Here is a 57,671-nt window from a genome sequence, read left to right as displayed (position 1 = left end):
GGCAATCGAAGGACGTGCCGAGATCGACCCGAAGCAGGACCGATGCCGGCAGCGCGGCCTTGACCTTCTCCAGCCCCTCCAGCGACTGAGCCACGCTCTGGCGAACGTTGTTGCGGTTGTGGGTCTCGGAGACGGAAAAGACGTAGACGACTTCCTCGACGCCGGCGGCGAGCGCGTTTTCCGCGCCGCGCACATTCGGCACCAGGGCCGAGAGCCGGGCAGGAACGTCCTTCACGGCGGCGGCGATCTCGGCGATGTCGGCCATCTGCGGGATCGCTTTCGGACTGACGAAGCTGCCGAACTCGATGCGCGGGCAACCGGCATCGGCGAGCGCGCGGATGATCGCGATCTTCTCCGCGGTCGGGAGCGGATCGGCAATCGACTGGAAGCCGTCGCGCGGCGCCACTTCGCAGATCACGGGCCGCATTCGCGGGTTGGCATCAGGCATGTCACGTCCCCCGGCGGTCAAAAATCAGACTTCCTGCAGCTTTTCCTCGCCGTCGCGCCGCCGGTCCGGCCAGAAGACGGCATCTATGGCATTGAGAAGAAACTGGATCGCCAGCATGCCGAAGCCGAGCGGCAACAGGGCATAGGGAAAGACCATCGGCGTGCCGAAGCTCGACGAGACGCGCTCGCCATAGTCGAAGGCCTGGTAGGCGAGCAGGAAGCCGCGCCAGGCCATGATCGAGCAGAAGCCGACGCCGACCAGCCCGATGACGACGTCAAGGACCCTCCGCCCCAGGGGACCGGCCATGTCGGAAAAGAAGGTGATGCGGATATGCGCATCGGTGCGCTGCACGTCCGCCGCGGTCATCGCCGCGACGAAGACGATGAGGAACGTGTTGATTTCCAGCGACCAGGAGGTGGGCGCCGTGAAGACATAGCGCATGAACGCATCGTAGCAGATGGTCACGACCATGAACGCCAGCACGATCTGGCCGGCGATCTGCAGGGTCTTGGTCAGCGTTGCAAAGAACCGTCTCACGGCGCCCTCCCGGTTTTTATTCGGCCTTGCCGAGCGCGAGCGCGATGGCCCGCGCGCCGACATCCTCGCCGACCTCGGAGACCCACTTGGCGCGGACGTCAGCGGCAGCGTCCGTCAGGGTCTGCAGGTCCTCTTTGGACGGCTCGATGATCTCGACGTTCTCCGCCTCGACCATCGGCCAGTACTCATCGGGATAGATGGTGTTGTTGGAATAGGCCGCGCCGTTCTCGTCGAACCAGTCCGCCGCCTCGGTGAAGGCGGCCTTTTCGGCCTCGCCCATGGTCTCCCAGCCGCGGGTGGTGGTGTAGAGGCCGATGCCGTAGGCGGTCATCGGCAGCTTGTAGACGAAGTCGATCTGCTCCTGCAGCGACCGGCCGATGATGGTGGAGATGTTGGCAACGGCCGCATCGACCGTGTTGCGCTGCAGGGCGAGGTAGAGTTCGGAGGACGGGATGCGCACCGCGGCGCCGCCGAAGCCCTCGATCACCTTGGTCGCCTCGAAGCTGACGACGCGGACCTTCTTGCCGCTGAGGTCGGCGATCGAGCGCACCGGCGCGGCCTTCGTCGACCAGATGTATTCCGGCTGCAGGATGTTGCCCATCATGGAGACCATGTAGAGGTCTTCCTTGGCCAGTTCCTCGTTGATGAGGTTGAAGAGCGGGCTGCCCTTCTTCAGCCGGTCCGGATTCTCGTAGAGTTCCTCCACGACGCCCGGAAGCCCGGTGATGCCGAGGATCGGGATCGAGCGGGTGATGTAGCTGGAGGTGTGGAACATGAAGTCGATCGTGCCGGAGCGCAGCGCCGGAAGCTGCTCGTCGGCCTTCAGGAGCTTGCCGCTGTCGTAGTAGTCGACCTTGACGGCGTCGCTGGCATCGAGCCGCTCCACGAAGCCGGCCGAGCCATAGGCGAGCGCCTTGTAGCTCGGCGGCAGGTAGCTGACGCCGGTCATGGTCGTCTCGGCGGCGGCGCGCCCGGCAGTGAGGCCGAACATCGCGGTGCCGCCGACGACGGCGGCGCTGGTCTTCAAAAAGGTTCTGCGTGTCTGGGTCATTCTGTTTTCCTCTCCTTGAATGACAAGTGTTGTGATTGGGAGCCGGGTCACATCAGGCGTGGCAGCCAGAGACTCAGCTCCGGGAACAGGACGAAGACCATCAGCATGGCGAACTGGACGAAGACGAACGGAACGACCGAGCGGATGATTTCCTCGACACTCAGCATCGGGCAGACGGCGCGTAGCGCGTAAAGGTTGAGCCCCACCGGCGGCGTCACCACCGCGATTTCGAGGTTCATGACCAGCACGATGCCGAACCACAACGGGTCGTAGCCCATGGTGGTGATCAGCGGCAGAAGGATCGGCGTGGTGACGACGATCAGCGAGACGGCGTCGACCAGCATGCCGAGGGCGACGAGCGCCAGCATCAGCACCACCAGGATCGCCCAGTCGGGCAGGTTGGTGGCGACCAGCGCCGCGCTGACGGTCTCCGGCACCCTGACGAGGTTGAGGTAGTCGCCGAATATCTTGGCGCAGCCGATGATGAGGAGGATCGCGCCGGAGACCTTCACCGACGCCGCCAGGATCTTCATCAGCTTCTTCAGCGTCAGCACCCGGAAGATCGCGCCGGCGATGAAGAAGGCGCCGGCGGCGCCGAAGGCGGCGGCTTCCGACGGGGTCGCAACGCCGGAATAGATCGCGCCCAGCACGATGAAGACGAGCAGCAGCGCGTGCCAGATGCCGCCGAGCGCGCGCACCCGTTCGCCGAGCGGGGGGATCGGCCCGGTCTCGCGCGGCGCCTCGCTCGGCTTCATCAGGACGCGGACATAGATGTAGGCCGACAGGGCCAGGGCGAGCGCGATGCCCGGCACGATGCCGCCGATGAAGAGATCGCCGACGGAAACGCCCGAGACCGCGCCATAGATGATGAACGGCACGGAGGGCGGGATCAGCATGGCGAGCGCGCCGGAGGAGGCGACGGAGCCGGCCGCCAGCTTGCGCCCGTAGCCGCGCTTCAGCATCTCCGGCACGGCGATGCCGCCAACGGCCGCAACGCCCGCAACGGAGACGCCGGAGACCGCGCCGAAGATCGCAGAGGCGCCGACGGTCGCGATCGCGAGGCCTCCGCGCAGCCATTGCAGCCATAGCGAGGCGGCGCGGAAGAGGTTCTGCCCGACGGGCGTTGCGCCAAGCAGGTTGCCCATCAGGATGAACAGGGGCAGCGCGATCAGCTCGAACGAGTTGAGCTGTCCGAAGAACGAGGTCGGGGCAAAAAAGAAGGCGAGCGGTCCCCGCGCCATCCAGAGGCCGAAAAGGCCGCCGGCGCCCAGCGCGAGAAAGATCGGTGCACCCATGCCGATCAGGCCGATAAGGACGACCCCGACCAGGATAGGTTCGATCATGCGCGCCCGGACCCTTGGTTGTTGTTATGCATGCTGCACTCCTCCCGTTTCTTGTTCCGGCATTCGGTACCGGCGGTTTGCCGACCCGACTTTTGTCAGATTATGCCCGATTGTTCCAGTTCCGCGATCTTTTCCGCTGAATATCCGAGGAGGCCCTGGAGTACCTCCCCGGTGTCGGCGCCGAGCTCAGGCCCCAATCCCCGGATCGTGCCCGGGCTTTCGGAAAGCCGCGGAAAGACGTTCTGCATGGCGAGCGTGCCGCCGTGCCGCGGATCGTCGACCTCTAGGATGCTCCGGCGCGCGGCGAAATGGGGATCGGCCATCATGTCTCGCGCCGTATAGGCAAGGCCGACCGGAACGCCCGCCGCGGCGAGATCCTCGATCATTCTGTCTGCCGCATGCTTGCGGGTCCACTCCGCGATCCGGGCATCGAGCTCTTCGGCGTTCTCGCCGCGGGCGCGGTGGGTCGCATAGCGTGGATCGTCGGCCAGCTCCGGCACCCCCATCACCTGGCACAGCCGGCCGAAGACGGCGTCCTGGTTGGCGCCGATGATCATCTCCTTGCCGTCCCTGGTGGGATAGGCGTTGGAAGGCGCGATGCCCGGCAGCGACGAGCCGTGCCGCTCGCGGATGTGGCCGCCGGCGTCGTATTCGGCGACGATGGATTCCGTCAGGCCAAGCACGCTTTCAAAGATCGAGCTGTCGACCACCTGGCCGCGGCCCGTGACGTGGCGCCGCTCAAGCGCCAGGAGGATGCCCATGGCCGCGTTCATGCCGGCGAGCGAATCGCCCAGCGACAGGCCGATGCGCACCGGCGGGCGATCCGGGTAGCCGCTGATGTGGCGCATGCCGCCCATCGCCTCGCAGACGGAGGCAAAGCCGGCGCGCGCCGCATAGGGCCCGTCCTGGCCGAAGCCGGAGACGCGGGCCATGATCAGCCGCGGATTGATGTCGGACAGCGCCTCGAAGCCGAGCCCCCAGCGCTCCATGGTGCCGGGACGGAAATTCTCGATCAGCACGTCGGCCTCAGCGACGAGGTCGCGCAGCACGTCCTGGCCTTCCGGCGTCCTCAGGTCGAGCGTGACGGAGCGCTTGCCGCGGGCGATGACGGACCACCAGACCGGATCGCCGTTGCGGCCCGGCCGGCCCCATTGGCGCATGACGTCGCCGGTCTTCGGCGGTTCGACCTTGATGACGTCGGCGCCGAAATCGGCGAGCAACTGCCCGCAGAACGGCCCGGCGATAAGCTGTCCCAGTTCGATGACCCGGAGGGAGTCTAGCGGCCCCATGATGCTGGCGTTTCCTTCTTGTCGGTTCGTTTCTTGTGCTGGTTCAAGTGGCAAGGCGCCTGCCCGGCGTCATTGCGCCGACGCGGCCGGCGATCGACGCCGCATCGATGCCGAAATGCCGGTAGAGGTCACCGATGGTGCCGGTCTGGCCAAAGGCCTCGACACCGAGCGGCAGCGTGCGGTGCCCTATGACGGAGCCGAGCCAGGAGAGCGTTGCCGGATGGCCGTCGATGACGGTGGCGATCGCCGCATGGGGCGGCAGGTCGGCGAGCAGCGCCTCGACGCGGGAGCGCGCCTCGGCCTTGCCATTGGTGCGCGCGCGCTGGGCGGCGGTCCAGCCGGCATGCAGCCGGTCGGCCGAGGTGACGGCGAGGACGCCGATGTCGCGGCGGTCGTTGCCGATCATCCCCGCGGCGCGGATCGCTTCGCCGGCAATGGCACCCTGATAGGCGATCACCGCCTCGCAGTTCGGTCCGGGCCTGCGCAGCCAGTAGCCACCGTCGATGACGCCCTGCCGGAAGGCCGCGTCGGTCCGCGCCATCGGCTGTTCCAGCGGATTGGTCGTCAGCCGCAGATAGACGGCGCCGCCGGCGGCGTCGGCAAGCCAGGTGCGCGGGTCCGGCTCGGGCAATCCGCTGCGCTGGATGTGCTCGAACGCCCACTCCATGATGATCGCCAGTTCATCGGCAAAGGCCGGCTCGAACGCAGTCAGCCCCGCCTGGCTCATGCCGATCAGCGGCTGGCCGATCGACTGGTGCGCCCCGCCCTCCGGCGCCAACGTCATGCCCGACGGCGTGCCGACCAGCAGGAACCGGGCGCCCTGGTAGCAGGCGTAGTTGAGGGCATCGAGGGCGCGGGCGACGAACGGATCGTAGACCGTGCCGACAGGGATCAGCCGCCGGCCAAACAGGGAATGGGAGAGGCCGGCGGCGGCAAGCAGCAGGCAGAGATTCATCTCCGCGATGCCGAGCTCGATATGCTGGCCGGCGGGCGAGAATTCCCACTTCGCCGTCGAGGGGATATTGTGCGCCTTGAAGACGTCGGGCCGGGCGCCGCGGGCAAAGAGCCGGCGCCGGTTGACCCAGGGCCCGAGGCTCGTCGTGCCAGTGACGTCCGGGGAGGTCGTCACGATCCGCTCGGCAAGATCGCTGTCGCCCTTGGCAAGCTCGTCGAGGATCTTGCCGAACGCCATCTGGGTGGCGATTTCCCGCTCGCCGGGCACCGCGATCGCCGGCACCGGCAGCACGGCGTCCTGCAGTCGCCGGGGACCGCCCGCAAAGAACGGCACCTTCTTCAGGAAGGCGCGAAGGCTTGAGGGATTCTTCACCGTGGCGAAGGGGTCCCACTCCTTGCCCTCCGGCACGCCCATATGGGCCTGCCACTCGGCCATCTGCTTCGGCGTCATCAGACCGCCGTGATTGTCCTTGTGGCCGGCAATGGGCGTGCCCCAACCCTTAACTGTATAGGCGAGGAAACAAACCGGACGGTCGTGGTCGATGGCGGCGAAGGTGTCGGCCATGGTCTGAACGCAGTTGCCGCCGAGATTCTCCATCAGGTCGGCAAGCTCCGCGTCGGAGCGCCGGTCGATCAGCGCCGAGACGTCGCCCTGGTCGCCAAGGTCCTCCATCAGCCGCTGGCGCCACACCGCGCCGCCCATGAAGGTGAGCGCCGAATATTCGGTGTTCGGGCAGCGGTCGATCCACTCGCGCAGCCGGTCGCCGCCGGGCTCCTCGAAGGCCGCGCGCTGCAGGGCCCCGTATTTGACCTTGACGAGATCCCAGCCGAAGGCGTCGAAGGTCTTTTCGATGCGCTGGAACAGGCCCTCATGGACGATGCCGTCGAGGGACTGGCGATTGTAGTCGATGATCCACCAGGTGTTGCGCAGGTCGTTCTTCCAGCCTTCCTGCAGGCATTCGTAGACGTTGCCCTCGTCGAGCTCGGCGTCGCCGACCAGCGCCACCATCCGCCCCATGGGTCGCTCGCCGCCCCAGGGCTTGGCGGCGATGTAGTCCTGGATCAGCGCGGCAAAGGAGGTGATCGCGACACCGAGGCCGACCGAGCCGGTGGAAAAATCCACATCGTCGACGTCCTTGGTCCGCGACGGATAGGACTGCGCTCCGCCGAAGCCGCGGAACGCCTCCATCTTTTCGCGGGGCAGGTTGCCCATCAGATACTGCATGGCATGGAAGAGCGGCGAGGCGTGCGGCTTGACGGCCACCCGGTCCTCAGGTCGCAGCGCGGAGAAATAGAGCGCCGTCATGATCGAGACCATCGAGGCCGACGACGCCTGGTGCCCGCCGACCTTGATCGCGTCCTCCTTGGGACGGATGTGGTTGGCGTGGTGGATCATCCAGTGCGACAGCCACAACAGCCGCTGCTCGATCGTTTTTAAGTGCGCGACTGCCATGCCGCCTCCCTAGATTGGCAGAAACGATACCGTCGCCATTGAAGGGAAATCTGGCTATCTTAGGCTACAAATCGGCAAATTCAGCCGGCTTCTGTAATCAAATGAGGGGTTTTGTAGTGGAATCCGTCAAGCTGGACGACAGCGACATCCGCATCCTGCGCCGCATCGCTGGCGACGGGCGCATCTCCGTCCAGGCCCTCGGCGATGCGGTGGGCTTGAGCCCGACGCCGGTGGCGCGGCGCCTGAAGCGGCTGGAGGAAGCCGGCATCATCACCGGCTATGCGGCGTTGATCGACGAAGCGGCGCTCGGCTTCGAGACCTCGGTCTTCGTCTCCGTCAAGCTCGACAAGCAGATCGACGACGCGCTGTCCACCTTCGAGGGCGCGGTCGCGGCCTTTCCGGAGGTCGTCGACTGCTGGCTGATGACGGGAAACCGCGACTACCTCTTGCGCGTGGTGGTGCGCAACATGACCGACTTTGAAAAATTCCTCGTCGGCCGACTGACGCGGGTGCAGGGCGTTGCCTCGATCGAATCGTCGATCCCGCTCCGCCGCGTCAAATCCGCCGGTGCCCGGACGCCGTGAGCGGCCCGGCACCGACGGCAGACGAGTGGCCCCTTAAGCAGTCTTCTGGATCAGCGGATAGGAGCGCTTGACGGTGACGGCGACGATGCCGACCAGGGCCGCCTTGAGGAGGTCGCCGGGGATGAAGGCCGCCGAGCCGATCGCCGCTTTGGTCAGCGAGATCTCCGCCCAGAAGGCGACCCAGGGAATGCCGAGCGCGTAGACGACGCCGATGCCGCCGATGACGGCATAGGTGAAGGACGACAGGAAATTGAGCTTGCGCCAGCCGAATTCGTGCAGCATGCCGGTGACGAAGGCGGCGCCGATCCAGCCGACCAGGAAGCCGGCCGTCGGCCCCGCAAAGACGCCGAGGCCGCCGCGCCCGCCGGAAAGGATCGGCAGGCCGACCGCGACCAGCCCGACCACCAGCAGCATGGACAACGCGCCGCGCTTGCCGCCGAGGATGGCGCCGGCCAGCATCGGGCCCATCGACTGGGCCGAGATCGGTACGCCGCCGAGGATCGGCACCGCGATCGGCGGAAACAGCGCCAGGGCTGCGGTCAGCGCCGCGAAGAGGGCGATATAGACGATGTCTCGGGTGCTGATGCGTTCAGGCATGATGTTCTGGTCTCCGTGGATACGACACGCGCCCGGACCCGATCGTCCGGGGGCTCGTCGCCGTCATAAAGGGAGCGGGCTTCGATGGCATCGGCGACGTCGGCCGCCATCTTAAGGGTACGGATGATGAGCGGCAGGGCAAGGGCAATCGGATTGCGCCCCAGCCCGCGCGCCGCCTGGGCCTCGCGGATCTGCCGGGCCTGGTCGGAAATCACCGGGATGAAGCGCAGCGCCAGCGAGAAGGCGAGCCCGACCTTGGCCGGGTTGACGCCGAATCGCCGAAACGGGGTGAGCAGCCGCTCGATGGTCTCGATCAGCACCTCGGTCGGCGTCGTCAGGGTGATCAGCGCGGCCATCAGCACCAGGATCGCGATCCTGAGGACGATGAGCACGCCGAGCGCCCAGGACTCCATCAGTCCCTGCGCGACGAGGAGGATGACGAGCAGCCACATCAGCGGCCGGAGCTGGCGCAGCATCTCCCGCGGCCCGTATCCCGCCGCAAGATAGAGCAGCAGCACGGGCACGAGAGCGGCGGCCATCACCCGCCAGTCGCCGATGAGAACCAGCCCGGTCCCGCTCACCGCCAGCGCCAGCAGCTTGACGCCGGGCGCCAGGCGATGAAGCGGGGACCGGGGGCGGCCGGAGTCACGGCCGTGACCGGGGGCGGCGATCATTGCATCCGCCTCACATAGTCGGAGAGCGCGCGGCAGGGTTCGTCGTCGGCGACGACGCGCCCCTGGTCGAACACCAGCACGCGCTCGAAATTGTCTAGCAGCGCAAGGTCGTGGGTGACGACGACCGCGGTCTGCTGAAGCCCGTCGATGACGCCGGAGACCATGCGCGCATTGCGCAGGTCGAGCAGCGTCGTCGGCTCGTCGAAGACGACGCAGTCGGGCTGCAGGATGAGAACGCCGGCAAGCGCCAGAAGTTGTTTCTGGCCGCCGGAAAGGGAATGGGCCGACTGCTGGCGCACATGGGAAAGCCCGTAGCGCTCAAGCACGGTCTCGACCAGCGAAGCACGGACGTCACGCGGCAGCTTCAGGCCCTTGAGGCCGAAGGCGACGTCTTCTTCGACTGTCGGAAAAACGATCTGGTTGTCGGGATTCTGAAACACGAAGCCGACCTTGCGGCGCACCGCCTTGCCGGCCTTTTTCGTGTCGAGGCCGTCGATGACGACCTTGCCGGAGGTCGGCAAGAGCAGTCCGTTAAGCAATCGCGCAAAGGTGCTCTTGCCGGATCCGTTGGCCCCGACGATGCCGATCCGTCGCTCGGTGAGAACGAGATCGATACCGCTGAGAACCTCCGCGTCGCCGTAAGCGTGACGGACCGATTGGATCTCGATCCGGGTCGCCTCGAACGCCGTTTCAGGGCCTTGTTCCTCGGAATTATGCAACCGTACGTTACCGGTGCCAACACTTGAAAAAGCCATTTTGCTGGTCCACTTTACGCACGGTTGCATTAGTTCTGATGTCCGGTTTGTGCTCGTTGCAGGAGTTTAACCAAACAGGGCAGAGATCACCATGTAGCCGAGTGAAGGCACTACAAGGCAACCAAAGCCGGTGTAGAAGGTCGCGGTCATGGCACCATAAGGCACGAGCCTCGGATCGGTTGCCGCCAATCCGGCTGCGGTACCACTCGTGGTACCCATGAGCCCGCCATAGACCGCGGCCGCTGCCGGGTTGTCGAGACCGGCCGTCTTGGCCAGGAACGGGGTCAGGATCATGACCGAGATCGACTTCACGACGCCGGCGGCGACGGAGAGCGCGATCACTTCCGAGGAAGCGCCGAGCGCCGTGCCGGTGACCGGGCCGACGATGAAGGTGGCCGCGCCACCGCCGATGGTGGCCATGTCGACCGGGCTCGTATAGCCGAAGGCATACGCGGTCAGCGCACCGATGATGGTCGAAAGCACCATCGAGATGACCAGAGCCAGGGCACCCGGAAGACCCGCTTTCTTCAGTTCTTCCATCTTCACGCCGAACGCCGTGCTGACGATGGCGAAGTCACGCAGCATGCTGCCGCCCATCAGGCCGATGCCCGCGAACAGCGGAACGTCGGAGATGCCGTGCTTCTCGCCGGTAACCGTGCCGCCGATATAGGCCAGCACGAGACCGCAGACGATGGCAATCGCCGAACCGTGGATGCGGTTGTTGGTCAGCCTGGCGACCTTGTAGGACGCCCACATGATGATGCCGACGACGACGAAGGCCGTGATCAGCGGATATTTGGTCAGTGCGGTAGAGAGGATGTCCAACATCTTACTTCGCTCCCTTGGGCGCTTTGGCCTCGGCGGCGTTGTCGTCTTCGTCGAGAGTTGACTTCGGGCTCAGCGCCGTGATCGGGCGGATGAGCAGGAAGCCCGCGAAAACAGCGCCGAGACCTGCGATGAACGCCAGCGCACCGGCGTTGACGGCCGCCACGACGTTCTGCCGGGCCGCCATGGCCACGACGATCGGAATGTACATCGCGCTCCAGAACAGGATGCCGTCCTGGGCCAGCTTGGAGAGCTGGTCCTTGTCCATCAGTTTCCGGGAGACGATGACGAGCAGCACCATCGCGATACCGACGCCGCCGACATTGGCGTTGATACCGACAAGGTTGCCGAGCAAGTAGCCCAGGAAAGTGCCCACAATCATGCAACCGCCCATGAGGGCTACACCATAGATCACCATTTCACTTCCTCCTTCCTTGGGAAGAGTGGAGGAGCCGGAGAAGTCCGCTCCTCCCCTTTTTGACCTCTATTCGATGGTCAGGATCACGCCGCCGGGTTTCAGGCGGTCGCCGGGTTTGGCGGCGATCGACTTGACGGTTCCGTCAACCGGAGCCGGCGTGTTGTTCTTCATCTTCATCGCCTCGACGACGGCCAGGTTCTGGCCCTTCGTCACGGTCGCGCCTTCCTCGACTTCGATGGAAACAACGACCGATGGCATTTTGACTTTCACATCCATTGAGTGACTCCTTTTGTTGCTAAGCTGGATGCTGTTTCGGTTAAAGACACTTTTGAAAAGGTCTCATCGGAAAATTGATTACGGCCAATAAGTTCAACTCCTGAAATAGTCTTCGCCAGGAGAAGCTCTGCATCCGACATATACTCGGAAAGCTTGACGCCGCAGCGCCCTTGCATGTCGATTTCGGCATCGATGGCCGTGCCGGTCCGGGTGCTGAGGGCGCACGCCTCCTGCCAGAACCGCTGAAGCTGCTGTGGCCCGCCGGCCTCGACCAGGACGTCGAGGTCGGAGTCCGGCCGGAGGTAGTCGAGCCCGGTGACGACCTGCATGGCGGCCGAGCCGATCAGGCCGAGCCTGACGCCGGCGGCCGCGGCCACCTTGCGCAGCTCGATGAGCACCGGATGGACGACGCGGGGGCTGGCGCCGGCGCGGTCCATGACCTCGTAGGGCGTGACGTAATGTTCGATCTGGTCGGCCCGCACCGGCACGGCCGAACGCACGCGCTCCTCGCCGATGCGGAACGGGAAGGAGAAGCCGATCTGGCCGCCATTGTCCGGGCAGGCCTGCGTCGGCCGGCAGACGATGCCGGGGATGCCGTCGGCCAGGAACGCCTGCCTGACCCGGTGCGCGATCGCGGGGCCGCGCATCGGCTCCGGCAGGCCGGCGACGACCGCCGGGACGAGCTCCTTGCGGGCTTGCGCGGTCGGATAGGCCAGAACGTGGCGACGGTTCAGCATCTCTATCGCCTCTTGATCCAGGTCGGGTCGGTCTTGGCCGAGCGCTGCACGTCGATCTGCGCCTGCACCATGACGTCGAAAAGCCGCGTCAGTTTCGGTCCTTCGATGACGATGGGCGCAACGACCTCCGCGTCCGGATCGACGATCCCCGGCACCAGTTCCAGGCGCGTCGCTTTCGCGCTGGTCTCAAGCCGCGGCGAGACCTTCACCACGCGGCTCTTGGTGCGCAGGATCGTGCGCGAGGCCTTGTCGACGGTCTCGCCAACGCTCATCGGCGTTGCCGTGACGATGACCTCGTATTCCGGATGGGTCCGCTCGCGGCGATAGGTGATGATCTGGCCGTCGCGGTTGCAGACGTGGCCGGACGGCGAGATGACGAAGCTGTCGCCCATCGGCAATCCGCCGACGACCAGCTCCCGGTAGGGCTCGCCGCGCGGCGAGGGCACCAGCGCGATGTCGTCGCGCAGCGGCACGCCATCGAGCGTCAGCCAGCCGAATTCCTGGCAGCCGTAAAGGTCGTGCACCTTGTAGCCGAAGGTCTCGGCGATGGTCAGCAGCTCCTGGTCGAGCGGCGTGCCGGCGACCAGAAGCACGCAGTAGCGCGGCATCTCTTCCTTCAGCCCCAGCGACACGGCCTGCTCCAGGCTGGCCCGCAGGAACGAGGATTCGCCGAGGATGATGTCCGGGTTGCGGTTGCACGCGGCGATGATCAGAGCGTCGCGGCTGGAGCGCTCCAGGAAGGTCCATTCCACCTCCGCGGCGGTCAGCGCCGGGGCGGAGAAAACATTGACGAGGGGAGGATAGGTGACGAGCATCCGCGTCCCCCCCTCGCAGCCGAGCCGTTCGAAGACAGCGCGGGTGACGTCGGTGCGCCCGGGCAGTTCCGCATGGGTGACGCCGACAATGTTCTGGAAAGCCGAAGAGCCAGTGGTGAAGGTCAGATAGGCAAGGTTGAAGGGCGTATGGATCTCTTCGATGACATGCGCGGCCGTCGGGCCGGCAATGCCCTTGTCGCCAAGGGAACGCCTCGGCATTTCGGCAAGCGTCGGCATGCCGGTGAAAAGATCCTGTGCGTCTTCGAGCGCTTTCAATGCATCTGACATTTCAACTCTCCCTTCGGCTTTCCTGGTTCGGGCAGCGCCGGGGTCAGCGGGCGGGGGCGTACTGGTCGGCGACCGCCTCGAACTCCTTGTTCATCACGTCCATGACCTTCGGCCGGAGCGCGCGGCCGCCGCGTTCGGCGCCGAGGGCACCGCGGCCCCAGGGGCCGAGCGTGTCCTGCTTGCCTTCCGCCTTGGCTTTGCGGATGGACGCGATGTGCTCGATGATGGCCGGGCGCATGCCCTCCACCGTCTCGACCAGCGTCTCGACGCCGCCGAGGGTGTGGAAGAAGCGCGGGCCGGACGCGAAGACCGGGTTGTCCTTGGACAGCTCTTCCAGGACTTCCAGGTCCTTGCGGATGATGCGCGAGACCGAGGTCAGCGGCATCACGTGGATGATGGTGCCGAAATTGGCATCGAGCGACAGGATGTTGTCAGCCTGCAGGCCGTGGCAGAGGAAGGCACCGGAAACGGCCCGGCCGATCACCATGGCGACGATCGGATGGCCGGCGAGCCGGGCTTCGGCAAGGGCGAGCTGGTAGGCGCCCGTCGACTTGTTCATGCCGAAGATTTCCTCGACCTTGCCGGGGCCGTTGCCCGGGGTGTCGACGATGAGGACCAGAGCCCGCTTTTCGTCCAGCGGCTTGTCCTTGTCGGCTTCCAGCGAGGCATAGACGGACCGGGCCATCTTGTAGCCCTCCTCCATGCCGATGACGCCGGCGTAGACGACGGGGAACCGTTCGTTGAACGACATGCCGTCGCTGGCGATGATGGTGACTTCCTTGCCGTCGAGCTTGGCCGTTCCGACCGCGGCGCCGGGGCCGTAGTCCTCTTCGGCGACGGACTTGCCACCGACCGTGTTTTCTTCAAAGGAACCCGGATCGACGATCATCTCGATCGCCTCCCGGCCCTTGCCCATCATGGTTTCTTGCGCTTCCATGACTGTCTCCTGAAATTGAATTGTTGAACGAGCCTCAGACCGAAAGGCGCTTGACCTGACCGAGGAAGGCCGCGAGCGGCATGTCGGTCAGCGAGGCCGGATCGTCGTTGCCGGCCTTGGCCCAGACGTCACGGGCGTCCTGCGGATGCATTTCAGCGGCAAGAGCGACGCCGCGGACCTGCCGTTCAACGGTTTCCGGCGACCCGACGCGGCGCATTTCCTCGAAGGCCGCGACCGGCAGCGGGGCGAGTTCGGCGACCTTCTCGCGGAACGCCGCGATGGTGTCGGCGACCAGGAAGTTGGCGTCCCCGATGATGTATTTGTGCCGGCCACCGGTGGTGCGGAAGACGAGGGCGCGGTCGGAACTATCGAACTCCTCCTTGCCCATCTCCTGCTCGATGACTTCAGGACCGGTGAGGCCGAGACGTCCGAACTCGCTCATGATGATGACGTCGGTCGCCGCGGCGACGAAGCCCATGCCGCCGAAGCAGCCGACCTTGGAGCCGATGAGGGAGATCACCGGAACCTTGCCGCGGGCCTTCTGGAACAGGTCCATGACCTCGGCGTGGGCGAGCAGGCCGGCATTGGATTCGTGCAGCCGCACGCCGCCAGTCTCGAACGAGATCACCAGGACCGGCTTTTCCTCCTCGGAAAGGTCCGGATAGTCGGCGACCAGCTTGTCGTGGAAGTCGATGGCCAGCTTGATGGTGTTGGCCATCTTGGCACCGCCGACCTCGCCGATCGAGCCGCCGATGAAGCGGCCTTCCTGGGAGACGACGAAGACCGGCGTCTTGCCGATGCGGCCGACGCCCGAGACGAGGCCGTCGTCGAAGGCGACGGCGTCGCCGAGCAGTTCCAGATGCGGGCTCGACAGGCGGTCGAACGGGCCGGCGAGCTCGGTGAACGTGCCGTCGTCGACAATGCCGAGGGCGCGATCGCGCGCATTCGACTCGAGGAAGCTGTGCTCCTGCAGATCATTCCATTTGGACATGATGAACCTCCTTAGTCCGTCGTTGCCTGGCTAAAGGCCTGACGCAGGCGCAGAAGCACGACGGCCGGCGTAGCATTGTTGTCGTTGATCTCGATCCGGGTGTCGGAAAGGGCCGTCTCGTTGACGAACTTGTCCAGAACCCGCTTCCACAGATCGTCGAAGCCGGTGACCGGGGTGACGATGCGTACCGAGACGCCGCCTTCCAGGTCCTTCGGTTCCATCAACACTTCCATATCGCTCGACCCGACGACGCCGGTATGGGTCGGCACGTCGATCGTTATGGTCCCGGTGTTGAGCTTGATGTCGAATTCAACAGTGTGAAGTGCCATGACCTCAGATCTCCATTACCAGTTGCGGAAGCGCGAAGGCGGGTTGTAGAGACCGTTCGACCAGGTCACGAGGTCCTTCACGCTCTTGGCGGCGAGCATCGCGCGGGTCGCCCGCGACGGGTCGACGCCGAGGTCGTCCGGGGTCTTGACGATGTTGGCCTCGCGCAGCCGCTTCGTTTCTTCCGGCTTGGCCTGCAAGCCGATGTCGGTGTAGCCGGCAACCGCGCGGATGGCCGCCATGCGGCTGTCCAGGTCCGGGCACCGGTTGAGGTAGGCGACGCCTTCCTCGGTGACGATGTGGGTGAGGTCGTCGCCGTAGATCATCACCGGCGGCAGGTCGAGATTGGCGTTCTCGGCCAGCTTCCAGGCATCGAGCTTGTCGACGAACACCGGCTGGCGGCCCTCGCCGAAGGTCTCCACGCCCTGCACCACGAGCCGCTTGCCGCGCGGCATGGTGCCGAGCTGCTGGTCGAGGCTCGGCAGTTCCTGGCCGCACTGGAGCCAGGCACCGGTGGAGTGGCGCCGACCCTTGGCATCGCAGCCCATGTTCGGGGCGCCGCCGAAGCCGGCGACGCGGCTGGCGGTTGCCGTCGACGAGTTGCCGTATTTATCGATCTGCAGCGTACCGCCGATGAACATGTCGAGGGCGTAGTGGCCCGCGGTCTGGGCAAAGGCGCGGTTGGAGCGCAGCGTGCCGTCCGGGCCGATGAAGAAGACGTCCGGGCGCGAGGCCACGTAGTCTTCCATGCCCAGCTCGCCGCCGAAGCAGTGGATGGTGTCGACCCAGTCCGTCTCGATCGCCGGGATCATCGTCGGATGCGGGTTGAGGATCATGTGGGTGCAGATCTTGCCCTTCAGCCCCAGTTCCTCGCCATAGGTCGGCAGCAGCAGTTCGATCGCCGAGGTCAGGAAGCCGATGCCGTGGTTCATGCTGGTCACGCCGTACTCGGCGTAGATGCCCTTCAGGCACAGCATGGCAAGCAGGATCTGGTTGTCGGTGATCAGGCCCGGGTCGCGGGTGAACAGCGGTTCGACGAAGAACGGCTTGGGAGACTGGATGACGGCGTCGATCCAGTCGCCGGGGATATCGACCCGCGGCAGCTCGTCGACGATCTCGTTGACCTGGGCAATGACGATGCCCTGGCGGAACTTGGTCGCCTCGACGATGGTCGGCGTGTCTTCCGTGTTGAAGCCGGTGTAGAGGTTGCCCTTGCGGTCGGCCTTGAAGGCGCAGATCAGCGAGACCCGCGGCGTCAGGTCGAGGAAGTAGCGGCCGAACAGCTCCAGATAGGTGTGGATCGCGCCGAGCTGCAGCTTGCCCTCGGAGATGAACTTCGCGACGCGGCCGGCCTGCGGGCCGCCGAACGCGAAGTCGAGCTTCTTGGCAATGCCGTTCTCGAACAGATCGAGATGGGACGCCAGCGGTACCGCCGACTGGACCATGTGCAGGTCGTGGATCTTCGAGCGGTCGACCTTGTTGAGGCTCTCCGCCAGGAAATCCGCCTGCTTCTGGTTGTTGCCTTCGATATTGACGATATCGCCTGCGCGGATCACCGCTTCAAGCAGCGCTACCGTATTGTCTGAGCTGACTTCCTTGCCGGCCCCGAATAGCGGGGCGGCTGCTTCCAGCCGCGCTGCCGTATCCGCGGCGCGCTGGTTCCGTTTTTTCCGGGTATCATCGTTGGACATTTGCGCCATTTACCTCCTAAAGAACGGGCTGTTCTTTACTTTCAGTTTCGCGTCTTCTCGGCAGCGACCGACGAAGAACACGTCTCGCCAAATATGTAGTTGTGAATGCTTCCCTCTTCGGTGCGAATGCTAAGGCTGCCGTCATCGCCGAGCGCAATCGCCGTGCCGGAGCGCCGTTCCTGCGGCGTCGTCACGATGATCGGGCGCCCGAGCGTGCACGAGCGGCGGATCCAGTCCCGCCGGATCGGCTGGAACCCATCGCGCTCCCACTGAGCGAGACGGTGCTCGAGCCGATCGAGCAGAAGGGACAGGACTGTCTGGCGGTCGACGGCGCGCTTCGCTTCGGCCTCGATCGAGGTCGCGATGGAGCGCAAGCCGTCGGGAAACTGGTCCGGCGTCTGGCTGACATTGATGCCGATGCCGGCGATGATGTGGTCGACGTCGCCGTCCGGCGTCGTCACCAGTTCGCAGAGAATGCCGCAGAGCTTGCGTCCGCCGGCCATGATGTCGTTCGGCCACTTGATCTCGGCGGCAACGCCGGAGGCGGCTTCGATGGCATCGGCGACGGCGACGGAGATCATCAGAGTTGCCTGCGACATACATTCGATAGAAACGCGGGGACGTAAGAGGACCGACAGGCTGAGGCCGGTTCCGGGAGCCGAGTACCAGACCCGCTCCTCCTTGCCGCGGCCGGCCGTCTGGTGGTCGGCGACGACCACCGTTCCGGCCTCCGCCCGCCTCCCGGCCAGATTGGCCAGGAGGCGGTTCGTGGAGTCGACCTCCGGCAGGTAGAAGACCACGCGACCGATCCGACCGTCCTGCCGTTCGAGCCTAGAGAGGCGGGGGAGGGAGCGACGGCATTCCGGCACGGGATGGGAGGAAGACATCGGTGCGGGCCTTCTACCTGGGGAGCTCTACTGCACGAGGCCGATCGTCGAGGCGAAGACGCCGACGGCGATCGCGGAGACGATGACGCCACAGATCGAGGCGCCCATCGCCAGGGGCATGATCATCGCGTAGGGGCTGGCGGCGAACGCCTCGCGTTGCGCGATTTTTGCGGTGGAGGGCATGCAGGAGACGCCGGCAATGCCGATCACCGGGTTGTAGTTGCCTTTCGACACCCACCACACCAGCCAGCCGCCGCCGATGCCGCCGAGGGCGGAGACGGCGAGCGCCGTGATGCCGAGGACGACGAGCAGGCCGACGCGCGGGTCGAGCAGGGTGCCGGCTTCGCACAAGACGCCAAGGACCAGACCGAGGAACAGGGTCGAGCCGTAGGTGATGGTGTGCTCAAGCAGCTTCTGGTAGGGCTCGATCTCCGCTTCCTTGATGGCGACGCCGAGGAAGAAGGACAGGATCAGCGGCGTGGCGACCGGCAGCAGCAGGCACAGGAGGCCGGCGGCGACGCAGGTGAAGATGAACTTCGCCTTCAGCGGCACGTCCGGGAAGTCGAAGTCGACCTCGATGCCGCGATACTCTTCCTTGATCAGCCAGCGCACGATGTAGGGATAGCCGGCATAGGTCAGCGACAGGTAGAGGTAGGCGATGATCGAGATCGGGACGAACAGCTCCTTGGCCATGATCAGCGAGCCGAACAGGACCATTGGACCATCGGCGCCGCCGATCGTGCCGACCGCGGCCGCCTGCGGCGGGGTCAGGCCCATGTAGTAGCCGATCACCAGCGTCACGAAGGTGCCGAGCTCGGCGCACACCGCGACGGTGATCGAGGCCCAGGGCCGCGCCAGGATGAAGGAGATGTCCGCCATCGTGCCGATGCCCATGAACAACAGGCACGCGACCAGCGAGTTGACGAAGGTGAAGTTGTAGATCGGCTGCAGGAAGTTGATCTGCATGATGTCGATGAGCGCGGAGGGCTCCGACACCATCGGCGCGATGACCAGGGTGCCGATCTTGCCGGCCTCGAGCACCATGACGCCGGCGTTCACCGCCATCATGCCAAGGCCCATCGGGACCATGATCAGCGGTTCCAGCGTGCGCTTGAAGCCGAGATAGGCAAGGCAGAAGCCGAGGCCGATGAAGGCGATCCGGGCGATCGCGATGATCGGATCCTGGATGAAGAGGGTCCCGATGCCGGGAAAGATACTGAAGAGTTGTTCAAACATCTTGGTTCATCCCGTCATGCGTCGGAAGGTTTGGAGAGGAATTTGGAGATTCCGACGATGACCGCGATAACAAGGAACGCGATCGCTGCAGTAATCAGATACGCTAACCCTGCGTAGACTATGATGTTCATGTCGACCTCAAGGGGCTGGAGCGCCGTCGGGCGTGTGGAGGGTATCGACGGCAATCGGTGACGGCAGATGCCCGCCGAGGAGGGCATCGACGCCGACGGTGATGGCCAGCAGATCGGCAGATCCGCCGGGGCTGATGTTGCGGGCGATGCATTCGGCATCGAGCGCGGCGATCGCGGCCATGCCCTCGTCACTCATCGCCCCGCCGAGATCGAGGATGCGGCGCGCCGCATCCCGGACGAAGTCGAGTGCCGAAAGGCCACCGCGCCACAGGACGGTTGTGTCTTCGGTCGTCGACATCAGCGAAATCAATGTGTGGAGGAGCAGGGTCGGCAGGGATGCAGCCCGTTCCCGGGCCGATCGCAGCGCCGGAAGGCCGGCGGCGCGGACAGTTGGAAAGCCCGCTTCGACCTCGCCGCGGATGCCGAGGACACCGTACTGGCGATAGAGTTTCTCGCCGGCCGTCTTCGGCTCCTGGTCGCCCAGCATTCCGAGTTCGCGTTGGCAAAGCCCCTTGGTCATTGCCGCCGTCAGTTCGAACAACTCTTCCGCGTTTGAAAGCGGCCGATCGCGCATCACCAGCCCGGCCACACCCGACAGGATGCCGGCCGAGAACAACAGTCCACGCTGGGTATTGATCCCGTTCGTCGCCGCCAACAGACGCGCCTCGTAGCGTGACCCGATCCCGCGGATGACGGGAAGCAGCGCCTGTTCGGCACCGAAATGGGCCAGCCCGGCTTGCGCGCACTGATAGAGGCAGGGCGCGATCGCCGCCGACGAGACCATGAAGGTCTGCAGGTTCATGTCCCGGTGGGCGCCGTTGGAACGCGGCGTCACGAGACCCGGCTTGGGATGCGTGGAGAGTTCGAGGAGAGTTCCGGTGAGAAACGCGCTACCGATGAACCAGGCGGCCGATTCAGGCCATACATCGCAGGTCTGGTCCAGACCGATATGCCGCACAGCGTGATTCATGGGTTGATGCCCGAACCAATGATGGCGGAGCGCTGTAGTCGCAGCGCCGCGCCACGGCGGAGCTTCCAGACGGTCGTGCGCAAAGGCACGGGCCGGTCGGAAAGACCGTCATGGGTTCACCAGCACGAAAGCACTGAATCACGTGGTGTCGAGGGTTTGTAGGACCACGTCGTCAGGAGGATCCGACGATCATCGTCCCTCACTAGATCACACGCCCTGCAAGCAGAGCTCAGTATCGCTGCGGTGGCATTTCCAAGGCGGTCAACCCCGAAGCGATGCGACATTAGTAGTACAGAGTTTCGCAGCAGTCCAGAGCAGACATTGCGATGCGTCAATCCACCCCAGGCGCTCGCATCTAATCCTTAGATTCCAATCACTTGAACCAATATATGCATACTTCATAAATAACGAGGGGGAATGAAACCGATTGCATCGGGGAGTTTCCGCCAAACCCGTTTCCAGGGCAAAAAAGGACATGACTCCCCGCCGCCGGCATCGGCACGCGCGGTTTCCGGTTCGGGCGTGTGTTTCCTGTGCGGTATCAACGGATTTGAGGCCGCATCGGGCATCGCTCGGCGGCTGTGCGCGTGCGGTGTAGCACCGACCTACAGGTGCATCACCCCGAAGCCCATCCGCTCGTGGTTGGTCTCCGGGTGGAAGGCCGACTCGCCATGGGCCGCGATCGCGATCCAGCGGCCGTCGCTGACCATGGCGATCTTGAGCTTCATGCTGGATTCCGCAGCCACGTGGGAGCTGACGCCGCTGAGACATTCCAGGCCGGCGTGGATGACGCCGTGGATCTCGTTGGAGCGATGGCGAATAACCTTGCTCTGCAGGGCGCAGGCAACCAGCGATTTGATGAAGCTCTTGACGACGTCGGTCCGAATCCCGCTGACGAACGTGACGCCGATCCGCAGGTGGGTGTTCTGGTATATGTAATCCTTGAATAGATCTTCTTCTTCACGACTACTGATTGCAGCCATGATCGCCACTTTACCTATGCGGTCAGGGTTGATATCCATTTTGCATGCTCTTTCCTGGTACCCTCCCTCGCCTTTGTCTTGGTTTTTGTATGCCCGTCCCCCAAAGGCGGCGCCAAAATAGTCCGACCCTTGGCCATAGACAAGGAAATGATTCAACTTTCGTCGAGGGCGCCAGGTCTGTACGCGAAAAACGGGAATCGTGGCCGGCCATGGGACCGGCGCCTTCCTGCGGCGTATTCCCGAAAAGCGGAGGCCGGTTTTCGGACAAGAATACGCGTCAAAACAAAAGGTTAGAGCGCTTCGGGCAATTCCGTAATCGCATGCAACGCTCTAGCGATCGTTGAATCACCGGAAGCACACAAACCGGTTGCGTTGATGCGTCTTCTCACCCAGCCAGGGGCTTGCGACGGCGAAAGCCGGCTCGCGCCTTGCAGGAATACGGTCCCGCCGCCTCCGGAGGGCAGGATCACCCCACCTTGTAGGCTTCCACGGCCGTCTTCAGCCGCGCCGCGACGCCGCCGAGATCTTCCGCGGCCGTCTTGACGGACCGGGCACCGCCGAGGCTGGCGGTGGCTTCGCTCTGCAGCAGTCGGGCGTGTTCCGTCGACCGCTCCGCGCTGTCGGAGACGTCATGGGCGAATTCGGCGATGCGCCCGACATTGGCGACGATGCCCTCGACGCCGCCGAGCACCGCGTTGACCTGGCCGGTCACGTCCTCGGTGCGCCGGGCCGCCTCGCCGGCCTCGTCGACATGGGAGCGCGCCGCATCGGCGATCGTGCCCATGGTCGCGTTCATCACCTCGATGATCTCGCGCACTTCGTCGATGGAAAGCCGCGCCCGGTCGGAGCCGGACCGCATCGTCTCGACGCGCGAGCGGATCTCTTCCGTCGCCGCCTGGGTCTGGTTGGCGAGTGCCTTGACCTCGCTGGCGACGATGGCAAAGCCGCGGCCCGCCTCGCCCGCCCGCGCCGCCTCGATGGTGGCGTTGAGGGCAAGCAGGTTGGTCTGCGAGGAAACGGCATCGATCAGCGTGACCATCTCCTCGATCTGGCTCGACATCTCCACGAGGCTGTTCATGGTGGTCTGGGCGCTGTCGGCAAGGGTGTTGGCCTTGGCCGCGACCTCGCGCGCCTCGCCGGCCGAGCCGGAGATTTCCCGCACCGACCCGGCAAGCGCGCCGATGGTCGCCGCAACGGCGCGGATGTCGTCCGACATCGCCCGCGTCGCGCTGGCGACCCGCCCGGACTCCACCCGCATCTCCTCGGTGATCGCCACCACATTGGTGGTGCGGCCGGCGAGCGCCGTCGACTGGTCCGACATGGAGGTGGTGCCGTCGGTGAATTTTTCCGCACCGTCGACGAAGCCGTGCGAGACCCCGGCCAGCGACCGGGAGGTTTCCGTCACGGCATTCGCCTGGCGGGAAATGTCGGCGACCAGCACCTGGATCTCGTCGAGGAACGGGTTGAGGATCTGGGCGATCTCCGCGGTCTCGTCACCGGTGGTGTCGTCGAGCCGGTGGGTCAGGTCGCGGTCGACGCGGGTCATCTTGTGCAGCACTTCCTGCAGCGCGCCCGTGCCGAGGCTGGCGCCGTGTTCGGCCGCGTTCAGCCCCTGGATTTCCTCCTCCGCGGAAACCCTGAGGCCCATCGTCATGTCGACGGCCTTGAACGCCAGAAAGGCGAAGGTGAAGGACCAGGCGAAACAGGCAGCAATGCCTTCGAGCTGCACCACGATCTGCGCCATCCGCCCGCCCGGAACGAGATAGGCGTCGAGCGCGAAGACGGCAGCGAACAGCGCGCCGCCGACGCCGTGCACCGCGACCGCGCCGACGACGTCGTCCAGCTTCAGGATGCGCAAGATGGCCTCCTCCGCCAGAAGCACCAGCACCGCGGTGAGCGCACCGATCGCCATGGCGCCATGGGCATCGACCACGGCGCAGCCGGCGGTGATGCCGACCAGCCCGGCGAGCATGCCGTTGATGGAGCGCGCCGGAATGTAGTTGCCGTCATGCAGGCGCCCGAGCATCAGGCCGACGACGCCGCCGGTCGCCGCCGCGATCACGGTGTTGGCGACGATGCGCGCGATATCGGCCGAGGCCGCCGTCGTCGAGCCGCCATTGAAGCCGATCCAGCCGACCAGCAGGATCAGAGCGCCCGATGCGGTCAGCACCATGGAATGGCCGTGGATGGTGCGCGGTTTGCCATCCTCGTCGAACCGGCCGAGGCGGGCACCCAGCACGATGATGCCGGCAAGGCCGGTCCAGCCGCCGACCGAATGGACGACGGTGGAGCCGGCGAAATCGATGAAGCCGGCCGCTGCGAGCCACGGCGTGTTTTCGGTGACGAGAAGGTTGCCCCAGGCCCAATGGCCGAACACCGGATAAATGACCAGCGCCACGACGCCGGTCATTGCCAGGTAGCCGGAAAACTTCATCCGTTCCGCGACCGCGCCGGAGACGATCGTCGCCGCGGTGCCGACAAAGACGGCCTGGAACACGAAGAAGGTGTAGGTCCAGGCGTCCAGCCCCTCGAAGAAGGCGACCGTGGTCGGCATGCCGACGAAGCCGATGGACGGCCCGAACATCACGGAAAAGCCGATCAGATAGAACAGGGCGACGGAAAGGAAGAAGTCGGTAACGTTCTTCTGGGCGACGTTGATGGCGTTCTTGGACCGCACCATGCCGGCTTCCAGGAACAGGAACCCGATCTGCATGAGGAGCACCAGCGCCGCCGCCGTCAGTGTCCAGACATGGTTGGCATTGGTCTGCTGGACTTGCAGAGCGGCTTCCAGCGCCGCCACCTTTTCGGCCAGGCTATCCGTCTCCGCGGCCAGAACGTCACTGCCCGCAAGCAGCAGGAATGAGACTGCACTGAGAAAAATCCGCATCGGTCGCACCGGGAAAAGGATCAAGGAAGGTATTGGACCGAAGTAATGATTTCGCGGGGAATGGTTTACAAATGGTTCCGGGACTGTTCGATTATCGTACTATTATTCCCGGTATATTTTTACCGCATCGCCCGCCGGCCACAGCGCGCGGCCGACGCACTGCGTCGCCGAATCCCTAAGTCGTTCGAATAACTCGGATTTCGATAAACGTGCCGGGCGCGCGACCTGCCCGTAGCCGAGAAACCCACGCAAGCGACGCACGACCGCATTCCGACCGCGGGCACGCGGCCGGGGCCAAGCTTTCCGAAACCGTGCTGAAATCCGGCGATGCTTCCGAGTGGGGCTTGCAGGCCGCCCTATTTCGCCGGCTCGCGCACGATCAGGACGGAGGTGTGGGCGTGCCGGACCACATAGGCGGCGACGGAGCCGAGGAAGTAGTCGGCGAGCCCCGGATCGTGCGACGACATCAGGATCAGGTCGGGTTTCAATTTCGATGCCACGTCGAGGATCTCGCGGCCGGCATGGCCGTCACGCACCACCGTCTTGAAGTCCCGCAGCCCCTCGCCCATGGCGAGCGAGGACAGGGAATTCGCCGTGTCGTCGCGCGTCTGGCCGACCAGTTCGCCGGGCAGTTCGGCGGTGATGTAGGCCGGGATCTGCGGCATCACGTTGAGGAGCACGCAATGGGCCTCGCCGAGATTGAGCGTCTGGCGGGCAAAACGCAGCGCTGCCTTTGCGGCATCGATCTGTGAAATGTCGACGGGAATGAGGATTGTCTTTGTCATCGTTATCTCCCCTTGTTCTGCGGGGGCCAGTTTGCCGCGCCGGGACGCTCTTGCCAATCATTGCCCCGCGAATACCGGGGGACAGGCAGCCTGGCCGGCCTCCGGAATTGACCTGTGCTCGGCGGGCGCCGTGTTCAATGGGACATGTGGAAGCGGGCGCGCCTTTCGCCAAGGCGGCGGATGAGCTTCAGGACCTCCACAACGACGACCAGGGAGACGGCGAGCAACGCCACCAGCGCCCAGTTCTCCCAGGAGATCGGCGCCACCTGCAGGACGTCGGCAAGGACCGGCAGATGCATGGCGGCGATATGGAGCCCCTGCGCCCCGAGGATCGCCAGGATCAGGAACGGATTGGCCGAAAAAGGCACGCTGAGGATGGAGCGGGTCTCGGAACGCGCGTTGAGGGCGTGGACGTTTTCAAAGAGCACCATCAGGAGGAGCAGAAGATTGCGCGCCTCGAAGTCGCCGACGCCCCGGGACATGAGGAAGGCATAGAAGCCGAAGGCGATGCCGCCCATGACGACGCCGGAGACGGCGACCTGGGTGATCATCCGCTTTTCGAACAGCCGCTCGCCCGGCGGCCGCGGCTTGCGTTTCAACACGCCCGGCTCGCCGCGTTCGAAGGCCAGCGCCACGTCCTGGATGCCGTTGGTGACGAGGTTGAGCCAGAGGAGCTGGACGGCAAACAGCGGCGGCGGCAGGCCGGCAAGGATGGCAAAGAGGAACAGCACGATCTCGCCGAGCCCGGTGGTGATCAGCAGGAACACCAGCTTGCGCACATTGTCGTAGGCGATGCGGCCTTCTTCGACGCCGGCGACGATCGAGGCGAAATTGTCGTCGGCAAGGACGAGGTCGGACGCCTCGCGCGCGGCATCCGTGCCGCCGCGGCCCATGGCAACGCCGATATCGCCGGCCGACAGCGCCGGTGCGTCGTTGACCCCGTCGCCGCTGACCGCCACGACGTGGCCGCCGCGCTGCAGCGCCTTGACGATGGCAAGTTTCTGCACCGGCTCGATGCGGGCGAACACCCGCGTCCGGTTGACCAGCGCGTCGAACCCGTCGCCGTCGTCCCCGCATTCGGCGAGCCGTTGGCCGGTGATCACTTCCCCCGCCTCGGCGGCGATGCCGAGGTCCCTGGCGATCGCCAGCGCCGTTGCCGGATGATCGCCGGTGATCATGCACACATCGATGCCAGCGTCCCGGCAGGCGGCGACCGCCGCCGGCACCTCCGGGCGCACCGGATCGATGAGCCCGACGAGGCCGAGAAAAGTCAGCCCCCGAAGCGCCGAACGACCGCCGCGCGTCGCGTCTTCGGCCGGCACCTGGCCGCCGGCAACGGCAAGCACCCGGTAGCCATTGGCCGCCATCCGGTCGGCCGCCGCAAGCGCGGCATCCGCATCGACGCCGGCGCACATGGCAAGCACCACTTCCGCGGCACCCTTGACGTGGACGATGGCCTCTCCGCTCCCGGGTTCGTTGGTGAACACCGCGCCGTAGCGCTGCTGCGGCTCATAGGGGATCAGCGTCATCTCCGGCCGTTCCGCCGCGAGGTCCTTCCGGCAGAGGCCGAGCTTTTCGCCGAGTACCAGGAAGGCGACGTCGACCGTGTCGCCGACGACCTCCGTCTTGCCGGCCTCGATGCTGAGGCTTGCCTCATTGCAGAGCGCGCCGCCGGCGGCAAGGGCTGCAAGCCCCGCAGACTCCTCCTCGTCCGGCGCGCGCGCTTCGTCCACGACGTCGACGTCGCCATCGAGCGAAAACCCTTCGCCGCCGATGCGCAGCACCGGTCCCGGCGCACCGTCCGCAAAGAGCTGCACCCGTTTCACGGTCAGCTCATTGCAGGTCAGCGTCCCGGTCTTGTCGCTGGCGATCAGGGTGCAGGAGCCGAGACCCTCGACGGCGGGCAGCGCGCGCACGATGACGTTGCGCTTCGCCATCCGCCCGGTGGCGATCGCCAGCGCAATGGTGATGGCGACCGGCAGGCCCTCCGGGATCGCGGCGACGGCAAGGGCGACGGCAACGAGAAAGACGGTGACCAGCGGCAGGCCTTGCAGGAACTGCACGGTGCCGATGAGGACGATGAGGACGAGCGTCGCGATGCCGATGACGTCGCCGAAGCGCTTGAGGCCCGCGACCAGCGGCGGTGGCGGCATGTCGCCGGCTTCCAGCGCCGCGGCGATGCGGCCGATTTCCGTTTCCATCCCCGTCGCCGTAACGACGCCGGTGACCCGGCCGGAAAGGACTGTGGCGCCGGCAAACAGCATGTTGCGCCGGTCGCCGAGCGGCGCGCTGTCCCGCGCCATCGCCTCCGGCGTCTTGTCGACCGGCGTCGATTCGCCGGTGAGGAGGGATTCATCGACGCTGAGTTCGGTGAGCGACAGGATGCGCAAATCCGCCGGCACCGAGGTGCCCGACTCCAGCCGCACGATGTCGCCGGGGACGAGATCGGCGGCATCGACGCGCACCCGCCGGCCGCCGCGCACCACCTCGGCGACGTTCTGGACCAGATGGCTGAGGGCATCGGCGCTCGCCTCGGCCCGCGCCTCCTGCACCCCGCCGATCACGGCATTCATCTGGATGACGACGAAGATGAAGATCGCATCGGCCCATTCGGCGACCGCGACAGAAACGACGGTGGCCGCCAGGAGCAGGTAGATCAGCGGGTTCTTGAACTGGCGCAGATAGACGACGAGGAGCGGCGTGCGTCCTTTCCGCGGCAGGGCATTGGCGCCGAAGGCCGCGCGCCGCGCCGCCACCTCGCTGGGGTCGAGGCCGGAGCTGCGCGTCTGCAAAAGCTCCAGCACCTCATGGCGCGGCAGCAGGTGCCATGGGTGGCCGGCGACCGTTTCCGGCGTCGGCGGATGATCGTTTTCAGCACTGTCGGCCGAAGCTTGGAGCGCGGTCATGGCCCCTTGAGGATGGCGCTCGGCGGGATGGCTCACAAGGGGGCTGCGACGATGCTGCCGCGTCTACCCGACACGCTCCTGCAGCAGCGCGGCGGCCTCTTCGACGGCGCGAAAGGCGGTGGCGAGAGCGATGCCGGCGCCGCAGCGCTGGCGCACCCAGTCCTGGCGGGCAAGCACGGCGCCGGCCGCAAAGAGCCGGGGGCTGACGGGTCGGCCGTCCCGCCCGAGCACCCGGAACGCATCGTCGACGAGGAGCCCGGCGCGGTTGATGGCGTGGCCGCGCGGATCGAAATAGTCCTCGCGGTACCAGTCGGCCCGCGTCTCCGGCTGCTCCACGGGAAGGTCGAGGAGGGTCTCGCGAATGCCATCCCGCTCCGCCGCGAGCCCGCCGGAGAGGAACCGGCCGGTGGCAAGGATCACCGCTTCGGCCTTGACCGTCACTTCCCCGAAATTGTCGGTGAAATGGAGGATCGCGCTGTCACCGCGAAGCTCGAGGCGCTCCACCTTGCGGTGCGGCGCGAGCACCAGCCCGCGCTCCGGCAGAGCCTGTTCGAAGAGCTCCCTGAGCCGGAGCCCGGGCACGGCCGGCGGCATGGTCGGGATCTCGAAGATCGGCAGGCTGACGAGCCGCTCCATGTCCTTGTGCACCCTGTCGGGGGCATGGACGCCGAGGATCGCGGGAAGGCCGACGAAGGCGACCTCGCCGGCCTCACGGACGGCGCCGCGAATGCGCTCGGCCAGCGCCTCGCGGTGGGCGGGCACTTCCAGCGCCCGCGCCATCACTTCCGGATAGACCTCGGCGCCGGTCTCCATCTCCGGAAAGCCGAGCCGGGCGAATTTGAGGGTCGGCCACATGGCCTTGAAATTGGCGGCGAACTCCCGGGCGCTGAAGCCCGGCAGGCCGAGGAAGTCGACGATCAGCGCCGGCTCGCGCGCGGCAAGCGCCTCGACGCCGGAAATCATGGTCGCCGGCACGGAAAGCGTCGGCTTCGACAACCCGGCCGGCAGCAGCGCGTTGAGGTTTTTGCCGCCCGACACGGTGTAGGACAGCCCCATCTCCGTCACGGCGCCACAGAAGCGGGAAAAGGCCGCTCGAATGGCGGTGTCGGCAATGCGGGCGAGCGGGTGCTCCGGCGCCTCGGCGCGGAGCCGCGCGATGCCCGCCCAGGGATCGGCGAGCGCTGCTCCATCGAGATAGCCGAGGAGGTCGAAATAGCCGGTGGTGTAGGCGAGCGGGCCCGTATTGCCGATCTGGTAGGGGATGATCCCCCGGTCGAGGGCAAAGATGCTGGCGGAAAAGCCGGCAAGGCCCGATCCGATGACGGCGAGTCGTGTCGAATAGGAGCGGTTCTGGGAAAATTCCATCACTGACCTGCCCCGTCGCCGGTCTCGCTGTCCGTCTCGTCGCCGGTCTCGCTGTCGGCCGCTGCCGCCGGCACGGCGACGTCGAGACCCATCAGCCCGCAATGGAGCGTCTCGGCGAGTTCGGCCTGGGGCAGCTCCTTGCCCCAGAGCACCGGCAGGATGCCCTTGTAGCGCTCGGCAAAGAAGTCGCGCATGTGGCCGAGCCCGGCCGGCGATGTGTAGATGCCGCGGTCGTAGAGATAGGACGAAACCCGGATGCCGCAGAACGAGCCCTGGCAGGAGCCCTTGCCGACCCGGCTGCGGACCGCGATCGCGCGAAGCGTCATCTCGTCCTCCGCGCCGGGCGCCTCGGCGACGATGGAATCGACGGCCGAGCGCGGCACCATCTCGCATTCGCAAAGGATGGCATCGGCCGGGTCCTTGCGGGAGAACCAGTAGCGCGCGGCAAAGCCCGGCGTCGTCCACCTGAGCGCGTCGCCAATCGGCAGCCGCTCCTCCGCCGTGCGGCAGGGCGCGGTGTTGCCGAGCCGGGAAGCGACGAGGTCCGAGGTCTTTTCCGCCATCAGCCTGAACGTGGTGAGCTTGCCCCCGGTGACGGTCGCGAAATTGGAAAGCCCCTCGTCCTTATGGTCGAAGAGCGCAAAGCCGCGGCTGGCCTTGCGCCCGTCGATACCGCTATCGGCCGCCATCAGGAGCGGCCGCACGCCGGAAAAGGCGCGGATGAACCGCGCGCTTGCCAAGGCGGGCACCATGGCGATGCCCTCGGCCAGATTGCGGTCGACCTCATCGACGGTCGGGCGCAGGTTTTCCAGTTCCGTCACCTTGTCCGACGTCGTGCCCAGCATGGAGACCGTGCCACCGGGCACAAGGATGTCGCCGTCGCCGGGAAGTCTCAGGCGGTTGATGACGCGCTTTGCCATCCGGGAATTGGAGATGACAAGGGTCCCCTTTGCATAGAGCAGGCGCACGCTGTCGCAACCGGCGAGCCGCGCGATCTCCATCGCCCAGGCGCCTGCCGCGTTGACATATTGCCGGGCGCGGATAACGAACATCTCGCCCGTCCGGTTGTCGCGGCAGGAGGCGCCGAGGATCGTCCCGTCGCGCAGGGCAAAGCCGATCACCTCGCTGTGCGGCAGGAAGCGGCTGCCGGCAGCATCGCGCGCCTGGTTGACCTGTTCCAGCGTGATCCGGAACGGATCGATGGTCGCATCGGGCACCGTATAGGCGGCAAAGATTTTTTCCGACAGCGCCGGTTCCAGCTCCCGCGCCTCGGCCGGCGTCAGCGTCTCCGACGGGATGCCGGCAGCCGAACAATAGCCGGCAAACCTTTCGGCGAATTCCGGGTCGTCGCCCTCCACGGCAACGAAGAGACCGCCGCATGCGTCGATGCATTCCGGCGCGATGCGCTTCAGGATATCGCCTTCCGCCATGCACTCGCGCGCCGTTTCCGTATCGTTCGCGGCGTAGCGCCCGCCGCTGTGGAGGAGCCCGTGATTGCCGCCGGACGCACCCGCATTGAGGTCGCGCTTGTCGACCAGGATCGAGGAGATACCGCGCAGCGCCAGGTCGCGCATGATGCCGGTGCCGGTGACCCCGCCGCCAATGACAAGCACCTCGGTTTCCAGCGTCCGCGTTCTGCGCGGCGGCCGGGAGATGGCGGAATGGGGATCGGACGGGGGCATGATATTTTACCGGCTAAATGTCTTGCAGTTCCGGGCCGAGATACTTCCGCTCTGTGTCGGCAAGAAGGCCCAGCGACAGGCAGATCAGGGTCCAGAAATGGACCACGTGGTATGACCCGCCATAGTGATGGCCGAGGTCCTCCATCTGCGAATGGCAGTTGTGGCAGGGCGTCATGACGTAGGACGCATCGGTCGCGATAATCTGGTCGTATTTGCGCTTCCCATAAGCACGGCGCTGCTCGTTCATGCCGGCCTGCAGGAAACCGCCGCCACCGCCGCAGCAATAGTTGGCGTTGCGGTTGGGCTGCATGTCGATGAAGTTGTCTTCGCCGACCAGCGTCCTGACGACGAAACGCAGATCGTCGGCCGCCGGATCGCCGATCGATTTGCGGATGAGCTGGCAGGGATCCTGCAACGTGAATTTGAGGCCCCTGGTGTTCCAGTCGGAGTTGACCGGAAGCTTTCCCTCCCGGATCCACTTTGCGTAATAGGTGACGAGGCTCGCCGGCTCGAAATTGGCGGTGAGGCCGAAGCGTTCGACGCCCTTCCAGAGCGTGTAGAAGGAATGGCCGCATTCGGTGTTGATCCAGACCTTGCAGCCGAGCCGGTTGATGGCGTCGACCCGCTTTTCCACCATCGCCCGCCAGGCGTTGTCGTCGCCGGTGAACATGCAGAAATTCTCCGCCGCCCAGCCGGACGACGAATAGGTCCAGTCGGCACCGACGTAATCTAGGACCTTCCAGAGCGGGCCCATCTCTTCGGGCTCCACCGCCGGCTCGCGGGAATTCTGGTTGATAAAGAAATGCGCGCCCTCCTTGTCGACGGGCGCCTGAAGGTCGGCGAAGCGCGGATCGGAGGCGCGGATCTCCTCCAGCGTCTCCTCGACGATCTCCACGAAATCCTCCGGCATGACGCCCATGGCGCTGGTGCTGTCGGAGCGCATCTGCGCCTCGCAGGAGCGCACGATGCCGCTCGGTTTTTTCTCCTGGGGCCACAATCCCCTTGCAAGGCCGACCAGCACAGAGACGTCAATGTTCATCGGGCAAACATGGGCGCAGCGCTTGCACTGGGTGCAGGTCCAGATCCACGGGGTGTTGGAAAGCTCCTCGTTGAGCCCGAGCACCGCCATGCGGATGAAGCGCCGCGGGTCCATGCCCTCAAGCCCCGAGGCCGGGCAGCCGGACGAGCAGAGCCCGCAGGCAAGGCAGGAATCATAGCTTGCCCCGTCGGGCAGAAGCTCGTCGGCCTTCGCCTTGAAGTCGATGACGGGCATGGCTGCGGCCGCGGATGCACCCGACACGTGTCCCTCCTTATGTCGTTTGCCGGCCGGCCTTTTGCGGCAGGTCCGGTCTGCCGCGCCTCAGGCGTGGCGGTGTTTGGTCAGCGTCCGGCTGACGGCATCGCGCCAGCCGGCGATCCGCACCTGCCGTTCGTCCTCGTCCATCTGCGGCTCGAAGCGCCGGTCGCGGACCCAGGCTTTCGCAAACCCCTCCGCGTCCGGCCAGACGCCGGCCCTGAAGCCGGCGAGCCAGGCCGCGCCGACAGCGGTCGTCTCAAGGATCGACGGCCGATCGACGGGGGCGGCCAGGATGTCGGCGAGCCGCTGCATGGTCCAGTCGGAGGCGACCATGCCGCCGTCGACCCTGAGCACGGTGTCGCCCGAGGCGCCCTGCCAGTCGCGCTTCATGGCCTCCAGCAGATCGAGGGTCTGGAAGGCGACGGATTCCAGCGCCGCGCGGGAGAACTCCGCCGGCCCGGAATTGCGGGTGAGGCCGAACATGGCGCCGCGCGCATCGGCATCCCAGTGCGGTGCGCCGAGGCCGGTAAAGGCCGGCACCAGATAGACCGCCTCCTTGGGGCTTGCCTGCTCGGCGAGCGGACCGGAGGCCGCGGCTTCGGCGATGATGCCGAGGCTGTCGCGCAACCACTGCACGGCGGCGCCGGCAATGAAGATCGAGCCTTCCAGCGCGTATGTCGTCTGGCCATCGAGGCGATAGCCGATGGTGGTGAGAAGGCGGTTTTTCGAGGCGACCCGTTCCGACCCGGTGTTGAGGACCGCAAAGCACCCCGTGCCGTAGGTCGATTTCAGCATGCCGGGCTGAAAGCAGGCATTGCCGATGGTCGCCGCCTGTTGGTCGCCGGCAACGCCGAAGATCGGAATCGCGCCACCGAAAAGTTCCGGCACCGTCTCCCCGAAATCGTCGGCGGAGTTCTTCACCTCCGGCAGCATCGCCATCGGCACGTCGAGAATGCCGCAAAGCTCCTCGTCCCAGGCGTTGTCGTCGATGTTGTAGAGCAGGGTGCGCGAGGCGTTGGTGGCGTCGGTCGCATGCACCTTGCCGCCGGTGAGATTGTAGATGACCCAGCTGTCTACAGTGCCGAAACAGACCGTTCCCGCCTCGGCCTTGGCGCGAAGCCCGTCGACATTTTCGAGCAGCCAGGAAAGCTTGGTGCCGGAAAAATAGGGATCGATCAGCAGCCCGGTCTTCTTCGCAAAGGTCGGCTCCAGATCGCGCTGCAGCAGACCCTGGCAGAATTCGGAGGTGCGCCGGTCCTGCCAGACGATGGCCCGGTGGAGCGGCCTTCCGGTCTCCCGATCCCAGACGACGACGGTCTCGCGCTGATTGGCGATGCCGACCGCAGCAACGTCCGCGGCGGTGATGCCGGCCGCCTCCAGCGCCTTGCGCGATGTGGCGACGACGGTGTCCCAGATCTCGTCCGCGTCGTGCTCGACCCAGCCGGAGGCCGGGAAATGCTGCTTGAATTCCTGCTGGCTGACGCCTGAAACCTTCATGGCGCCGTCAAAGACCATCGCCCGCGACGAGGTCGTGCCCTGGTCGATGGCAAGGATATGCCCGGACATCTCTTCCTCCGGCAAACGCTATGCAAAAACGATGATATCAGACTTCGGATGCCCGCCGGGGCGATGTCCGTCCCGGCGGGCGATTGCCTCAGAACATCAGACCAAGCAGGGCTTACTGCCAGCGCTTGATCAGGTCGTCATAGGCGATGGTCTCGCCCTGCGGCTTCTCGTTGTCGAGCTTGGCCTTCGGGCCGTCCGGCTTGCCGAGCCATTCGGACGGATCCTTCGGCTCGTTCAGGCGCGGGCCGCAACCGCCATAGACCTCGGCCCGTTCGTCGGCCGCCTGCATGCGCGCCATCACCTGTTCCATCTGTTCGGCCAGACGGTCCATGGCTTCCTGCGGCGTGAAGGTGCCGGAGTTGACGTCGCCGATGTTCTGCCACCAGAGCTGCGCCAGCTTCGGATAATCCGGCACGTTGATGCCCGTCGGCGACCAGCGAACGCGGTCCGGCGAACGATAGAACTCCACGACGCCGCCGAGCTTCGGCGCACGTTCGGTGAAGCTCTCGTGCCGGATCGAGGAGTCGCGGATGAAGGTCAGACCCACATGGCTCTTGCGGACGTCGACGGTTTTGGAGACGACGAACTGGGCATAGAGCCAGGCCGCCTTGGCGCGGTCGGTCGGGGTCGACTTCAGGATCGTCCAGGAACCGACGTCCTGGTAGCCGATCTTCTGGCCGTCCTTCCAGTAGGGCCCGTGCGGGCTCGGCGCGGCGCGCCACAGCGGCGTGCCCTCGTCGTCCACCGTGTTGTTGCCCTCCGACTTCGGCTTGACCATGTCGGCCAGGAACGCGGTGTACCAGAAGATCTGCTGGGCGACGTTGCCTTGGCTGAGCGCCGGCAGCGACTGGTAGAAGTCGTAGTCGGCCGCACCCGGAGGCGCGTATTTGCGCAGCCATTCGTCCCACTTGCGGATGGCGTAGACGGAGGCCGGACCGTTGGTCTCGCCGCCGCGCGACACCGAGGCGCCGGACGGGTTGCAGGAGTCCTTCTCCATCCGGATGCCCCACTCGTCGATCGGGCGGCCGTTCGGTTCGCCCTGCGAGCCGGTGCCGGCCATCGACAGCCAGGCGTCGGTCATGCGCCAGCCGAGATCCGGCGCGCGCTTGCCGTAGTCCATGTGGCCGTAGATGCGGACGCCGTCGATCTCCTTGACGTCCTCGGAGAAGAATTCGGCGATGTCCTCATAGGCCGACCAGTTGACCGGCACGCCGAGATCGTAGCCGTATTTCTCCTTGAACTGCTTCTGCAGGTCTTCCCGGTCGAACCAGTCCTTGCGGAACCAGTAGAGATTGGCGAACTGCTGGTCCGGAAGCTGGTAGACGTCGCCGTCCGGGCCGGTGGTGAAGCTGATGCCCATGAAGTCGTCGAGGTCGAGCCCCGGATTGGTGACCTCCTTGGCCTCGCCCGCCATCCAGTCGGTCAGGTTGACCGCGAGTTGCAGGCGCGAATGGGTGCCGATGAGGTCGGAGTCGTTGACATAGGCGTCGTAGAGATTGCGGTTCGTCTGCATCTGCGTCTGAACCGCCTGCACCACCTCGCCCTCGCCGAGGATCTGGTGGTTGACCTTGATGCCGGTGATCTCCTCGAACGCCTTGGTCAGCACCTTGGATTCGTATTCGTGGGTCGGCACACCTTCCGACAGCACGTTGATTTCCATACCGGAGTAGGGCTCGGCGGCTTTGACGAACCACTCCATCTCCTTCATCTGCTCGTCCTTGGAGAGCACGGATGGCTGGAATTCGTCATTGATCCATTTTTCCGCCTCGGCCATGCCGGCAAAGGCCGGCGCGGCCCCGGACATAAGCCCGATGACGGCGACTGTCGCCAGTAGTTTCAATCGCATGTAGTCCTCCCATCGATGTTTCGACCCTTTCAGGGCCTTCATGTCGAACGAGACGGCGTCCGGCTTTTTGCAGCGCGGTTCGCCTCGCCGGTGTCGCCCCTGTGCCCGGGCCCCGGTCGGGCCCTCGGCGCAGGGTCGATCTCAATTCGGTGGCGTCAGACCCAGCGGAACACCGCCGCGGCAAACACCACCGACAATACGGTTGCCCACCACAGCGGCGCGGCCGTCGCCGCCAGCCAGCCGAGATGGATGTATGCAGCACTCAAAAGCGATATGAACAGACGGTCGCCCCGCGTGGTGTCGAGTCCGAGCACGCCGTGGCGCGGCGCGCCGCCCGGCTGCGCCCACTCCCACACCCGCATTCCGGCGAGCAACAGGGCGATGACGACGAAGAACGTCGCCGTCTGCCAGGTCCAGGCCATCCAGGAAAGATCCATGGTCTATACCCTCCCCAGGGCAAAGCCCTTGGCGATGTAATTGCGCACGAACCAGATGACGATGGCGCCCGGAATGATGGTCAGCACACCGGCGGCGGCGAGCAGCCCGAGCTCGTAGCCGGAGGTGGAGGCCGTCCGCGTCATCACCGCCGCGATCGGCTTCGCTTCCACCGAGGTCAGCGTCTTGGCGAGCAACAGTTCGACCCAGGAGAACATGAAGCAGAAGAAGGCGGTGACGCCGATGCCAGAGGCCACCAGCGGCATGAAGATGCGGGTAAAGAAGCGCGGGAACGAGTAGCCGTCGATATAGGCGGTCTCGTCGATCTCCTTGGGCACCCCCGACATGAAGCCTTCCAGGATCCACACCGCGAGCGGGATGTTGAAGAGGCAGTGCGAGAGCGCCACGGCAAGGTGCGTGTCGAACAGGCCCATCGCCGAATAGAGCTGCAGGAACGGCAGCGCAAAGACGGCCGGCGGCGCCATCCGGTTGGTCAGCAACCAGAAGAACAGGTGCTTGTCGCCGAGGAACCGGTAGCGCGAGAAGGCATAGGCCGCCGGCAGCGCGAAGGCAACCGAGATCACCGTGTTGATGGCGACATAGGTGATGGAGTTGATGTAGCCGTTGTACCAGGTCGGATCGGTGAAGATCTCCACATAGCTCTCGACCGTGAAATTCTGCGGCCAGGCACTGAAGCCGCCGAGGATCTCGTTGGTCGTCTTGAACGACATGATCAACAGCCAGTAGATCGGCAGCATCAGGAACAGGATGTAGACGGTCGGAATCAGCCAGCGCAGGCGGGTCATGACTTTTCGCTCCCCTGCATCATCAGCGTGTAGAACAGCCAGCAGACGAGCAGCGTCATCAGGAAGTAGATGAGGCTCATCGCCGCCGCGATGCCGAGATTGAACTCGCCGAGGGCCGCCTTGACGAGATCGATGGACAGGAAGGTGGTGGTGTTGCCGGGCCCGCCGCCGGTCAGCACGAACGGCTCGGTGTAGATCATGAAGCTATCCATGAAGCGCAACAGGAAGGCGATGGTCAGCACGTGCTTCAGCTTCGGCAACTGGATGAAGCGGAACACGGCCCAGCGCGAGGCACCGTCGATGCGGGCCGCCTGGTAGTAGGAATCGTCGATGGAACGCAGGCCCGCATAGGCGAGCAGCACCACCAGCGACGTCCAGTGCCAGACATCCATCAGCACCACCGTGAACCAGGCCGACAGCGGCTGGCGGGTGAAGTTGTAGTCGAAGCCGAGCCAGTTGAGCCCGTAGCCGAGGAGGCCGATGTCGGGCAGCGCGAAGATATTCCACATCGCCCCGACAACATTCCATGGGATCAGCAGCGGCAAAGCCATCAGCACCAGGCAGACGGAGGCCCAGATGCCGCCGCGCGGCATGGCGAGCGCGATCGCCACCCCGAGCGGGATCTCGATCGCGAGGATGATGCCGGTGAAGACGAATTGCCGGCCGAGCGAGGCGTGGAACCGCTCCGAGGCCAGCACGTCGCGGAACCAGCGTGCGCCTTCGAAGAAGAAGAGGTTGTCGCCGAAGGTCTCCTGGACCGAGTAGTTGACCACCGTCATCAGCGGCACGACGGCGTTGAGCGCGACGATCAGGAGCACCGGCAGCACCATGAACCAGGCGCCATTGTTCCAGGTCTTGTTCATGACTGGGCGGCTCCGCTGACGATCGCCCAGTCGTCGGCATAGATGTTGATGCCGGCGGGCTCGAAACTGATGTGGGGATCGCCCGGGATCGGGTCGTGCTCGCCGACGATGACGGCAATGTCGGAGCCGTCGAGGGCGGCGTGGACGATCTTGCGGCGGCCGACATCCTCCACCTTGGTGATGGAAACGGGCATGCCCTCGGTGCCGAGCCGGACATATTCCGGCCTGATGCCGAGTTCGGTGCGTGCGCCCGGCTTCGGCGACGGAGCATCCGCCAGCGCGATCGTCTGTTCGCCGATCCGCGCCGAGGCGCCGTCGAGCTTGACCGGCATGACGTTCATGCCCGGCGAGCCGATGAAATAGCCGACGAAGGTGTGGCGCGGCCGCTCGAACAGCTCTTCCGGCGTGCCGATCTGGACGATCTCGCCCTCATACATGACGACGACGGTGTCGGCGAAGGTCAGCGCCTCGGTCTGGTCGTGGGTGACATAGACCATGGTGTGCGCGAAGCGATCGTGCAGGAGCTTCAGTTGCGAGCGGAGCTGCCATTTCATGTGCGGGTCGATGACCGTCAGCGGCTCGTCGAACAGGATCGCGTTGACGTCGGAGCGAACGAGGCCCCGGCCGAGCGAAATCTTCTGCTTCATGTCGGCGGTGAGCCCGCTCGCCTTGCGCTTGGCCATCTCGGCAAGCTCGAGCATCTCCATGATCTCAGTGACCTTTTTGGTCACCTCGGCCGGTCGCATGCCGCGATTGCGCAAGGGAAACGCGAGATTGTCGAACACCGACATGGTGTCGTAGACGACCGGGAACTGGAACACCTGGGCGATGTTGCGCGCCTCCGGCGCCAGCGTCGTCACGTCCTTGCCGTCGAAGAGGATCCGTCCCTCCGTCGGGATCAGGAGGCCGGAGATGATGTTGAGAAGGGTGGTCTTGCCGCAGCCCGACGGGCCGAGCAGCGCATAGGCGCCGCCGTCCTCCCAGGAATGGTGCACCTCCTTCAGCGCGAAGTTCTCCTCGCGCTTGGGATGCGGCAAATAGGAATGGCGAATGTGGTCGAGGTCGATCCGGGCCATCAAAGTACCTTTACGCGGCCAGACGCGTGCCGTCGGTGGCGATGCCCTGCCCTTCGGCGTCGAACACCAGGATGTGGCGGGCATCGAGGAACACCTCGATGGTCTCGCCGGCGTCGAAGTCGTGGATGCCGTCGGTCAGCATCACCCAGTTGACGCCGGCATAGTCGAGATGGACGTAGCTCTCCGAACCGGTGATCTCGGTGACCTCGACCCTGGCGCGGATGACGACGCTCGTCTCGTCGACCTTTTTCAGCGACAGGTGGTGCGGGCGGAACCCGACCGTGTAGTCGCGGTCGGCAATGCCCCGATAGGCCACCGGCACCGGGATGTCCGCCGTGCCCTCGCGGTGGAACATCGGCCCGGACTTGTGGACCTCGATGACGTTCATCGGCGGATCGGAAAAGGTCTGGGCCGTGATCAGGTCGACCGGATTGCGGAACACCTCCACGGTCGGCCCGAACTGGGTGACCCGGCCTTCCGACAGCGTCGCCGTGTTGCCGCCGAGAAGCAGGGCCTCGGACGGCTCCGTCGTCGCATAGACGAAGATGGCACCGGATTCGGCGAAGATCTTCGGCAGTTCGGCGCGCAGCTCCTCGCGCAGCTTGTAGTCGAGATTGGCAAGCGGCTCGTCGAGGAGGACGAGTTCGGCATTCTTGACGATGGCGCGGGCAATGGCCGTGCGCTGCTGCTGGCCGCCGGAAAGGTTGAGCGGCACCCGGTCGAGATAGGGCGTCAGCTTGAGGAGCTCGGCCGCCTTGCGCACCTCCCGGTCGATGACCTTGGCGTCGGTGCGCGCGATCCGCAGCGGCGAGGCGATGTTCTCGTAGACGCTGAGGGCCGGGTAGTTGATGAACTGCTGATAGACCATGGCGACGTTGCGCTTCTGCACGGCAACGCCGGTCACGTTCCTGTCGTTGAACCACACCTCGCCGGAGCTCGGCCGGTCGAGGCCGGCCATGATCCGCATCAGGCTGGTCTTGCCGGAAAGCGTCGGTCCCAGAAGGACGTTCAGCGTTCCGTTTTCAAGGCGCAGCGAGACGTCGCTCAGATGGGTCTCCGAGCCGACGGCTTTCGCCACGGTTTTGAGTTCAAGCATACTCCGGGGTCCTCCCAAACGACCGGTTATTGCTTATTGGGCAGCCGCAAGCCTTCCGTCTTTCATGTTGTCTTTCAGGAAGTGCGCCAGGGTTTCTTTATTATCTTGTGTCAATCGCAACCCGCGTTTGGTGCGGCGCCAAAGGATGTCGTCGGCCGTCGTCGCCCACTCGTTTTCCACGAGGTAGCGGACTTCGACCTCATAGAGATCATATCCGAAATGCGCGCCAAGGTCGCTATGGTTTGCGGCCGCACCAAGAAGGTTCCATGCCCTGGTGCCGTAGAGCCGGACCAGCCGGGCGGCGTGCTCCTCATCCAGGAACGGATAGGTTTTTGCGAGCTCGGCAACGAGAGCGTCATAGCCGGTGATCGCGAAATCGCCGCCCGGCAGCGGCGCCGTCTCCGTCCAGGGTGCGCCCTTGTCGCCGAGGAAATCGCCGATGCGCTCCATCACGGTTTCGGCGAGCTTGCGATAGGTGGTGATCTTGCCGCCGAAGATGTTGATGACCGGCGCCGCGCCCTCCTCGTCGTCGACCTTCAGCACGTAGTCGCGGGTTGCCTGGTGCGCCGCGGTGGCGCCGTCGTCATAGAGCGGGCGGACGGCCGAATACGTCCAGACCACGTCGTCGGGCGTCACCGGATCGGCGAAATAGTCGCTCGCCGCCTCGCACAGATAGGCGGTCTCGTCGGCCGAGATCGCGACCTTTGCCGGATCGCCCTCATAGTCGCGGTCGGTCGTGCCGATGAGGGTGAAGTCGTCCTCATAGGGGATCGCGAAGATGATGCGGCCGTCGGAATTCTGGAAGATGTAGCAGCGGTCGTGGTCGAACAGGCGCCTGACGACGATGTGGCTGCCCTGGACGAGGCGGATGTTCTGGGCCTCGTTGCGGCCGAGCGCCTCGCCCAGCACATTGTCGACCCAGGGGCCGGCGGCATTGACGAGGAGTTTGGCCGTGACCGTGCGCCGGTCGCCGTTGGCGGCTTCCAGCGTTACCTGCCATTGACCTCCCTCGCGCCGGGCCGCGATCGCCTTGGTGCGTGGCAGGATGGTCGCGCCGCGGTCCGCCGCATCGCGCGCATTGAGGACCACCAGTCGGGCATCGTTCACCCAGCAGTCGGAATATTCGAAGGCTTTGGAGAAAAGCGGCTTCAGCGGCGTTCCGGCCGCGTCGGTCCGCATGTCGAGTGTGCGCGTGCCGCCGAGGTGGCAGCGCCCGCCGAGATGGTCGTAGAGGAAGAGGCCGAGGCGCAGCAGCCAGGCCGGGCGCAGCCCCTTGTGGTGGGGCAGCACGAAGCGCAGCGGCCAGATGATGTGCGGCGCCAGGTGCCACAGCACCTCGCGCTCCTTCAGCGCCTCGCGCACCAGCCGGAACTCGTAATATTCCAGATAGCGCAACCCGCCATGGATCAGCTTGGTGGAGCCTGAGGAGGTGGCGCTCGCCAGGTCGTTCATCTCGGCGAGACACACGGAATAGCCGCGCCCGGCGGCATCCCGGGCGATGCCGCATCCATTGATGCCGCCGCCGATAATGACAATGTCGAACGCGTTTCCCATCCCCAACCGGTTCTTTTTATTTTGCAACGCAGCAAAACGGGAACGATACGAAATCCATTTCAGTTAAAGTGAATGTAAAACGAATGTCAATCGAATTTCAGCCCGATCTAAAGAACGGGCCGGGACGGATGGCGTTTGGGCCTTGCGGTGGTGACAAGGGAAGGATCCGCCGATGTCGGCCTGAACATTGCCCTCCACCAGCACATCCTTTGGAAAAGGCCAGCGGAAGCTGTCGAGGTTATCCGACGGAAGTCGCCGAGGCATGCAAACGCGGGTTTGCTCCCGCCCTCACCCCCTCTCAAGCGTCATTGCCGTGCTTGACACGGCAATCCATGATGCCTTTCGGGACAATCGGTTAGGGCGGTCCTTGCCGCACCTCATCATGGACCACCGGATCAAGTCCGGTGGTGACGCGGAGTGAGTGGACCGGGGAATGCGCGCACCGTCAGGCAAACAGCGGTCGGCTTGATCCGGGGAGCGATAAGGAATTGATCTCAATTTGCATCGCCCGGCAGTCACGCGGGGCGAGCGGCACGGGAGTGTGCAGGCCTTCAACCGGACAGCACTTCGTCGCGCCGATCGCGCCGAACGGGCGACCGCCGGTCCGCACACCCACCCAACCCGAAAACCGCACGACGGCCGCCCTCACCCCCCCGCCGTCTCGATCAGCTCCACGCCATTGTCCGCGCAGATACGGCGGATGTGGTCGAACGCGCAGCGGTCCGTCACAAAAGTATCGACCTGGGAAAGGTGGCCGATGCGGACCGGTGCCGTTCTCTCGAACTTGGTGGAATCGGAAACGAGGATGACGTGCCGCGCATTGGCGATGATCGCCTGGGCGACTTTCACTTCTCGGAAATCGAAATCAAGCAGCGAGCCGTCCTGGTCGATGGCCGAGACGCCGATGACCGCGTAATCGACCTTGAACTGGCGGATGAAATCGACCGCCGCCTCGCCGACGACACCGCCGTCCGAGGCCCGGACCATACCGCCGGCGATCACCACTTCGAACTGCGGATAGATCCGCATCCGGTTGGCGACGTTGATGTTGTTGGTGATGACCATGAGGCCCTCATGGTCGAGCAGCGCTTCGCCGACGGCCTCGGTGGTGGTGCCGATATTGATGATGATCGAGGCGTCGTTCGGAATGAGGCCGGCCGCGGCAACGCCAATCGCCGCCTTTTCCCGCGCCGCGATCTGCCGGCGCTGTTCGTATTCCATGTTTTCCGTGCCCGACGGCAGCACGGCCCCGCCATGGATGCGGCTGAGGATGCGGCGCTGGCAGAGATCGTTGAGGTCCTTGCGGATGGTCTGCGGCGTCACGTCGAACCGCGCTGCAAGCTCCTCCACCAGCACGCGGCCCTGCTCCTTGGCAAGCGTCACGATCTCGGTATGGCGCGGCGGCAGGTACATGGGACCCGAATCCCTCCCGTCAGAACGGCAAGCGACGACGAGTGTAAATGAAAAAAGCGAAAATAAAAGGAACCGCCCGCGGCGGCCGCGCGAAGGGCGATGCGAGCCGTTTGCGATTTCGCCGCGATGGGTGTACCTCGCAAAAGGATCACCACGACGCGGAAGGCACCCCTCGCAATGGCCCCGAACGGCGACCGGCTCGACGATGCGGCGCGTGCCGGTTGGCTCTACTACGTCGCCGGCAACACCCAGGATCAGATCGCGACGAAGCTCGGCGTCTCGCGTCAGTCCGCTCAGAGGCTGGTCTCGCGCGCCGTCTCCGAGGGCCTCGTCAAGGTCCGCATCGACCACCCGATCGGCCGCTGCATGGACCTCGCCGCCAGACTCAAGGAGCGCTTCGGCCTCACCTTCTGCGACGTCGTGCCGACAGACCCGGCGGCGGCCACCAACATCGTCGGCGTCGCCCAGGCCACCGCCCTTGAGATCGAGCGCTGGCTGCGCCTGCCTGAGCCGACCGTCATCGCCATCGGCACCGGCCGCACCCTCAAGGCCGCCGTCGAGCAATTGCCGCCGATCGCCTGCCCCGACCACAAGGTCGTCTCGCTGACCGGCAGCATCGCCCCGGACGGCTCGGCAGCCTACTACAACGTCATCTTCACCATGGCCGACACGGTGACGGTGCGCTCCTTTCCGCTGCCGCTGCCGGTCATCGCCTCCTCGAAAGAGGAGCGCGAGATGCTGCGCTCCCAGGCGATCATCCGCCCGACCCTCGACCTGGCGAGCCGCGCCGACGTCGCCTTCGTCGGCATCGGCGAGCTCGGACCCGAGGCCCCGCTCTGCGTCGACGGCTTCGTCGGCGAGGCAGAGATGGAGGCCGTGCGCGCGGCCGGCGGCGCCGGCGAGATCGTCGGCTGGATCTTCGACGGGGCCGGCAACGTCATGCAAGGCTTCAGCAACGACCGGGTCACGGCCCCCGACCTTTCCGCCGCCAGGGGCCGCCCGACGATCGCCTGCGCCATGGGCGAGAAGAAGCTGACGGCGATCCTCAGCGCCATCGCCGGCCGGCTCATCACCGGCCTCGTCACCGACGAGAAGACGGCAGAGGGCCTTCTGGCCCGGGCCGGCGATGCCGCGGGCAATGCCGCAAAAGCTGCCCCGGCACCGGCCGGAGGGTGGGAGCCCGCAAAGGCAGATTGACCCCCCTGCGCTCCCCGGCACTGCCGCGACGGAGCCGTTGCCCAACGCCAACACCGGGGCATGGGCCCGGCCTGTGACAAAGTCTTCAACACCCTGATTGCAAGCATGAATTTCCCGGCGTCGCACAACCCATGGTGCAGCGCAGCACGTTATATACGTTGACTCCAAGCACGGTTAATGAGCAAATGCCCAAGGCTGAAGCATTTGCTCATTCACGAAGCAAGGCTCGACCAAAAAGAATTCTGGGAGGATTTCATGAATCTCAAGGCTTTGCTCCTTGGAGCAGGTTCGCTTCTGGCATTGGGCGTTGCCGCCCAGGCCGAGACGCTGACGATCGCCACCGTCAACAACGGTGACATGATCCGCATGCAGAAGCTGACCGACGATTTCACCGCAAAGAATCCCGGCATCGAGCTGGAATGGGTGACCATGGAGGAGAACGTCCTCCGCCAGAAGGTGACCCAGGACATCGCCACCAGGGGCGGCCAGTACGATGTCATGACCATCGGCACCTACGAGGTCCCGATCTGGGCCAAGCAGAACTGGCTGCTGCCGCTGGAATTCGACGAGGGTTACGACGTCGACGACCTGCTGCCGCCGATCCGGGACGGCCTGACCGCGGACGGCAAGCTCTACGCCGCACCGTTCTACGGCGAGTCCTCGATGATCATGTACCGCAAGGACCTGTTCGAAGAGGCCGGCATCGAGATGCCGGATGCCCCGAGCTGGGACCTCGTTGCCGACGCGGCCCGCAAGATCACCGACAAGGACAAGGAAATCTACGGCATCTGCCTGCGCGGCAAGGCCGGCTGGGGCGAGAACATGGCGTTCCTGACCGCCACCGGCAATTCGTTCGGCGCCCGCTGGTTCGACGAAGAGTGGCAGCCCCAGTTCGACCAGCCGGAATGGAAGGAGACGCTGCAGTTCTACGTCGACCTGATGAACGATGCCGGCCCTCCGGGCGCCTCGTCCAACGGCTTCAACGAGAACCTGGCGCTGTTCCAGTCCGGCAAGTGCGGCATGTGGATCGACGCCACCGTCGCCGCCTCCTTCGTCACCAATCCTGACGAGAGCCGGGTTGCCGACAAGGTCGGCTTCGCCCTTGCCCCCGACAACGGGCTCGGCAAGCGCGGCAACTGGCTGTGGGCCTGGACGCTCGCCGTCCCCGCCGGCACCCAGAAGGCCGAGGCCGCGACCAAGTTCATCGAATGGGCGACCTCCAAGGACTACCTGGAGCTGGTCGCTTCCAAGGAGGGCTGGGCCAACGTGCCGCCGGGCACCCGCACCTCGCTCTACGAGAATCCGGAATACGCCAAGATTCCGTTCGCCAAGATGACGCTGGACTCCATCAATTCGGCCGACCCGAAGAACCCGACGGTCAAGCCGGTGCCCTATGTCGGCGTCCAGTTCGTGGCGATCCCGGAATTCCAGGGTCTCGGCACCGCCGTCGGCCAGCAGTTCTCCGCCGCCCTTGCCGGCCAGATCTCGGTCGACCAGGCGCTGCAGAACGCACAGCAGCTCGCCGTGCGCGAGATGACCAAGGCCGGCTACATCAAGTAGGCCACTCGACCGCGTAAGGAGAGGACCGCCGCCCAACTCAACGCGTATTCCCGAACCACAGGTCCGCGAAAGCGAAAAGTGGGCACCGGTTTTCGGACAAGAATACGCGCAAAGAAGGCTCGGCGGCCCTCACCCCCACAACGTTCCGACGCACCTTCTGGCGCCTTTTTCTCGCGACCTTCGGAGAGCCCCGATGGCGACGCTGCACACGCGCACATCCGCCCGCTACATGATGGCGCCGGCCGTGCTTCTGCTCCTGGCCTGGATGCTGATACCGCTGGGAATGACGCTCTACTTCTCGTTCCTGCGCTACAACCTCCTGATGCCGGGCATGGAGGAGTGGACCGGGTTCCTGAACTACAAGTATTTCCTCACCGACCCGGCCTTCGATGATGCCCTCATCAACACGCTGCTCTTGGTCGGCGGAACGCTTCTGATCACCGTCATCGGCGGCACCCTCCTCGCCTTGATGCTCGACCAGCCCTTCTTCGGGCGCGGCATCGTCCGGCTCATGGTCATCGCCCCGTTCTTCGTCATGCCGACGGTCTCGGCGCTGGTCTGGAAGAACATGCTGATGCACCCGGTCTACGGGCTGTTTGCCTGGCTCGCCAAATCGGTCGGCCTGCCGCCGGTCGACTGGCTCGCCCAGGTGCCGCTCCTGTCGGTCATCATGATCGTCTCCTGGCAGTGGCTGCCCTTCGCCACCCTCATCCTGCTGACGGCCATGCAGTCGCTCGACGAGGAACAGAAGGAAGCGGCCGAGATGGACGGCGCCGGTGCTATCTCGCGCTTCATCTACATCGTCGTGCCGCACCTGGCCCGCGCGATCACAGTCGTCATCCTGATCGAGACGATCTTCCTTCTCTCCGTGTTCGCGGAAATCCTCGTCACCACCAATGGCGGCCCCGGCACCCAGTCGACCAACATCACCTACCTGGTCTACTCGCTGGCCCTGTTGCAGTTCGACGTCGGCGGCGCTTCGGCGGGCGGCATCGTCGCCGTCATCCTGGCCAACATCGTCGCCATCTTCCTCATCCGCATGATCGGCAAGAACCTGGATCGATAGGAGGTCGACATGGCGCGCGAAGCATCAACATCCCGCAAGCTCACCTACACGGTGATCGGCTGGTCCATCGGCCTCCTGATCTTCTTCCCGGTGATCTGGACGTTCCTGACCAGCTTCAAGACCGAAGGCGAGGCGATCGCCAACCCGCCGAGCTTCCTGTTCTTCAACTGGACGCTGGAAAACTACCACGAGGTCCAGGACCGCTCCGACTATCTGAAGCACGTCATCAATTCCGTGGTCATCTCCTTCGGCTCCACCGGCCTCGGCCTGCTGATCGCCGTGCCGGCCGCCTGGGCGATGGCGTTCTCGCCCGGCAAGCACACCAAGGACATCCTGATGTGGATGCTCTCCACCAAGATGCTGCCGCCGGTCGGCGTGCTGGTGCCGATCTACCTGATCTTCCGGGACTACAACCTCCTCGACACCCAGCTCGGCCTCGTCATTGTCATGACGCTGATCAACCTGCCGATTATCGTATGGATGCTCTATACATACTTCAGGGAGATTCCGGGCGAGATCCTGGAAGCCGCCCGGATGGACGGCGCATCGCTGGGCAAGGAGATCGTCTACGTCCTTGCGCCGATGGCCGTACCGGGCATCGCCTCGACCGTCCTTCTCAACCTGATCCTTGCCTGGAACGAGGCGTTCTGGACGCTCAACCTGACGGCCGCCAAGGCGGCGCCGCTGACCGCGTTCATCGCCTCCTATTCCAGCCCGGAAGGATTGTTCTGGGCCAAGCTCTCCGCCGCCTCGACGCTGGCCATCGCACCGATTCTCATCATCGGCTGGTTCTCCCAGAAGCAGCTCGTCCGCGGCCTCACCTTCGGCGCGGTGAAATAGGGGTTCGACACCATGGGTAACATCCGCCTGGAAAACGTGAAGAAGGCGTTCGGCGACGCCATCGTCATTCCGGACCTCGATCTGGAGATCGAAAACGGCGAGTTCGTCGTCTTCGTCGGTCCCTCGGGCTGCGGCAAGTCCACGCTGCTGCGCCTCATTGCGGGCCTCGAAGACGTCACCGGCGGCAAGATCTGGATCAACGGCCGCGACGCCACCGGCGAGGCGCCGGCCAGCCGCGGCCTCGCCATGGTGTTCCAGACCTATGCGCTCTACCCGCATATGAGCGTCTACAAGAACATCGCCTTCCCGCTGAAGATGGCCGGCATGGACAAGAAGGCGATCGACGACAAGGTCCGCGGCGCGGCCGAGACCCTCAACCTCACCGACTTTCTGCACCGCCGGCCGGGTCAGCTCTCCGGTGGCCAGCGCCAGCGCGTCGCCATCGGTCGCGCCATCGTCCGCGAGCCGAAGGCGTTCCTGTTCGACGAACCGCTCTCCAATCTCGACGCGGCCCTGCGCGTCGCCATGCGCCTGGAGATCAGCGAGCTGCACCACCAGCTCAAGACGACGATGATCTACGTCACCCACGACCAGGTCGAAGCCATGACCATGGCCGACAAGATCGTCGTGCTGAGGGCCGGCATCATCGAGCAGGTCGGCTCGCCCCTCGACCTCTACCGCAGCCCCCGCAACCGCTTCGTTGCCGGCTTCATCGGCTCGCCGAAGATGAACTTCGTGGAGGGCGACAAGGCGGCAAAGCGCGACGCCTACGCCATCGGCATCCGCCCCGAGCACATGACGCTCTCCACCGACGACGGCCAGTGGCCGGGCACCGTCAGGGTCTCCGAGCACCTCGGCTCCGACACCTTCCTCCATGTCGACGTGGAAGGCGCCGGCATGATGACGGTGCGCTCCGACGGCGACGTGCCCATCGACCATGGCGTGCGCGTTTTCCTGACCCCGGACGAAGCCAAGCTGCACCGCTTCGATGCCGACGGAAAGGCGCTCTGAGATGGCGCGGCTTGACGGCAGGACGGCGATCGCGACCGGCCGGACCGTTTTCCACGCCACTCCACAAGGCGAAAGGATCGCCGCCCGGCCCTGCAGCGTCGCTGGCGGCAACTGGACGAGCTGACGGCACCGCCCGCCGGCGAAGGAGGAACCCATGGCCCTCAAGCTTTCCAATGCCACCCTCGGCGATATTGGCGCGACCATCGCCGTGCCGCACTACGACCGCACGGAGTTGACGGCCGGCATCCTCCATATCGGCGTCGGCAACTTCCACCGCGCCCACCAGGCCGTCTATCTGGACGCCCTGTTCAACACCGGCCGCGACCATGGCTGGGCCATCGTCGGCGCCGGCATCATGGAAAGCGACGAGGCGATGCGCGCCACGCTCGCCGCCCAGGATTACCTCACCACGGTCGTGGAACAGGAGGCGGACCGCTCCATCGCCCGGGTCACCGGCCCGATGATCGATTTCATCCCGCCCGCCGACCGCGGCGCCCTCATCGACCGGCTCGCCGACCCGGAAATCCGCATCGTCTCGCTGACCATCACCGAGGGCGGCTATTTCATCAATCCGGCGACCGGCGTCTTCGACCCGGGCATTCCGGCGATCGCCGGCGATGCGGCAGAACCCGGCGCACCGAAGACCGTCTTCGGCATCCTCGTTGCCGGCCTGAAGCGCCGGCGCGAAGAGGGCACCGTCCCCTTCACCGTCATGTCCTGCGACAACATCCCCCACAACGGCATCGTCACTCGCAACGCCGTCGTCGGCCTTGCCGCCCTCTCCGACCAAAACCTTGCCGACTGGATCGCCGCCGAGGTTGCCTTCCCCAACGCCATGGTCGACCGCATCACGCCGGCAACCGGCGAGCGCGAGCGGACCATCACCCGCGAGACCTTCGGCATCGACGATGCCGCGCCGGTATTCTGCGAGGACTTCAAGCAGTGGGTGCTGGAGGACAATTTCACCTGCGGCCGCCCGGCGCTGGAGGAGGTCGGCGTCCAGTTCGTGCCCGACGTCACGCCGTTCGAGATCATGAAGATCCGCATCCTCAACGGCGGCCACGCCGTGATCGGCTATCCGGCTGGCCTGATGGGCATCCATTTCGTCCACGAGGCGATGACCGACGACCTTGTGCTGGCCTTTCTGCGCAAGGTCGAGCGCGAGGAGATCGTGCCGATCGTCCCGCCGGTGCCGGACACCGACCTTGCCGACTACTACGCCCTCATCGAGCGCCGCTTCGCCAACCCCAAGATCGGCGACACGGCGCGCCGGCTCTGCTTAGACGGCTCCAACCGCCAGCCGAAATTCATCGTCCCCTCGATCGCCGACAACCTCAGGGCCGGCCGCGGCGTCTCGGGCCTCGCCCTGGAATCGGCCCTGTGGTGCCGCTACTGCTTCGGCACGACGGACTCAGGGGCCGCCATCGCACCCAACGACCCGATCTGGGACCGCCTCACCGAACAGGCGAAGTGCGCCAGGAACGACCCGGACGCCTGGCTGGAAATGACCGACATCTATGGCGACGTCGCCGCCGCGCCGGCCTTTCGCGAGGCATTCGCCTACTGGCTCGGCGCGCTGTGGGCGAACGGTACCCACAGGACCCTTGAGGCCTATCTCGCCGAACCGGTCCGAGCGAGCGGATGAGCGCCCGCCGGCACCGGTCCGGCACCGCGACAACGACAGCCGGCGCATTCTCTCATGTGCGCCGGCCGGCTACGGCCGCTGCCGCCCCTGGCCTTGTGCCCCGGGCGACGGCGGCCGTTGCCGCTTCGTTGGAATCATGGCTTGATGGGCGCAATGAAAAACAGCATGCGTAACCGCGCCGTCGACCTCGTGATTTTCGATTGCGACGGCGTCCTCGTCGACAGCGAGCCGATTTCCGTTGCCGTCCTCCTGGAAGTCATCGCCGAAGACGGCGTGAAGATCTCCCCGGAAGAGGGCTACCGCATCTTCCTCGGCCGCTCCCTGAAGACCATCGTCGAGACGATCGCCGCCGACTACGGCCTCGTCATCACCTCCGACCATGTCACCGAGATCCGCCAGCGCCTGTTCGAACGCTTCCGCCGGGACCTGCAGCCGACCCCCGGCATCGCAGAGGCACTCGCCGCGCTGAAGGTGCCGTTCTGCGTCGCCTCGTCCAGCCAGGTGGAGCGCATCGAGCTGTCGCTCGGCGTCACCGGCCTTCTGGAAAGCTTCGGTGCGAACGTATACAGTTCAACCATGGTGAGAAACGGCAAGCCCGCACCCGACCTCTTTCTGCATGCCGCCCGGGCCATGGGCGTCGAGCCGGCGCGCTGCGCCGTCGTCGAGGACAGCCCGGCCGGGATCGAGGCCGCCGGCAGGGCCGGAATGCATGTGCTTGCCTATCTGGGGGGCTCCCATGTCGGCCCCGCCGACCTCAGGCGGCGGGTCGAGGCGATGTCTCCCGATCTGGTGTTCGACAGGATGGCGCTGCTGCCGTCGCTGATCGATCGGCTGTCGCCGGGAGAGTCCTTCGGCTGATGCGCAATCTGGTTTGTGCGATCGACGTCGGAACGGGCAGTGCCCGGGCCGGCGTCTTTGATGCGGGCGGTGCCATGCTGGCGCGCCAGGTGCACCCGATCGTCCTCAGCCAGCCGGCCGGCGGCGTGGCCGAGCACGATTCCGAGGACATCTGGCGCGCCGCCTGCCGCGCCCTCCAGGCCGCCATGGAGGAGGCCGGCGTGGCCGCCGAGCGCATCGCCGGCATCGCCTTCGACGCCACCTGCTCGCTCGTCGTGCGCGACAGGGACGGCCGCCAGGTCAGCGTTTCCAGCCCCTCTTCTGGTCCCGGCGACGACCGCTTCGACACCATCTCCTGGATGGATCACCGGGCGATCGCGGAGGCCGACGAATGCACCGCCACCGGCCACCGCGTGCTGGAATATGTCGGCGAGGCGATGTCGCCGGAAATGCAGACGCCGAAGCTGATGTGGCTGAAGCGCCGGCTTCCCGCCTCCTGGGCCCGGGCCGGCCTGGCGGTCGACCTCACCGATTTCCTCGCCTGGAAGGCGACCGGCAACGCCGCCCGCTCGCAATGCACGCTGACCGCCAAATGGACCTACCTCGCCCATGACGACGGCTGGCAGCAGGATTTCTTCGATGCCGTCGGTCTCGGCGACCTGATGGCGCGGGCCGGACTGCCGGCACAGCCGCTGCCCGTCGCAGCAAGCCTCGGCACACTGACGGCCGGGGCCGCAAGCGACCTCGGCCTCGACACGGACTGCGCGGTCGGCGTCGGCGCCATCGACGCCTTTGCCGGCACGATCGGCGTCCTCGGCGCCTTTGCGGACGACGGCATCGAGCGGCACGTCGCGCTGATTGCCGGCACATCGAGCTGCGTCATGGGCATGGCCGACGAGGCCCGGCCGGCCAAGGGCGTCTGGGGCCCCTATTACGGTGCCTGCCTGCCGGGGCTGTGGCTGCGCGAGGGCGGCCAGTCGGCGACCGGCGCCCTCCTCGACCTCCTCATCCGCCAATACGGCAACGGGTTGAGGCCCGACTGCGCCGGCCACGCTGCGATCACCGACCGGATCGCCGAACTGCGCGCCGTTAACGGCGATGGCTTTGCCGACGGCATCCACGTCCTGCCGGATTTCCACGGCAACCGCACGCCCTTCGCCGACCCCCACGCCCGCGGCGTCATCAGCGGCCTCACCCTCGACACGTCCTTCGATGCGCTGTGCCGGCTCTACTGGCGCACCGCAGTCGCCATCGCCCTCGGCGTACGCCAGATCTTGGAACACATGGCCCCGCGCGACGGGCGCATCGACACCCTGCATCTCACCGGCGGCCACGCCCGCAACCCGGTCCTGATGGAGCTTTATGCCGACGCCACCGATTGCGAGGTCCGCACCAACGGCGCCAGCGACACCGTGCTCCTCGGCAGCGCCATGATCGCCGCTGCCGCCGGCGGCCTCCACCCGGACCTGCGCCGCGCCTGCCGTTCCATGTGGCAGGACGGCGACCGCCGCGCGCCGAATCCGGCCGCCCGCGCCCGCTACGACACCGACTACCGCGTCTTCCTGAGGATGCAGGAGCACCGCGCCGAACTCGACGCCTTGACCTTGTGACCGCAAGATGGTCGGTATCGTCGAAACCCGTCCCAACGGAGATCTTGCGACATGATCCTTTGCTGCGGCGAAGCCCTCATCGACATGCTTCCGCGCCAGACCACCGCGGGCGAAGCGGCCTTTGCGCCCTTCGTCGGCGGCGCGGTCTACAACACCGCCCGCGCCATCGGCCGCCTCGGCGCCCCGGCCGGTTTCTTCTGCGGCATCTCGACCGATTTCTTCGGCGACATGCTGCGCGACGGCCTGGTCGAGAGCAAGGTCGACATCTCGCCCGTCGTGGAGAGCGACCGGCCGACCACCCTTGCCTTCGTCAAGCTCGTCGACGGCCAGGCGAGCTACATCTTCTACGACGAGAACTCCGCCTCGCGGATGGTCACCGTCGACGACCTGCCGGCCCTGCCCTCCTCGGTGAAGGCGCTCTTCTTCGGCGGCATCAGCCTCATTCCGGAGCCCTGCGGGACCGCCTACGAGACGCTGATGGCGCGCGAGGCCGGCAAGCGCCTGACCATGATCGATCCCAACATCCGCCCGACCCTGGTCTCCGACGAGGCCGCCTATCGCCGCCGCGTCACGCACATGATCGGCCTAGCCGACATCGTCAAGCTGTCCGACGAGGACCTCGCCTGGATCGAGAACGAGACCGACATTGACGTTGCCGTAAACGGAATACTGGAGCGCGGTCCGGAGATCGTCATCATCACCCGCGGCGGCGAAGGCGCCACGGCCTACCGCAACAGCGGCACGGTCAGCGTTGCCGCCCGCACCGTCAAGGTCGTCGACACGGTCGGCGCCGGCGACACCTTCAACGCCGGCTTCATGACGTGCCTGTCGGAAGCCGGCATCACCGACCGCGCCGGCCTTGCCGGGCTTGAGGCCGATGCCATCGAGGCCGCCCTTGCCCTCGGCGGAGCCGCGGCCTCCGTCACCATCTCACGCGCCGGCGCCAACCCGCCCTGGCGCGGGGAACTGCCGGCATAGGGGGCCGCCGGGCCGCGCGCCGTGGCCGGTAACCCTTTTTTTACGTTCGGCTTTTCGCATGGGCCGCTTTGCTGTAGACGAGCGGAATGGCGAACGCATTTGAAATCCCGGGATTGCACGGCATGGCCCCGACTGCAGGAGACCCTGCCGGGGACCGGCCGGGCGCGTATCCCTGGCTCGGACGCGGACGCGCGGACGCCGGGACATCCTCCCATGGCGATTTTTCGTTGCGAACCGTGCCCGTCGCCGACATCCCGGCTCCGGACGCGGCCGGCAATTTCTTCGTCCACCCCGCATATCTCGCCGCCCTCGGCCTGAACGACGTCCTGATGCTGGAGCGGCCGGACGAGGATCCGGCTTTTTTTACCGAACGCCACGGCCACCTGGTTCATCTCGGCCGGCTGGCAACGCTGACGCCCGCGCGCATCGACGCCCTCTGCGATACGCTCTTTCGCGGCACCGACGCCAACTCGGTCGTCCTTGAGGACATCGTCGCACCGCAAACGCCCGCGCCGTTGCGCCCCCATCACCGGTTCGCCTACCAGGCCGACTGGCGGATGGCCATCGGCCCGGACGTGACCCACATCTCCTCGCGGCGCGCCAGCACCATGCGGCGCAAGTGGAAGCTTCTGGCCAAAGAGACCGGCGGCCACGTGGAATTCCACTTCGAGCGCTGCCGGCCCGGCGACGTCGCGGCGATCGCGGACCTCAACCGCACCAAGATCGAATCGGCCGGCGGACACCACCAGCTCGACGACCAAAAACGGGCGATCCTGGAAGCGACCGCCGTGCAGACCGGCTATACGGCAAAGCTGACCCTCGACGGGCGGATCATCGCCGGCAACATCATCTGCACGGCCGGCACCAGTGCCTTCTTCAACATCATGGGCTACGACCTCGCCTTCTCGAAATTCTCGCCGGGGCTTCAGGTCCATCTCGCCGCGCTCAGGGAACTGGGCGAACGCGGCTACCGCGACGTCCACCTTCTGTGGGGCGACAGCCCCTGGAAACAGGACGTCGGCGCCGACCGCCAGGAACTGACGACCCTCGTCGTCATGCGCAACCGCCGCGTGTTCCTCACCCCGGAGCACTGGGCGGCCTTCGCGCCGTTCCTGATCCAGGCGACCAGACGCCGCCTGAAGCCAATTGCCGAACGCCTCCTCGGCGAGGCGCTCATCTCACGTTTACGTCACCTGCTGTCGAACTCGCACTGATCCGGAACGTCCCGGCGGCCGGCAGCACTGCCACAGCCGGACGACTTACTGCGATTCCGGTTTGAAAACGGCGGCGACTTTCTTCAAATAGAAACTGGTGTATTGATAGGCGGACCGCACCCGCGAGGCAGCATGTTCGAATCGCTGAAACAGTTTCTGACAGACATCACCCAGGGCCAGCCCGCGGACGAGAGCTCTCCGGAGAAAGACCAGCGTCTCGCCGTGGCCGCGCTCCTTGTGCATCTGGTCTCCGTCGACGGCATCGTCGCGGACTCAGAGAAGCAGCGCCTGAAGGAAATCCTGCGCACCAATTACAACCTCTCGCCCAAGGACACCGAGGCGCTGATCTCCGAGGCCCGCACCCGCGACCGCGAGGCGATCGACCTTTATGCCTTCACCAGCGTCCTGAAGCGCACGCTCGCCGACGACGAGCGTCGCCACGTCGTGGAAATGATGTGGGAGATCGTCTACGCCGACGGCACCGTCCACGAAATGGAGGACAACATCGTCTGGCGCGTCGCCGAACTCCTCGGCGTCTCCTCCCGCGACCGCATCGCCATGCGCAAACGCGTCGAGGGCCGCATCGACGACGAGGGCGAATGAGAGCCCGGCAACGACCCGCGCGATATCCGGGGTCGACGCGTCACCGACAATCGATATAATCCGCGCCCATGACCGTCATGCACCGGATCGATGGCAGGGGAGAGCGCCCGCAGCGCGTGCTCATCGTCCTCCACCAGGAAAACTCGACCCCGGGTCGGGTCGGGCAGTCGCTCGTCAGGCGCGGCTTCACGCTCGACATCCGCCGTCCGCGCTTCGGCGACCCGCTTCCCACCACTATGGCCGAACACGCCGGCGCCGTCATTTTCGGCGGACCGATGAGCGCCAACGATACCGACGCCTTCGTCCATCGCGAGATCGACTGGACCGGCGTGCCGCTGTCGGAGGGGGCACCTTTCCTCGGCATCTGCCTCGGTGCCCAGATGCTGGTGCGCCATATCGGCGGCAAGGTCGAGCCTCACACGGAGAGCTGCGCGGAGATCGGCTATTATCCGATCCGCCCGACCGAGGCCGGCAAGGCCCTCTTTTCCTGGCCGAAAAAGGTCTACCAGTGGCACCGCGAAGGCTTCGACCTGCCGCGCGAGGCAACGCTGCTTGCCGAGGGCGATCTTTTTCCCAATCAGGCATTCCGGGTCGGCGCCGCCGCCTATGGCATCCAGTTCCATCCGGAGCTGACGCTCGCCATGATGCACCGCTGGACGGTGAAGGGTGCGGAGCGCATGAAGCTTCCTTGCGCGCAAAACCGCAACGACCACTTCGCCGGCCGCGCCGTCTACGACGCGCCGCTGAGGGCCTGGCTGGAGAAATTCCTCGACCTGTGGATCGGCCGCGCCGACGCGCCGGCCCCGGCGACGGCAAAAGCCCCCGCTTCTGCGAAGGCCTCTGCCGAATAGCCGACGCCTCCTGAAAGATCGCCCATGCAAACGGCAGGGCCGTTTCTGCCGGCCGCACCGTTGCAGAATGCGAATCCGCTGCAATCTGCAATGCGCCGAGGGTAAACGCGGCGTTTAAATACCGGCATTGATTGTGCCGACCGTCGTCTCCCACCACTATATCTTGTGGTTTTCGCGCGCGGAAAACCTGGCAAGCGATTTGCCAGGGATAGGACGCTGACCTTCAGGTTTTGCGTAGTCAGCAAGGCACCCGGGCGGGAGAAGGCGTCACCTTGACCCTGACGCGCCTTCTTCCGCCACGCCGGGTCTTTTTCTCCCTGACATTGACGGCTCTATCTCTAGGCGATCAGTCCATCGCCGAGATGGTGGCGTGCACACCGTCCCAGAAGGCGAGCCGCGCGGCAACCGCCGCCATCGCCGCCTCGCGCGCCTCATCGAGCCGCTCCGGATCGCCCTCGCAGAGCGCGTTGAGGAGCTTCAGCGACAGCGGCGCATGGAAATCCTCGTCGAGATGGATGTGCCGGTTGAGATAGAAATGGAACACCGGCGCCTCGTCCGGCCCGATTTCCATGTCCGACAGGAACCGGCGGAACATCGCCGGGATGATGTGCTCGCGCCCGAGCGCCAGCGCCGCCGCCACCTGGTGCGGCCGGTCGGAATTGATGAAGCCGAAGGTGGTGCGGGTGAAGGTCGCGGACGGCGCCGGTGCAAGGCCGGTGGCAAGCGCCGCCTCGATGCCGTCCGCCACCGCCGTCTCGACAAAGGCGAGCACCGATGTGGGATCGGCCCCGACCTCGCGCATCGCCGTGCAATAGAGCTCGAAATGGCTGGTAAAGGCCGGGTTTCCGGCCCCGTGGCCCGGTAGTTCGTCGGTCTCTTCCTCCAGCACCAGCTCGTTGATGAAGCGCCGGACGCTGCCGTCGCCGACCGGCGCCCAGGGCACATTGGTCGGCGCCACCCGCGCCTGCAGGTACTTGATCAGCGACATGAAATCCCAGACCGAAAAGACGTGGTGCTCCATGAACCGGCAAAGCCGCGCGCGGCTCGTGATCGCGCCATAGACCGGGTGCGCATCGAGCGGGGCCCGGGTCGCTTCGATGATGTCGGCGGTCAGGCTGCCGGGCGCGGCGGGTGCGTTCATGGTGTCTCCCCCTTCAATATCTGTTCGGCCAGTATATTTGTTTTTTCGAATATAGGGCAGATCGTCCGTTCGCCACGTTGCAGTGCGGCAGGCCGCACGCCGGCGGGCTCCCGCCGGACGGTCCGGAAACGCAAGTCGATGCAAAAAAATGAAAAAAACCGCGATGCCGCCGCCATCAGGGAATCGACAAACCGAATCGATCGGTGTATGGACGACGCTTGATTTTCCAGGATATGGAGCACGGTCGCTGCCGGCGCATCAAGAGCGCGGCCTCGGCCGTGCCGACTGTATGAGAAGGGTTGAGCCGTGAACATCATTCAGGAACTCGAAACCGAGCAGATGGC

52 protein-coding genes (2 of these 52 only partly in view) are annotated in these 57,671 nt (G+C 65.5%); 14 read left to right on the top strand and 38 right to left on the bottom strand.

Annotation, left to right across the window (positions count from 1 at the left end; translation table 11 throughout):
- From CH339_RS06575 to CH339_RS06550, 6 genes are all read right to left on the bottom strand, one after another.
- Positions 1-448, bottom strand: partial view of a hydroxymethylglutaryl-CoA lyase gene (locus tag CH339_RS06575; protein WP_244669185.1) — the beginning only. The gene continues 470 nt to the left of window position 1, outside the view; 448 of the gene's 918 nt are visible here — the first part of the coding sequence; it begins with the start codon at positions 446-448; the stop codon falls past the left edge of the window.
- Between the two features lie 24 nt (positions 449-472).
- Positions 473-985 (bottom strand): TRAP transporter small permease, encoded by a 513-nt coding sequence (locus CH339_RS06570; RefSeq protein ID WP_245408105.1) that lies wholly within the window; start codon positions 983-985, stop codon positions 473-475.
- 16 nt (positions 986-1,001) lie between these two features.
- Complete coding sequence (locus CH339_RS06565) at positions 1,002-2,036, bottom strand: TRAP transporter substrate-binding protein (RefSeq protein WP_111433533.1); 1,035 nt, start codon at positions 2,034-2,036, stop codon at positions 1,002-1,004.
- A gap of 47 nt (positions 2,037-2,083) precedes the next feature.
- Entirely contained in the window at positions 2,084-3,379 is a 1,296-nt protein-coding gene (locus CH339_RS06560; RefSeq protein ID WP_111433532.1) for a TRAP transporter large permease, read from the bottom strand.
- 95 nt (positions 3,380-3,474) lie between these two features.
- Positions 3,475-4,668, bottom strand: coding sequence for a CaiB/BaiF CoA transferase family protein (locus CH339_RS06555; RefSeq protein WP_111433531.1), 1,194 nt, complete (start codon positions 4,666-4,668; stop codon positions 3,475-3,477).
- A gap of 43 nt (positions 4,669-4,711) precedes the next feature.
- On the bottom strand, positions 4,712-7,075 hold the full coding sequence (locus CH339_RS06550; protein ID WP_111433530.1) for a thiamine pyrophosphate-binding protein: 2,364 nt from the start codon (positions 7,073-7,075) through the stop codon (positions 4,712-4,714).
- Positions 7,076-7,191: 116 nt separating this feature from the next.
- Here CH339_RS06550 and CH339_RS06545 point away from each other — a divergent pair, with 116 nt between their 5' ends.
- On the top strand, positions 7,192-7,659 hold the full coding sequence (locus tag CH339_RS06545; RefSeq protein ID WP_245408104.1) for an Lrp/AsnC family transcriptional regulator: 468 nt from the start codon (positions 7,192-7,194) through the stop codon (positions 7,657-7,659).
- A gap of 33 nt (positions 7,660-7,692) precedes the next feature.
- Here CH339_RS06545 and CH339_RS06540 read toward each other — a convergent pair whose 3' ends face one another.
- The 31 genes from CH339_RS06540 to CH339_RS06390 all read right to left on the bottom strand — a co-directional run bounded on the left by CH339_RS06540 (position 7,693) and on the right by CH339_RS06390 (position 42,774).
- Positions 7,693-8,244, bottom strand: coding sequence for a biotin transporter BioY (locus tag CH339_RS06540; RefSeq protein WP_201241080.1), 552 nt, complete (start codon positions 8,242-8,244; stop codon positions 7,693-7,695).
- A complete protein-coding gene (locus CH339_RS06535; RefSeq protein ID WP_111433551.1) occupies positions 8,199-8,930 on the bottom strand; it encodes an energy-coupling factor transporter transmembrane component T family protein in 732 nt (243 codons plus the stop codon). The genes CH339_RS06540 and CH339_RS06535 overlap by 46 nt, the downstream gene beginning before the upstream one ends.
- A complete protein-coding gene (locus CH339_RS06530) occupies positions 8,927-9,649 on the bottom strand; it encodes an energy-coupling factor ABC transporter ATP-binding protein (protein ID WP_244669186.1) in 723 nt (240 codons plus the stop codon). The genes CH339_RS06535 and CH339_RS06530 overlap by 4 nt, the downstream gene beginning before the upstream one ends.
- Before the next feature lie 102 nt (positions 9,650-9,751).
- Positions 9,752-10,513 (bottom strand): malonate transporter subunit MadM, encoded by a 762-nt coding sequence (gene madM / locus CH339_RS06525; protein ID WP_111433526.1) that lies wholly within the window; start codon positions 10,511-10,513, stop codon positions 9,752-9,754.
- Position 10,514: 1 nt separating this feature from the next.
- Positions 10,515-10,928, bottom strand: coding sequence for a malonate transporter subunit MadL (madL, locus tag CH339_RS06520; RefSeq protein WP_111433525.1), 414 nt, complete (start codon positions 10,926-10,928; stop codon positions 10,515-10,517).
- Between the two features lie 66 nt (positions 10,929-10,994).
- Entirely contained in the window at positions 10,995-11,204 is a 210-nt protein-coding gene (locus CH339_RS06515) for a biotin/lipoyl-containing protein (protein WP_111433524.1), read from the bottom strand.
- The gene (mdcG, locus tag CH339_RS06510; protein ID WP_111433523.1) at positions 11,195-11,941 is read right to left on the bottom strand and encodes a malonate decarboxylase holo-[acyl-carrier-protein] synthase; all 747 of its coding nucleotides are present in this window, start codon (positions 11,939-11,941) and stop codon (positions 11,195-11,197) included. Before mdcG ends, CH339_RS06515 begins: the two co-directional genes overlap by 10 nt.
- 2 nt (positions 11,942-11,943) lie before the next feature.
- Entirely contained in the window at positions 11,944-13,044 is a 1,101-nt protein-coding gene (locus CH339_RS06505; protein ID WP_111433522.1) for an acyl carrier protein, read from the bottom strand.
- Positions 13,045-13,087: 43 nt separating this feature from the next.
- Positions 13,088-13,981 (bottom strand): biotin-independent malonate decarboxylase subunit gamma, encoded by an 894-nt coding sequence (gene mdcE / locus CH339_RS06500; RefSeq protein WP_111433521.1) that lies wholly within the window; start codon positions 13,979-13,981, stop codon positions 13,088-13,090.
- Between the two features lie 34 nt (positions 13,982-14,015).
- Positions 14,016-14,972, bottom strand: coding sequence for a biotin-independent malonate decarboxylase subunit beta (locus tag CH339_RS06495; RefSeq protein WP_111433520.1), 957 nt, complete (start codon positions 14,970-14,972; stop codon positions 14,016-14,018).
- An 11-nt stretch (positions 14,973-14,983) separates the two neighbouring features.
- Positions 14,984-15,301, bottom strand: a complete 318-nt coding sequence (mdcC, locus tag CH339_RS06490) for a malonate decarboxylase acyl carrier protein (RefSeq protein WP_111433519.1) — start codon at positions 15,299-15,301, stop codon at positions 14,984-14,986.
- A 15-nt stretch (positions 15,302-15,316) separates the two neighbouring features.
- On the bottom strand, positions 15,317-16,990 hold the full coding sequence (mdcA, locus tag CH339_RS06485; protein WP_111433518.1) for a malonate decarboxylase subunit alpha: 1,674 nt from the start codon (positions 16,988-16,990) through the stop codon (positions 15,317-15,319).
- Positions 16,991-17,031: 41 nt separating this feature from the next.
- Positions 17,032-17,790: a biotin--[acetyl-CoA-carboxylase] ligase gene (locus CH339_RS06480; RefSeq protein ID WP_201241073.1), complete on the bottom strand. Its 759-nt coding sequence runs from the start codon at positions 17,788-17,790 to the stop codon at positions 17,032-17,034.
- Between the two features lie 114 nt (positions 17,791-17,904).
- Positions 17,905-19,113 carry a Na+-transporting malonate decarboxylase, carboxybiotin decarboxylase subunit gene (gene madB, locus CH339_RS06475; protein WP_111433516.1) on the bottom strand — a complete coding sequence of 403 codons (1,209 nt, stop codon included), beginning with the start codon at positions 19,111-19,113 and terminating at the stop codon, positions 17,905-17,907.
- A gap of 138 nt (positions 19,114-19,251) precedes the next feature.
- Positions 19,252-20,202: a triphosphoribosyl-dephospho-CoA synthase MdcB gene (gene mdcB, locus CH339_RS06470; protein WP_201241074.1), complete on the bottom strand. Its 951-nt coding sequence runs from the start codon at positions 20,200-20,202 to the stop codon at positions 19,252-19,254.
- A 617-nt stretch (positions 20,203-20,819) separates the two neighbouring features.
- Positions 20,820-21,236: a HutP family protein gene (locus tag CH339_RS06465; protein WP_111433550.1), complete on the bottom strand. Its 417-nt coding sequence runs from the start codon at positions 21,234-21,236 to the stop codon at positions 20,820-20,822.
- A gap of 427 nt (positions 21,237-21,663) precedes the next feature.
- On the bottom strand, positions 21,664-24,084 hold the full coding sequence (gene amt / locus CH339_RS24600) for an ammonium transporter (RefSeq protein ID WP_170138425.1): 2,421 nt from the start codon (positions 24,082-24,084) through the stop codon (positions 21,664-21,666).
- 356 nt (positions 24,085-24,440) lie between these two features.
- Complete coding sequence (locus tag CH339_RS06455; RefSeq protein ID WP_111433514.1) at positions 24,441-24,869, bottom strand: universal stress protein; 429 nt, start codon at positions 24,867-24,869, stop codon at positions 24,441-24,443.
- Between the two features lie 134 nt (positions 24,870-25,003).
- On the bottom strand, positions 25,004-27,775 hold the full coding sequence (locus CH339_RS06450; protein WP_111433513.1) for a cation-translocating P-type ATPase: 2,772 nt from the start codon (positions 27,773-27,775) through the stop codon (positions 25,004-25,006).
- A 63-nt stretch (positions 27,776-27,838) separates the two neighbouring features.
- Entirely contained in the window at positions 27,839-29,140 is a 1,302-nt protein-coding gene (gene glpB, locus CH339_RS06445) for a glycerol-3-phosphate dehydrogenase subunit GlpB (protein ID WP_111433512.1), read from the bottom strand.
- Positions 29,140-30,822, bottom strand: coding sequence for an anaerobic glycerol-3-phosphate dehydrogenase subunit A (gene glpA / locus CH339_RS06440; protein ID WP_201241075.1), 1,683 nt, complete (start codon positions 30,820-30,822; stop codon positions 29,140-29,142). The genes glpB and glpA overlap by 1 nt, the downstream gene beginning before the upstream one ends.
- Positions 30,823-30,835: 13 nt before the next feature.
- Positions 30,836-32,122: a (Fe-S)-binding protein gene (locus tag CH339_RS06435; RefSeq protein ID WP_201241076.1), complete on the bottom strand. Its 1,287-nt coding sequence runs from the start codon at positions 32,120-32,122 to the stop codon at positions 30,836-30,838.
- Positions 32,123-32,182: 60 nt separating this feature from the next.
- Positions 32,183-33,685: a glycerol kinase GlpK gene (glpK, locus tag CH339_RS06430; protein ID WP_111433548.1), complete on the bottom strand. Its 1,503-nt coding sequence runs from the start codon at positions 33,683-33,685 to the stop codon at positions 32,183-32,185.
- Between the two features lie 112 nt (positions 33,686-33,797).
- Positions 33,798-35,531, bottom strand: coding sequence for an ABC transporter substrate-binding protein (locus tag CH339_RS06425; RefSeq protein ID WP_111433547.1), 1,734 nt, complete (start codon positions 35,529-35,531; stop codon positions 33,798-33,800).
- Between the two features lie 155 nt (positions 35,532-35,686).
- Positions 35,687-35,968 (bottom strand): DUF2160 domain-containing protein, encoded by a 282-nt coding sequence (locus CH339_RS06420; RefSeq protein WP_111433510.1) that lies wholly within the window; start codon positions 35,966-35,968, stop codon positions 35,687-35,689.
- 3 nt (positions 35,969-35,971) lie between these two features.
- A complete protein-coding gene (locus tag CH339_RS06415) occupies positions 35,972-36,772 on the bottom strand; it encodes a carbohydrate ABC transporter permease (RefSeq protein ID WP_111433509.1) in 801 nt (266 codons plus the stop codon).
- Positions 36,769-37,635 (bottom strand): carbohydrate ABC transporter permease, encoded by an 867-nt coding sequence (locus CH339_RS06410; protein ID WP_111433508.1) that lies wholly within the window; start codon positions 37,633-37,635, stop codon positions 36,769-36,771. Before CH339_RS06410 ends, CH339_RS06415 begins: the two co-directional genes overlap by 4 nt.
- Positions 37,632-38,711 (bottom strand): ABC transporter ATP-binding protein, encoded by a 1,080-nt coding sequence (locus CH339_RS06405; RefSeq protein WP_111433507.1) that lies wholly within the window; start codon positions 38,709-38,711, stop codon positions 37,632-37,634. The genes CH339_RS06410 and CH339_RS06405 overlap by 4 nt, the downstream gene beginning before the upstream one ends.
- 10 nt (positions 38,712-38,721) lie before the next feature.
- On the bottom strand, positions 38,722-39,807 hold the full coding sequence (locus CH339_RS06400) for an ABC transporter ATP-binding protein (protein ID WP_111433506.1): 1,086 nt from the start codon (positions 39,805-39,807) through the stop codon (positions 38,722-38,724).
- Positions 39,808-39,840: 33 nt separating this feature from the next.
- Complete coding sequence (gene glpD, locus CH339_RS06395) at positions 39,841-41,361, bottom strand: glycerol-3-phosphate dehydrogenase (RefSeq protein ID WP_111433505.1); 1,521 nt, start codon at positions 41,359-41,361, stop codon at positions 39,841-39,843.
- A gap of 645 nt (positions 41,362-42,006) precedes the next feature.
- Entirely contained in the window at positions 42,007-42,774 is a 768-nt protein-coding gene (locus CH339_RS06390; RefSeq protein ID WP_111433504.1) for a DeoR/GlpR family DNA-binding transcription regulator, read from the bottom strand.
- 177 nt (positions 42,775-42,951) lie between these two features.
- Between CH339_RS06390 and CH339_RS06385 the strand changes: the two genes are divergently transcribed.
- The 12 genes from CH339_RS06385 (at position 42,952) to CH339_RS06330 (ending at position 56,186) form a co-directional block, all read left to right on the top strand.
- A complete protein-coding gene (locus CH339_RS06385) occupies positions 42,952-43,971 on the top strand; it encodes a sugar-binding transcriptional regulator (RefSeq protein ID WP_111433503.1) in 1,020 nt (339 codons plus the stop codon).
- 255 nt (positions 43,972-44,226) lie between these two features.
- Positions 44,227-45,531 carry an ABC transporter substrate-binding protein gene (locus tag CH339_RS06380; RefSeq protein ID WP_111433546.1) on the top strand — a complete coding sequence of 435 codons (1,305 nt, stop codon included), beginning with the start codon at positions 44,227-44,229 and terminating at the stop codon, positions 45,529-45,531.
- 193 nt (positions 45,532-45,724) lie between these two features.
- Positions 45,725-46,597, top strand: coding sequence for a carbohydrate ABC transporter permease (locus CH339_RS06375; RefSeq protein WP_111433502.1), 873 nt, complete (start codon positions 45,725-45,727; stop codon positions 46,595-46,597).
- 9 nt (positions 46,598-46,606) lie between these two features.
- A complete protein-coding gene (locus tag CH339_RS06370; RefSeq protein ID WP_111433501.1) occupies positions 46,607-47,437 on the top strand; it encodes a carbohydrate ABC transporter permease in 831 nt (276 codons plus the stop codon).
- 12 nt (positions 47,438-47,449) lie between these two features.
- Positions 47,450-48,448 carry an ABC transporter ATP-binding protein gene (locus CH339_RS06365; RefSeq protein ID WP_111433500.1) on the top strand — a complete coding sequence of 333 codons (999 nt, stop codon included), beginning with the start codon at positions 47,450-47,452 and terminating at the stop codon, positions 48,446-48,448.
- Positions 48,449-48,602: 154 nt separating this feature from the next.
- The gene (locus tag CH339_RS06360; protein WP_111433499.1) at positions 48,603-50,093 is read left to right on the top strand and encodes a mannitol dehydrogenase family protein; all 1,491 of its coding nucleotides are present in this window, start codon (positions 48,603-48,605) and stop codon (positions 50,091-50,093) included.
- Positions 50,094-50,258: 165 nt separating this feature from the next.
- Positions 50,259-50,951, top strand: a complete 693-nt coding sequence (locus CH339_RS06355) for an HAD family hydrolase (RefSeq protein WP_111433545.1) — start codon at positions 50,259-50,261, stop codon at positions 50,949-50,951.
- Complete coding sequence (locus CH339_RS06350; protein ID WP_111433498.1) at positions 50,951-52,540, top strand: FGGY-family carbohydrate kinase; 1,590 nt, start codon at positions 50,951-50,953, stop codon at positions 52,538-52,540. Before CH339_RS06355 ends, CH339_RS06350 begins: the two co-directional genes overlap by 1 nt.
- A 51-nt stretch (positions 52,541-52,591) precedes the next feature.
- Positions 52,592-53,518: a carbohydrate kinase family protein gene (locus tag CH339_RS06345; protein WP_111433497.1), complete on the top strand. Its 927-nt coding sequence runs from the start codon at positions 52,592-52,594 to the stop codon at positions 53,516-53,518.
- A gap of 236 nt (positions 53,519-53,754) precedes the next feature.
- Positions 53,755-54,732, top strand: coding sequence for a GNAT family N-acetyltransferase (locus CH339_RS06340; protein WP_245408106.1), 978 nt, complete (start codon positions 53,755-53,757; stop codon positions 54,730-54,732).
- Positions 54,733-54,864: 132 nt separating this feature from the next.
- Positions 54,865-55,335: a tellurite resistance TerB family protein gene (locus tag CH339_RS06335; protein WP_111433495.1), complete on the top strand. Its 471-nt coding sequence runs from the start codon at positions 54,865-54,867 to the stop codon at positions 55,333-55,335.
- Between the two features lie 68 nt (positions 55,336-55,403).
- Positions 55,404-56,186 (top strand): glutamine amidotransferase, encoded by a 783-nt coding sequence (locus tag CH339_RS06330; RefSeq protein ID WP_244669188.1) that lies wholly within the window; start codon positions 55,404-55,406, stop codon positions 56,184-56,186.
- Positions 56,187-56,532: 346 nt separating this feature from the next.
- Here CH339_RS06330 and CH339_RS06325 read toward each other — a convergent pair whose 3' ends face one another.
- A complete protein-coding gene (locus CH339_RS06325) occupies positions 56,533-57,327 on the bottom strand; it encodes a DUF3050 domain-containing protein (protein ID WP_111433494.1) in 795 nt (264 codons plus the stop codon).
- A 306-nt stretch (positions 57,328-57,633) separates the two neighbouring features.
- Between CH339_RS06325 and rplS the strand changes: the two genes are divergently transcribed.
- On the top strand, positions 57,634-57,671 hold the 5' end (the start) of the coding sequence (gene rplS, locus CH339_RS06320; protein ID WP_111433493.1) for a 50S ribosomal protein L19. 487 nt of this gene lie beyond the right edge of the window; 38 of the gene's 525 nt are visible here — the first part of the coding sequence; it begins with the start codon at positions 57,634-57,636; the stop codon falls past the right edge of the window.

This window comes from Rhodobium orientis (assembly GCF_003258835.1).
Lineage (GTDB): Bacteria > Pseudomonadota > Alphaproteobacteria > Rhizobiales > Rhodobiaceae > Rhodobium > Rhodobium orientis.
Note: the sequence above shows the minus strand (reverse complement) of the source record. Positions and strands in the feature narration are given on the sequence as shown.

What these genes read in the sequence shown, in the direction of transcription:
- CH339_RS06565 (WP_111433533.1), bottom strand. Translation starts at nt 2,036, where the DNA reads ATGACCCAGACACGCAGAACCTTTTTGAAGACCAGCGCCGCCGTCGTC.
- CH339_RS06560 (WP_111433532.1), bottom strand. Translation starts at nt 3,379, where the DNA reads ATGATCGAACCTATCCTGGTCGGGGTCGTCCTTATCGGCCTGATCGGC.
- CH339_RS06555 (WP_111433531.1), bottom strand. Translation starts at nt 4,668, where the DNA reads ATGGGGCCGCTAGACTCCCTCCGGGTCATCGAACTGGGACAGCTTATC.
- CH339_RS06550 (WP_111433530.1), bottom strand. Translation starts at nt 7,075, where the DNA reads ATGGCAGTCGCGCACTTAAAAACGATCGAGCAGCGGCTGTTGTGGCTG.
- CH339_RS06535 (WP_111433551.1), bottom strand. Translation starts at nt 8,930, where the DNA reads ATGATCGCCGCCCCCGGTCACGGCCGTGACTCCGGCCGCCCCCGGTCC.
- madM (WP_111433526.1), bottom strand. Translation starts at nt 10,513, where the DNA reads ATGTTGGACATCCTCTCTACCGCACTGACCAAATATCCGCTGATCACG.
- madL (WP_111433525.1), bottom strand. Translation starts at nt 10,928, where the DNA reads ATGGTGATCTATGGTGTAGCCCTCATGGGCGGTTGCATGATTGTGGGC.
- CH339_RS06515 (WP_111433524.1), bottom strand. Translation starts at nt 11,204, where the DNA reads ATGGATGTGAAAGTCAAAATGCCATCGGTCGTTGTTTCCATCGAAGTC.
- mdcG (WP_111433523.1), bottom strand. Translation starts at nt 11,941, where the DNA reads ATGCTGAACCGTCGCCACGTTCTGGCCTATCCGACCGCGCAAGCCCGC.
- CH339_RS06505 (WP_111433522.1), bottom strand. Translation starts at nt 13,044, where the DNA reads ATGTCAGATGCATTGAAAGCGCTCGAAGACGCACAGGATCTTTTCACC.
- mdcE (WP_111433521.1), bottom strand. Translation starts at nt 13,981, where the DNA reads ATGGAAGCGCAAGAAACCATGATGGGCAAGGGCCGGGAGGCGATCGAG.
- CH339_RS06495 (WP_111433520.1), bottom strand. Translation starts at nt 14,972, where the DNA reads ATGTCCAAATGGAATGATCTGCAGGAGCACAGCTTCCTCGAGTCGAAT.
- mdcC (WP_111433519.1), bottom strand. Translation starts at nt 15,301, where the DNA reads ATGGCACTTCACACTGTTGAATTCGACATCAAGCTCAACACCGGGACC.
- mdcA (WP_111433518.1), bottom strand. Translation starts at nt 16,990, where the DNA reads ATGTCCAACGATGATACCCGGAAAAAACGGAACCAGCGCGCCGCGGAT.
- madB (WP_111433516.1), bottom strand. Translation starts at nt 19,113, where the DNA reads ATGTTTGAACAACTCTTCAGTATCTTTCCCGGCATCGGGACCCTCTTC.
- CH339_RS06465 (WP_111433550.1), bottom strand. Translation starts at nt 21,236, where the DNA reads ATGGATATCAACCCTGACCGCATAGGTAAAGTGGCGATCATGGCTGCA.
- amt (WP_170138425.1), bottom strand. Translation starts at nt 24,084, where the DNA reads ATGCGGATTTTTCTCAGTGCAGTCTCATTCCTGCTGCTTGCGGGCAGT.
- CH339_RS06455 (WP_111433514.1), bottom strand. Translation starts at nt 24,869, where the DNA reads ATGACAAAGACAATCCTCATTCCCGTCGACATTTCACAGATCGATGCC.
- CH339_RS06450 (WP_111433513.1), bottom strand. Translation starts at nt 27,775, where the DNA reads ATGACCGCGCTCCAAGCTTCGGCCGACAGTGCTGAAAACGATCATCCG.
- glpB (WP_111433512.1), bottom strand. Translation starts at nt 29,140, where the DNA reads ATGGAATTTTCCCAGAACCGCTCCTATTCGACACGACTCGCCGTCATC.
- glpA (WP_201241075.1), bottom strand. Translation starts at nt 30,822, where the DNA reads ATGCCCCCGTCCGATCCCCATTCCGCCATCTCCCGGCCGCCGCGCAGA.
- glpK (WP_111433548.1), bottom strand. Translation starts at nt 33,685, where the DNA reads ATGTCCGGGCATATCCTTGCCATCGACCAGGGCACGACCTCGTCGCGG.
- CH339_RS06425 (WP_111433547.1), bottom strand. Translation starts at nt 35,531, where the DNA reads ATGCGATTGAAACTACTGGCGACAGTCGCCGTCATCGGGCTTATGTCC.
- CH339_RS06420 (WP_111433510.1), bottom strand. Translation starts at nt 35,968, where the DNA reads ATGGATCTTTCCTGGATGGCCTGGACCTGGCAGACGGCGACGTTCTTC.
- CH339_RS06415 (WP_111433509.1), bottom strand. Translation starts at nt 36,772, where the DNA reads ATGACCCGCCTGCGCTGGCTGATTCCGACCGTCTACATCCTGTTCCTG.
- CH339_RS06410 (WP_111433508.1), bottom strand. Translation starts at nt 37,635, where the DNA reads ATGAACAAGACCTGGAACAATGGCGCCTGGTTCATGGTGCTGCCGGTG.
- CH339_RS06405 (WP_111433507.1), bottom strand. Translation starts at nt 38,711, where the DNA reads ATGGCCCGGATCGACCTCGACCACATTCGCCATTCCTATTTGCCGCAT.
- CH339_RS06400 (WP_111433506.1), bottom strand. Translation starts at nt 39,807, where the DNA reads ATGCTTGAACTCAAAACCGTGGCGAAAGCCGTCGGCTCGGAGACCCAT.
- glpD (WP_111433505.1), bottom strand. Translation starts at nt 41,361, where the DNA reads ATGGGAAACGCGTTCGACATTGTCATTATCGGCGGCGGCATCAATGGA.
- CH339_RS06390 (WP_111433504.1), bottom strand. Translation starts at nt 42,774, where the DNA reads ATGTACCTGCCGCCGCGCCATACCGAGATCGTGACGCTTGCCAAGGAG.
- CH339_RS06385 (WP_111433503.1), top strand. Translation starts at nt 42,952, where the DNA reads ATGGCCCCGAACGGCGACCGGCTCGACGATGCGGCGCGTGCCGGTTGG.
- CH339_RS06380 (WP_111433546.1), top strand. Translation starts at nt 44,227, where the DNA reads ATGAATCTCAAGGCTTTGCTCCTTGGAGCAGGTTCGCTTCTGGCATTG.
- CH339_RS06375 (WP_111433502.1), top strand. Translation starts at nt 45,725, where the DNA reads ATGGCGACGCTGCACACGCGCACATCCGCCCGCTACATGATGGCGCCG.
- CH339_RS06370 (WP_111433501.1), top strand. Translation starts at nt 46,607, where the DNA reads ATGGCGCGCGAAGCATCAACATCCCGCAAGCTCACCTACACGGTGATC.
- CH339_RS06365 (WP_111433500.1), top strand. Translation starts at nt 47,450, where the DNA reads ATGGGTAACATCCGCCTGGAAAACGTGAAGAAGGCGTTCGGCGACGCC.
- CH339_RS06360 (WP_111433499.1), top strand. Translation starts at nt 48,603, where the DNA reads ATGGCCCTCAAGCTTTCCAATGCCACCCTCGGCGATATTGGCGCGACC.
- CH339_RS06355 (WP_111433545.1), top strand. Translation starts at nt 50,259, where the DNA reads ATGCGTAACCGCGCCGTCGACCTCGTGATTTTCGATTGCGACGGCGTC.
- CH339_RS06350 (WP_111433498.1), top strand. Translation starts at nt 50,951, where the DNA reads ATGCGCAATCTGGTTTGTGCGATCGACGTCGGAACGGGCAGTGCCCGG.
- CH339_RS06345 (WP_111433497.1), top strand. Translation starts at nt 52,592, where the DNA reads ATGATCCTTTGCTGCGGCGAAGCCCTCATCGACATGCTTCCGCGCCAG.
- CH339_RS06335 (WP_111433495.1), top strand. Translation starts at nt 54,865, where the DNA reads ATGTTCGAATCGCTGAAACAGTTTCTGACAGACATCACCCAGGGCCAG.
- CH339_RS06330 (WP_244669188.1), top strand. Translation starts at nt 55,404, where the DNA reads ATGACCGTCATGCACCGGATCGATGGCAGGGGAGAGCGCCCGCAGCGC.
- CH339_RS06325 (WP_111433494.1), bottom strand. Translation starts at nt 57,327, where the DNA reads ATGAACGCACCCGCCGCGCCCGGCAGCCTGACCGCCGACATCATCGAA.